The following is a 57,671-nucleotide window of genomic DNA, read 5'->3' on the forward strand; positions in this document are numbered from 1 at the left end:
CGCACAGGTACGGATTTGTCGATGGCTTCCGTGGACATGGTCGCCGACCATACGTGCCCGGACCTCGCGCGTCGAGCGATTTAGTCGATCGGCACACAAGGTCCTGGCACGATCTCACGGGGTGACGATGGCGAAGTCAGGATCCGGCGCGTCGATCACACCGACCACCGAGTTCAGCCCGCTGGGATTCCCGGCAATGGCGATATCGCCCGCGGCGACCAGTGCGCCGAGGTTCTCGCCTGCCAACAAGGCTCGAATCAGGATCGCCCTCGTCAAGGTGAAAGATGCGTCCGGATCGGGTAAGTCGGCGCCGTCGGGCTTGTCGTAGTGGACCAACAGGCCGTTGCGCAGTTCGAGGCGGTAGGTGCGTTTTTCGTCGGTAATATGCCAGTCGATCACCACGCGCAGATTCCACGCCTTCGGTCCGTCGATGCGCAGCGCGATCACATCGAAAATCTGCTCGATGGTCAGCGCCCCCAGCATCGTGGGCGCAGTTGTCGTCGGGCTGCCGAACGAGCCGTTGCGCAGCTCATATGCTCCGCTGAGGTAGAAGTTGCGCCAGGTGGCGTTCTCCGCACCATAGCCGAGCTGATCGAAGGTGTTGGCCTGCAGTGTTTTCGCCGCCTCGTTAGTCGGGTCAGCGAAGATGACGTAGTTGACCACCTGGGCGACCCACCGGTAGTCGCCCGCGTCGTAAGCGGTTTGCGCCTTGCGCAGCACCTCGTCGGCACCACCCATGAATTCCACATGGCGCCGCGCGGATTCGACCGGCGGATGCTCCCACAGATGCGCCGGATTACCGTCGAACCACCCCATGTACCGCTGGTAGATGGCCTTGACATTGTGGCTGACCGAGCCGTAATACCCGTGCGTGTGCCATGCATCGGCGATGGCCGGTGGCAGCTCCAGCATCTCGGCGATCTCACCACCCAGATATCCCTGATTGAGCCTGCGCACCGTCTGATCGTGCAGGTATCCATACAGATCACGTTGCAGCGAAAGGTATTCCACCAGCCGCTCGGTTCCCCAGGTCGGCCAGTGATGCGAGGCGAAGACCACGTCGGAATTACGGGCGAACAGATTGATCGACTCGGTCAAATACCTGGCCCACACATGCGGGTCACGCACCAGCGCGCCACGCAGCGTCAGCAGATTATGCATTGTGTGCGTCGCATTTTCGGCCATACACAGCGCGCGCATATCGGGAAAGAAGAAGTTCATCTCGGCGGGCGCCTCGGTGCCCGGGGTGAGCTGGAACACGATCCGGATCCCGTCGACCGTCTCCTCCTGGCCGGTGCCGGTGATATCCACCGTCGGCGAAATCAAGGTGATCGTGCCCATCGACGTAGTCTGTCCGAGACCGGCGCCGACCTGCCCCTTCGGACCGCGCGGCAGCGCGGCGCCGTACATATAGGCAGATCGACGCCCCATCGCCGTTCCCACATAGATGTTTTCGGCAACCGCGTGTTCGAGGAACCCGGCCGGTGCGAGCACCGGACAGCGACCGGCCGCAACCTCGTCGACCGTCGTCACACCCATCGCACCGCCGAAATGGTCGGCGTGCGAATGGGTGTAGATCAATCCGGTCACCGGTCGATCGCCTCGGTGCGCGCGATACAGCGCCAGGCCCGCCGCAGCGGTCTCCGCCGAGATCAGCGGATCGATCACGAGCACACCGGTGTCGCCCTCGATCAGCGTCATATTCGACAGGTCGAGCCCGCGGATCTGATAGATACCCGCCGCGACCTCGTACAGTCCCTGCTTGACAACCAGACCGGACTGCCGCCACAGGCTCGGATTGACCGACGCCGGACAGCTTCCCTGCAGAAAAGCGTAGGAGTCGTTGTCCCACACCATCTTTCCATCCGGCGTGCGCACCTGCCCGGGCTCGAGTGCCGCGATGAACCCGCGGTCCGCATCCGCCAAATCGGCCGTATCAGAGGGCAGCGCGGCAGTCGCTCGTTGCTGCTCGGCGACGATGAATTCGCTCGGCTCGGTCGCAGTGCTCATATCCATCCTCCTGTGGTTGTCCGCCGAACATGTCCGGCCCGCAACGCATTAGGGCCGTGGATCCGTAAAACTGATAGCGGCCGCGACGCATGCGACGGCCAGCACCGCCAGCATGGTCGCGGCAATGGCTCCCCCGCCGTGGCCGAAGCGCCCCTGATGCAAGGCGCGATTGCGTGAAAAGGACAGGGCCGCAACGGCTGCCATGGTGATCGCCGCGCCGGTCGGTGCGATGGCGACGGCGCGCCACCCGTGCATCGCGGCATGATTGACGAAAAGCGCGGCCACGACTATCGCGGCAACGGCGGTGCGCCGCCACGCCAAAGCGGTGCGTTCGGCGGCCAGACCCTTGGCGCTCATCGAAACAACACCACCACGCATGCAAATACCGACACGACGGCGATACCCGCCGACAGGATCGGCACCATGATCGTGTTGGGTAGCGGTTCACCGTTTCGCATGGCCCGACCGACGCGCCGCCAATGTCCATACGCACCGACCGCGATGATCACAGCGAGCACGATGCAGCTCATCGCGAGCGTGCGACGCAACCCCGACATCCGTAACGGCTGCACCAGCGTGTGCACCGCGACACCGCCCGCGAGCAGGCCGAGCGAGGTGCGCATCCAGGCCAGGAAGGTGCGTTCGTTGGCGAGGGTGAAGCGGTAGTCGACCTCGTCTTCCCCGTCCTCGGATTCCTCAGCGGGGGTGGGGAGGGTCATGCCGCCTCGGCTCGGACTGCGCCATGGTCGTCGTCGGAATTCACGGGCACCTCTGCATCGCTTGTCGGTTTCCTGCCGCATGCGAACGTTCCGCTACGTCAGGTTAACTACCGGCATTGCGGTCGTCTACAAAGATCGCGATCGCGTGTGCAGCGCTCCCGGTCAGACGGGTGTGGCGTCCTGGAAGGTCATCGCGAGCCGATCGACGGTCGAGGCCATGAGTGCACGCTTGGGTAATCCGAGGGAGCGCAATTCGTCGGCCCAGGCATGCTCGCCGAGGGACAGTTCTGCGCCACCGGGGCGAACGCGCATGCCGGACGGCTCCATCTGCCAGCGCGTGCAGCGGGTGATCCCATCGATATGGGAGTAGGCGTCGAAGGAGGAGCCGCTACGGCGCTGCGGGACCGCGAGACCGGGGCGGATGGTGAGATCGACGATCAACTGTCCGCTCTGACGCAGTGCGCCACGTCGCACGCTGCCCTCGTGCTGTGCGTCGAAATCGGCGATTTCCTTGGGGAAACCCCAGATACCGCGGCCCGCCGCCAAGGTAAATTCACCGTCTACGGGGAGACGATGGATAAAGACACCCGCGCCACCGGTGGACAGCGCGCGCAGATCACCGAGCGTGCCGGTGGGTCCAGCGGTGTGGTGGCGGACCATGAACGACACACCGAACTCGTTGTACGGCCCGAGGTCGCCGTCGACGTAATCGACGAAAACGAGCGTGCACATCGCGCGACCGCCCGGCAGCCGAAGGATCTCCAGGCCGGAGTAGGCGATGAGTCGCTGCGCGGCAGCCGCCGATACCGAGTAGGTCGCCATAAATGCACGCGCAAGCCGAATCCGCACGGGCATCTGCACTTGCTTGCCCAGCACAACATGCGTACTCATCGGCCCCGCCCCGAGATAGCAGTGCAGCATGCACCGTCGACAAATCGTGCGGTGTTCACGAATCCTCCAAACTAGAACTCGTGTCAGAATAGACGCCATATCACTCTTGTCGCATCGCTTTCAGCTACAAGAACGCGTTTCAATTATCATCTGAGCCCGCGGTCGCTTCGATGGTCCTGCCCCGCTCGCACACCACTGTCAGCTGCACACTCCTCCCTGCAGCGGGGTGCGCAGCCGCTGTAAGCGGGTGGACGAGACATCCTGGTGGCCAGCGCCCCGATCCCGATCACGGCTTCCGGTGCAGTGGTCCTCCATCCCGAGGGCGGTCAGGCGCGGGGGTGGGCTTGGTCGTGCACCTTCTTCAGGCGCTCGATGGAGACGTGGGTGTAGAGCTGGGTGGTTGCCATACTGGCGTGGCCGAGGAGTTCCTGTACTACGCGCAGGTCCGCGCCGCCCTCCAACAGATGGGTTGCGGCCGAATGCCGCAGACCGTGCGGGCTCATATCGGGTGCGCCCGGAATTGCCGAAACGACCTCGTGGACAACCGTTCTGGCCTGTCGCTGGTCGAGCCGTTTACCGCGACGACCGAGCAGTAGCGCGCGCCCGGAGTCGGCTATTGCCAGCGCGGGGCGGCCGTACCGCAGCCAATTCGCAATCGCCTCGTCGGCCGGTACTCCGAAGGGCACCGAGCGCTCCTTGTTGCCCTTACCGATAACGCGGACCAGCCGCCGTTCGCGATCGATATCGTCGAGATCCAGACCGCACAACTCACTGACCCGAATCCCGGTCGAGTACAGCAGCTCCACAATCAGCCGATCCCGCAATGCCATCGGATCGCGTTGTACCGCACCGGATTCCGCCGCATCCATAGCCGCGACAGCCTGCTGCGTACCGAGCACCGCAGGCAACACCCGATGCGCCTTCGGCGACCCGAGCCGCAACCCCGGATCGATGGACAGCCGCCCGGTGCTGGTCAACCAAGCGGTGAACGTCCTCGCCGAGGATGCCCGCCGCGCCATGGTAGTCCGCGCCACCCCACCAGCCGACTGTGCCGCCAACCACGACCGTAATAACGCCAAATCCATTTCCCGCACCGCCGAATCCGCCGACCGCGCAACCAAATGCCCCAACAACGACCGCGCATCCCCCACATACGCCCGCGCCGTATGCACCGACCGATTCCGCCCGAGCCGCAAATGCCGCTCATACTCCGCCAGCAACGCCTCGAGATCCTCCGGCAACTCCATCCCCCCACCGTCACCGCCGCCACCCCCCTTGGCAAGTGAGCACGCCGCAACGCCGCAGGTTTACCGCCGTGGACACGGTCTGCCGCATCATCGCGTCAACTGCATTTCTCCGAAATCGGCGGACGAACGACACCGAGCCACCGACTGCACCCGTCCGCGCCGATGCCGGTCCATGGCCGCGGAGATCGCGAAACGCCCCTCAGCTCACTCGAGCTGTCCCTCGTGACAGCGAGCGAGCTTCGCCACGAGGGCACCAGCACGGCTACCCCCCAGACGAGCGCGACTCGCTTGCTGCGAGCACGAGCCGCGCTGCCGAGCGCGAGCTCTCCGGGTCACTCGAGCGAGCTGTGATCGGCTCGGCGCGTGAATCGTTCATCGGCTCGGAGGATTCGCGGTTCGGTGCCAGCCGTTTTCGTCCATGCCCACTAGACCAACGAGTTCGAGGGCAGGGAGTATGGCACGGACGGTGGGGAGGTCCAGGCCGGAGTTTTCGGCGATAGCGCGGGGTTGGCGGGAGCCGATTTCGGGGAGGACGGCGTAGACCGAGGCTTCGTGGCCTTGTAATCGGTCGCTGGGCTCGGACGGCTGGCCGATTGGTAGTGACAGGCGTAGTGGGCCGGCTTCATCGATGACGTCTTCGGCGCGGGTGACCAGGAGGGCTTCACCTTCGCGGATCATGCGGTGGCAGCCTGCCGATGAGGCGGCGGTGACCGGGCCTGGGATGGCGAGGGCGGGGCGGCCGAGGCGGCGGGCCCATTTCACGGTGTTGCGAGCGCCGCTGCGCAGTCCGGCTTCTACAACGAGGACGCCGTCCGCCAGCGCGGCGATCAGGCGATTGCGGGCCAGGAATTGGTTCTTGTGGGCAACCGTACCTGGCGGGTATTCGCTGACTACCAAACCGGTTTCGGCGATCTCGGCTAACAGTCGCTCGTGCTGGGCCGGATAGGGACGATCGACGCCGCAGGCAAGGACGGCGATCGTCGGAGCGCCGACGGCGAGCGCGCAGCGATGCGCCATACCGTCGATACCGAAGGCGGCTCCAGACACGATTGTCCAGCCCTGTGCGGCCAGATCACCAACGATCTCGCCGGTGACGTGCTCGCCGTATCCGCTGCTGCACCGCGCCCCGACCACCGCGATCGCCCGCTCGCTCGACTCCGACAACGACTGCGGCCCACGCACCCACAATGCCAACGGCACCGCCCCGTCCCGATCGCGTCCCGGCTCGAGTTGGCGGAGCCCGAGCATCCGCCACGCCGGCCACTCCGGATCGTCCGGAGTCACCAACCGGCCACCCAGCCGCTCCATCACCTCGAGATCTCGCACCGCACAATCGATCTCCCGTCGTTCAGCGGTCGGCCCGAGCAACGACCCCGGCAGCTCACACTCCCGTACCGCCCGCGCCGCCTCCACCACCCCGACCGACTCGATCAACGACGACAACGCCGCACACGGCCCCTGAACCACTCGCGACAAATACGCCCAAGCCAACCGCCGCCCATCAACATCCCCACTGGAAACCATTAGCTCCGAACGCCCCGAAGCCCAACCATCCAGATCCACATCCCCATGCCCCGAACCACGTGTGCGGTCTGTCCCCGCCCTGACATCTCCCGCCGCATCCGCCCTGCTGTCCACCAATGCGACCGGATGCGTATCACTTTCCACCGAGGTACCCGAGGTTCCCTTTGCCGCAGCCCCACTCGCCGAGGCAATAGATCCGCCGCATGCCCGCACCTCTACGCGATCCGAGACAACGTCCGAATCGCCTGTGGTACATGAGCTGTCGCCCGGCAACGGAACCGTGGTGGGAACGCCGCCACAGGCAGCTCGGTAATCCGAGGTGGCCATCGACTCGGCTGCACACCCGCCAGTGGCGGATGCACCGCCCGCCGCCGCCTCTGCGGGTTCGGGTGCAACGACCGCTCGCGTCGCGCAAGATCCGCTGCCCACCGGGGTGCGCATGGCACCGCTCGCGGGATGGTCGCCACGCGCCGTCAGTGCTGCCCAATCGGAGACATTGCCCGTCGACTCGCCCGGACACCCCACGGCAGCAAGGCAACTCGCTGCGGTCGCCGAGAGATCCGAAGCGGCCGCACCGATGTACGCCGTGCCTGCGCACCCCGAGGCGTTTGCACCGCCGCCGATGTCTGGCGCAACGGACCTCATAACCTCACCGACGATCGGGCGCTCGGCTCCCGTCGCCCCGCTCAATGGGAGCTCCGTTGGCGGAAGTTCAAGGCGGCCAGTACGTCTTGGGCACTGGGTTGGTCGGCGTTGCGGAGGTCGCAGATGGTCCAGGCGACGCGGAGGGCCCGGTCGGCGCCGCGGGCGGAGAGGCGGCCCAGGCGGAGGGCGGCTTCGATGGGGGCGGTTGCTTCGTGGGGAAGTCGGAAACGTTGGCGCAGGATGTGGCCCGGAACTTCGGCGTTGTTGGACCAGCCGTAGTCCTTCCAACGTTGCACTGCGGCCTGCCGTGCGGCCGCGACTCGATGGCGCACGACCTCGCTGCTTTCGGCTTCCTCGGCGGCGAACGACGCCCCGGGGTGCCCGTGCATCTGAACCCAGATGTCTATGCGATCCATCAACGGTCCGGACAATTTGCCGAGGTATCGGCGGCGCGCGAGCGGGGCGCAGATGCAGTCGACATCGCGGGCGGGGGCACAGGGGCAGGGATTCGCGGCCAAGACCAGTTGGAAACGGGCCGGGTAGCGAGCCACTCCGTCGCGGCGCGCGATGCGAACTTCGCCCTCTTCCAAGGGCGTTCGCATCGCTTCCAGGACCTTGGTCCCTATCTCCGCACATTCATCGAGGAACAAAACCCCGCGATGAGCACGGCTGACGGCACCCGGACGTGCGGTCCCCGATCCCCCACCGACCATGGCGCTGGCCGAGGTCGAGTGATGCGGAGCGACGAAGGGCGGCATGGTGATCAACGGAGCGTCGTTGGAGAGCGCGCCTGCGACCGAATGGATAGCCGTCACCTCGAGCGCCTCGGATTCGGTGAGCGGCGGGAGTAGTCCCGGAAGACGTTGTGCCAGCATGGTTTTACCGATTCCGGGCGGCCCGGTGAGCAGCAGGTGATGTCCGCCGGCCGCGGCGACCTCCAATGCCCACCGGGCCTCCTCCTGACCGACCACCTCGCTCAGATCGCCGCCACAGCGCACGCTGTCTGGCAGCATGCCATCGGGCTCCACCAGACTGCCCTCACCGCGCAGCCACGCGACGACGGTGCGCAGGCTCGTCGCCCCGAAAACCTCGATGCCGTCGACCAGACCGGCTTCGGCCAGTGCGGATTCCGGCACGATCACCCGCGTCCAACCCGCATTGCGTGCCGCGAGCACCGCGGGCAGGATGCCGCGCACCCGGCGGACGCGCCCATCCAGCGCCAATTCCCCCAGCAATACGGTCTTTCCGAGCCGATCGGAGGGGACCGCGCCCGCCGCGTCCAGCACCGCGATCGCGAGGGCCAGATCGTAGACGCTGCCGATTTTGGGCAGTGTCGCCGGAGACAGTGCCAGGATCACGCGTCCATCCGGCCATTTCTCCCCGATATTCGCCACCGCGGAGCGCACCCGGTCACGAGATTCCTGCAGTGCGGTATCGGGCAAGCCGACCAGATGCACCGAAGGCAGTCCCTGCCCGATATCCGCCTCGATTTCGACCAGTTGGCCGTCCACCCCGCTCACCGCGACCGAATACGCCACCCCCAGCGCCATCAGAACACCGCTTTCAGGTGATCGATGACAGGTCGGTGGCCGCGGTGCAGCAGCACCGAAATCACGTCGAAGCGGATATCGCGCCACGGACCGTCCTGTTCGGACAGCCACACCAGCGCCAGCCGCCTGATCCGCTGCTGCTTATCGAAGGTGACCGCCTCGGCGGGCGTCCCGAACTTCGTTCCGGTTCGCGTTTTGACCTCGACGAAGGCAGTCACGCGGCCATCCCGGGCGATCAGATCCAGTTCGCCGTACTTGCACCGCCAATTCCTGTTGATGATCTCCATCCCGGCGGCCTGCAAAAATCGGGCCGCCAGTTCTTCCCCTTGTGCGCCGAGCGCCTGGTTTTCTGCCACCGGCTCAGCGTGCCCGGACCGCGCCCACGGCCGATGAAAGCGACCTGCGCGAACAGAAAACCTGTGGATACCCGCTCAGCTGTGGACAACCCGAGGATCCAGCGCCTGTACTCCACCTACTTGTCGGTGCCCGATGCTATAGGCCCGAGCACCAACCACAGTCTGCGCGGACCAGAGCGTCTACTCGGGCAGCCGCAGATCCGGCTTCTCCAACTCCTCGATATTCACGTCCTTGAACGTGATCACCCGAACATGCTTCACGAAGCGTGCGGGCCGGTACATATCCCACACCCACGCATCGCTCATGCGCACCTCGAAGTACACCTCGCCGTCGGCGTTCTGCGGCCGCAATTCGACGGAGTTGGCCAGATAGAAGCGGCGCTCGGTCTCCACCACGTACGAGAACTGACCGACGATGTCCTTGTACTCCCGATATAGCGAGAGCTCCATCTCGGTTTCGTATTTCTCCAGGTCCTCGGCACTCATCGGGTGGGACGTCCTCCTTCTCGCCGCACTGCGTCTGCTGACATCATCATCGCGCATGCGCCGCATCGGTAGCCACTCGGCTATCCGGTTCGACGCCCTCCAGCAAAACCTCATCGGCCAGTTCCGCGTCGGCGTACTCCGCCGCGGCTACCGGCCGCAACCCCGCTGCCAGTCGCACATTGCGCCAAGATCGGCGGTGCTCACTGCTCGGTCCGAGCCGCTCCAGCGCGGCCGTGTGCTCGGGCGTGTTGTAGCCCTTGTGCGCGGCGAATCCATAGCCGGGGAACCGCTCGTCCAACTCGACCATCATTCGATCCCTGGTCACCTTGGCCAGAATGCTCGCCGCCGCGATACAGGCCGCGGCCGCGTCACCGCCGATGACCGGCAGCGACGGCACCGGAATTCCGGGCACCCGGAAGCCGTCGGTCAGTACATACCCCGGTGTCTGCCCGAGTCCGGCGATCGCGCGCCGCATACCCTCGATATTGGCGACGTGGATGCCGATCGAGTCGATCTCCCAGGCCGGAATGACGACGACCTTCCAGGCCAGCGCCAACCGGGTGATGACCGGGTACAGCTCCTCGCGCACGGATTCGGTGAGCTTCTTGGAATCGTCGAGTCCGGCCAGCCTGTCGTAGGCCTTCGGAGCGAGTAGACAGGCGGCGACTACCAGCGGTCCCGCACAGGGTCCGCGCCCGGCCTCGTCGACACCGGCGACCGGGCCGAGTCCACTGCGGATCAGCGCGGCCTCCAACGTGCGCAACCCACCGGCTCGACGCATCACCACACGCGGCGGCCACCCGTTGCCCGCAGTCGCGCCATTAGCCCTAGCCACTCGACCCTGCCCCACCATCCAATTATCCTGCGGCTCGCACCGATCAGTTCGTCTGGGGATCCTGTGCTTTCACCGGACCGATCCGGCTGGGCGGCCAGATCTTGAAGACCGTTTTGCCGCGCACATTGTCGATCGGGACGGTGCCCTGCAGGTTATCGCTGACGTGGGCGCGTGAATCGGCGGACTGGTTGCGGTTGTCGCCCATCACCCACAGGTTGCCCTCGGGCACCTTGACCGGGCCGAATACCCGCCCCGCCGGGTAGGTCGCGTTCTGCTGACCCGGGTACCACGGGTAGTCGTTCAGGACGTACGGCTCGTCCAACGGCTTGCCGTCCACCATGACCCGCCCCTGCGCGTCGCAGCACTGCACGGTCTGGCCACCGACGGCGATCACTCGCTTCACCAGATCGTTCTCATCCGGTGGCACGAGTCCGAAGAAGGAGAAGAAGTTCTGCACGCCGCGCACGACGACATTGCTGGACCGGATCGACTGGTAGCGGGTATTCCAGGACGGCGGACCGACGAACACCACGACGTCACCGGGCTGCGGCTCGCCCCAGTAGTAGCTCGGCTTCTCCACGTAGATACGGTCGCCGATGAGCAGCGTCTCTTCCATCGACTGGGACGGAATGACGTACGGGCGTCCAACAAAACTGACCATGAGTGCCGCGATGACCGCGGCGATGACAATCAGGACCGGCAATTCCTGCCAGAAGGGGCGCTGCTTGCGCTTCGAGCGCCGCGAGCGACGGCTCGTACCCTCGTCGTCCGAATCGGCCACCGTCATCGACCCACTTTCGTCTGCCACGCCGAACAGATTAGCCCGGCACCATGACTCACGTCCGGTGCCGGGCTACTGAAGAACTTTCGTGCCGGGCGGTACTGCTACCGGTTCAGCGCTTTTCCTTGATCTTGGCGGCCTTGCCGCGCAGATCGCGCAGGTAGTACAGCTTGGCACGACGGACGTCACCGCGGGTCACGACATCGATGTGGTCGATGTTGGGGCTGTGCACCGGGAAGGTGCGCTCCACACCGACACCGAACGACACCTTGCGGACGGTGAAGGTCTCGCGGATGCCACCGCCCTGACGCCGGATCACGACGCCCTTGAAGACCTGGATGCGCTCCTTCGAGCCTTCGATGACCTTCACGTGCACGTTGAGCGTGTCGCCCGGACGGAAGTCGGGGACGTCGCTGCGCAGCGACTTTTCGTCGACGAAGTCAAGGGTGTTCATTTCATCCTTCTGATGTTTGCGCGAGCAGAGGACCCTGGCGGCACTGGCGTGCTCGACCGGTTCATGCTCCGAATAAGGGGTGCTCCGTGGGCCGAACGCACCCAGGGCAACCTGTGCATTGTGCCAGATCGGCGGGTCGCAGGAAAAATCGGGCCCGGCTCATCGGGTGGCCGCACGGTGCCCGCGGCCGCCAAACGGTCGTTCTCCGGCGCGCTGAGTTCACCCACCCCGCCGGCTGCCATCCCCCTGAACCCGAAGGCCGCGCGCCGCCGAGTGTAGCCATAGGCCAACCCGCTGCGCGGATCCGCGAAGCCGTCGCTGCCCACGGCACCGGTGTGACCGAAGGCGTTCGCGCTCAGGTACGGGTAGTACAGGCCCTTGGCCTCGAAGCCGAGCGCATAGGGCGCGCGGTCGCCGCGAACGAGATCCGGGCCGGCGCTGTGGATGGTGGTCACCGCCGCGAGGGTGTCGGGCTTCAACAGCGGAGGGTGTCCGTCACGCCCGGAGATCGCGACGGCGTACATGGCCGCCAGTCCGCGGGCGCTGCCGACCCTCCCGCTGAACCTTGGCCTTGTGCACGTACGCCCGGATCGTTCGGCAGGGTCAGGACGTCCACGGGGGTGAAGCCGGTCGAGGTATCGCCGGTGACCTGCGGACCGGCCCACAGGTCGACCACCTGCTCACCGTGGACAAAGGCGGCGAGTTGAGCACCGGATTCACCGTTCTCCTCGGCGAACTCCTCGCGCACCCAATCGAATCCCGGCGCAACTGTGCCGTTTATCTCGATGATGTTGTCCATGATCGATTCCTCTCCCCATCAGACCGCGAGTGACCTGGTCGGGCGTAGGGACCACGATGCGAGGGTGAGCCCGGCGAAACCCAGCGGTCCGAGCCATGCCTTCGGCTCGTCGCCGACGGCGATATGGGAGGCGGCCGCGCCGCCGTAGACGAAGGTCAGGCCCGCGTACGCCCATTCCTCGGCGCGCGGGAAGCCAGGCGTCACGATCGCGGTGACCGCGGCGGCCTTGGCGATGCCCATGATGGTGGCGAAGTACATCGGGTATTCGAGTCGTTGGAAAACCTCGCGTACGTAGGAGATTCGCGCGAGATCCCAGTAGGACCCGACGACCGTCTCGGTCAACAGGATTCCGGTGGCGCCGAGGTAGGCCAGGCGGGAGGTCTTTCGTAGGTTCATAACTGTCTGACGGATGGCGGCCCGACAAGGTAACGGGTTGTCACACTCACGGGCTCGGTTCCGTCATCTCTTCGAGCAACCTCGAGGAGATCGCTGTGGGCGAAGACAATTCTTTGGCGGACCGATTCGTGGCGTATCGGGCGCACCTGAGCGCGGTGGCCTATCGCATGCTCGGTTCGCTGAGCGAGGCCGATGATGCGGTGCAGGAGGCCTGGCTACGGCTGTCGCGGGTCGATACCGCGGAAATCGACAATCTCGGTGGTTGGCTCACCACGACCGTCGGGCGGGTCTGCCTGGATATGTTGCGATCGCGCAAGTCCCGCAGCCAGGAGGCCTATCTGCCCGACCCGATCGTCACCACCGATGCGGCGACACAGCCGGAACATCAAGCGGTATTCGCGGATTCGGTCGGACTGGCGCTGCAGATCGTGCTGGACTCGCTGAATCCCGCGGAGCGCGTGAGTTCGTACTGCACGATATGTTCGGGGTGCCGTTCGACCAGATCGGCCCGATCATCGGCAAATCCGCGGCCGCGGCGAAGATGATGGCCAGCCGCGCCCGTCGCCGGGTCCAGAATCAAGCGCCACGCGCCGACCGCGATCTGCCTCGCCAACGTCGGGTCGTCGAGGCCTTCCTCGCGGCCGCCCGCGGCGGTGAATTCGACGCACTACTGGCCATTCTCGACCCCGACGTGGTGTTGCGCGCCGACGCCGGAGCCCGCTTCCCCGGCATGCGCGTACTGCACGGTGCAGCGACGGTGGCCGGTCAGCTCGATGCCTTCCAACGCGCCGCCAATACCTTTGCCTCGCAACATGTTCTGGTCAACGGTGCGCCAGGATTACTCAACACCGCCAAGGACAGAACAGTCTCACTGATCGCCTTCACCATCGTCGACGACAAAATCGCCGCCATCGACCTGCTCTCCGACCCAGCCCGCCTGCGCTACGCAGCCTTGGACGCTTGATCAACGTGCAACGGTTGAGGCAAACGTCGAGAGGACCCTCCACCAGTACATTCTCGGCAATTGTGTGGGGGGTTATTGGTCGTGAGGAGAGGCGGGCCAGGGGTGGTGCCAGTGGTGGGGGGCGGGGGGTGCGGGGACGACGGTGCGAGCCAATTCGGCTTCGGCGGCCTCGCGGACGTGGACGACGTCGGGTTTTCCGGCGACGAGGTCTTGTACGAAGATCTTGGCGCGGATCACTGGGCGGCGGTAGCGGCGTTCGCGGACTATCGCTCGGTACATGAGCCGTCGCCTGCCTGGGTAACGCCAGCGGGCCCACGGTGCGCCGGGTCTGCTCAGGCGGAATGCGCCGACCATGAGTAGGGGCAGGAAGAACATGCCGAACAGGCCGGTCCAGATCTTTCCCTTGGCGATGACGATAGCCGCCAGACCCAGGTTCACCACGGCGAAGCAAACGATGAAGATGCGGACTTCGGTGCTGGGGTCGCGGCGGAAGTCGTTGATATCCAATAACCACAGCGGGTGGAACCCGAGCAGCAGCAGTCCGGTCACCGCCAGTGCTACGAAGACCGCATCGACCGAGGTGCGGCCCTGCTCCTCCCAGTACACATCGCGCAGGTAAAAGATCAGCGCGAATTCGTCGAGGGTCAGGGCCGCGCCGACACCGAAGGCGGCGGCGAGCAGGCTCGCGGTGAGCGCACCGGCGCTCTCGTAGGTGGTGACCATCCCGATGCCGGACAGCAGCACCAGGATGACCCCGAACACCATGTGGTGGATGTGCACCCCACCGGAGCGCAGATTGCCGGGCCACCAGCGGACCTGCTTGCGGATCAGTCGGACGCTGAGCCGGATCAGCAGGAAGCCGACGATGAACCCGAGGAGGAAGCACAGCAGCGGGAGGCGGCCGTGCCCGATCACATCGTCTTCGAGCCACCGTCGCATGGCCGCCTACAAACCTCCGCCCGTATCGCCCTACTGCCCGAAACCGGCCCGCCGCAGCGCATCCGCCATCGAACCGCTCGGTGCGGGTGCGTTGCGCCGCTGGTTGCCCTGGTTGCGGCCCTGATTCTGCTGCCTACCCTGGCCCTGCTGTCGACCCTGGCCCTGCTGCCTACCCTGACCATTCTGCCGCTGTCCGCCGCGATCCTGCCCACCGCGACCGCCTTGGCCACGACTGCGACCGCCGTCGCCCTTGGCCGCATCGCCCGGCTCGTCGTCCAGCCGCAGCGACAGCCCGATGCGCTGACGTGCGACATCGACCTCGAGCACCTTCACCTTGACGACATCGCCGGACTTCACGACCTCGCGCGGGTCCTTGACGAAGTTGTGCGACATGGCCGAGACATGCACGAGTCCGTCCTGGTGCACGCCGATGTCGACGAATGCGCCGAATGCGGCCACATTGGTAACCACACCCTCGAGCACCATGCCCGGCTGCAGATCCGCGACCTTCTCCACACCCGCCGCGAATCCGGCGGTCTTGAATTCCGGACGCGGGTCGCGCCCCGGCTTCTCGAGTTCGGAGATGATGTCGGTGACAGTGGGGATACCGAACTTCTCATCGGTGAAATCGGCGGGCCGCAGCGCACGCAGGGTCGTGGTGTTGCCGATCAGTTCCGCCATACCGCGCCCGGTCGATTCCAGGATCCGCCGCACCACCGGATAGGCCTCGGGGTGCACGGCGGAGGTGTCGAGCGGATCGTCGCCGCCGCGGATGCGCAGGAAGCCCGCACACTGCTCGAAGGCCTTGGGGCCCAGGCGCGGCACATCGAGCAGTGCGGTGCGGCTGCGGAACGGGCCGTGCTGATCGCGGTGCGCCACAATGCTTTCGGCGATCGAATTGGCGATACCTGACACCCGCGACAGCAGCGGCACCGATGCGGTGTTCACATCGACACCGACCGCGTTCACCGCATCCTCGACCACCGCGCCCAGCGAACGGGCCAGCAGGGTTTCGGAGACATCGTGCTGGTACTGACCGACGCCGATGGACTTCGGGTCGATCTTCACCAGCTCGGCCAGTGGGTCCTGCAGACGACGGGCGATGGATACCGCGCCGCGCAGTGAGACGTCCATATCCGGTAGTTCCTGCGAGGCATAGGCCGATGCGGAGTACACCGACGCGCCCGCCTCGGAGACCACGATCTTGGTCGGTTTGTTCTCCGGAATCCGCGAAATCAGTTCGGCGGCAAGGGCATCGGTCTCACGCGAGGCGGTGCCGTTGCCGATGGCGATGAGGTCGACGCCGAAGCGGGCGACCAGCGCGCCGAGTACGGCCAGCGACTTCTCGGTCTGGCCCTGCGGCTTGTGCGGATAGATGACCTCGGTCGCGACGACCTTGCCGGTGGCGTCTACGACGGCGACCTTCACGCCGGTGCGGTAGCCCGGATCCAGCCCCATGGTGGTGCGGGTACCCGCGGGCGCGGCGAGCAGCAGGTCGCGCAGGTTCGCGGCGAAGATGTCGACGGCGTCCTTCTCGGCAGCCTGACGCAGCCGCATGCGGGTGTCGATACCAAGACTCACTTGCAGTTTCGTGCGCCACGCCCAGCGAACCGTATCCAGCAGCCAGGTATCGGCGGCACGGCCGCGATCGGCGATATCGAACTTCACCGCGATGCGGCCCTCGTAGACCGACCGCTCGCCCGGCTCCAATTCCTCGGCATCCGGCTGCAGCTGCAGCTGCAGGATCTCTTCCTTCTCACCGCGCAGCAGCGCGAGGATCCGGTGCGAGGGCAGCTTGCTGAACGGCTCGCTGAATTCGAAGTAGTCGGCGAATTTCGCGCCCGCCTCCTCCTTGCCCGGCCGCACGCTCGAGCTGACCTGGCCGCGGTTCCACATCAACTCACGCAGCTCGCCGACCAGGTCGGCGTCCTCGGCGAAACGCTCGACCAGAATGGCGCGGGCGCCGTCGAGCTGTTCGGCGGTGTACTGCGCGGGATCGGTGTTCGGATCGCCGATCAGTGCATCGGCGACGGGTTCGTGACCGGCCTCGCGGGCGATCTGCGCCTTGGTGCGCCGCTTCGGCTTGTACGGCAGGTAGATGTCCTCGATGCGGGCCTTGGTCTCGGCCGTCATCAGCTGCCCGAGCAGCGCGTCATCGAGTTTGCCCTGGCCCTTGATGGATTCGATGATCGCGCCGCGGCGCTCATCGAGTTCGCGCAGATAGGTCAGGCGCTCGTCGAGCTGGCGGAGCTGGGCGTCATCGAGGCCATCGGTGACCTCTTTTCGGTATCGCGCGATGAAGGGCACCGTGGAACCCGCATCCAGCAGCTCGACGGCGGCGCGAACCTGGGTCTCGCGCACGCCGAGCTCATCGGCGATGCGCCGGCCCACGCTGGCCAGAGCTGTGGTCGCGGCCGGTGCGGCGGCGGTCGTGTCGGTGTTCGTCGCTGAACTGGCGATCTCGGGCGCTGTCGTCACGCCCGAGACACTACCGTTGTCACCTGACAAACGGCCCACGCCCAGGTAAACCGGCATGATGATGCCCGGACTGCGCGGTGTCAGCGCTGGTACGGAAGGTCGAGTACGGACTGGACAACTCGCGCTCCGGTCGTGAGGTGCACGAAGACTTCCGTCGCCGGCCGGCGGTCGATCTGCTGCCGTAGTTTTGGACGTCCCCGACGGGTTACCCATGTGCTCACGACATCAGTCGTCACGGTCCGACGACACGAGCAGTTCCACAGCGAGCTCACGCATTTCGGCTTTGCGGATTTTCCCGGTGACGGTCATCGGGAACTCCTCGACGATGTGCACGTAGCGCGGGATCTTGAAGTGGGCGAGCTTGCCGGTGCAGAAGGCGCGGATCGCGTCGGCGTCCAATGGTGTTGTGCCGTCCTTCATTCGGATCCAGGCCATCAGTTCTTCGCCGTACTTCGGGTCGGGGACGCCGATCACCTGGGCGTCGAGTATGTCGGGGTGGGTGTAGAGGAATTCCTCGATCTCGCGCGGGTAGATGTTCTCGCCGCCGCGGATCACCATGTCCTTGATCCGGCCGGTGATGGCGAGGTATCCGTCGTCGTCCATGACGCCGATATCGCCGGTGTGCATCCAGCGGGCGGCGTCGATGGCCTCGGCGGTCTTCTCTGGTTCGGACCAGTAGCCGAGCATGACCGAATAGCCGCGGGTGCACAGTTCGCCGGGTTCGCCGCGCGGCATGGTCAAACCTGTTGCGGGGTCGACGATTTTGACCTCCAGGTGTGGGCCGACCCGGCCGACGGTCGCGGTGCGGCGGTCGATGCCGTCGTCGCGGCGGGTCTGGGTCGACACCGGGGAGGTTTCGGTCATGCCATAGCAGATGCACACCTCACGCATGCCCATGCGATCGATCACCCGCTTCATCACCTCGACCGGGCAGGGTGATCCGGCCATGATGCCGGTACGCAGACTGGACAGGTCGACGTCCCTACCCGAATCCAGTTCCGCGAGTACGGCGATGAACATCGTCGGTACGCCGTAGAGCGAGGTGCACCGCTGCGCGGCCACGGCGTCCAGGGTTGCGACCGGATCGAACGCAGGGGCCGGAATCACCACGGCCGCACCGTGACTGGTGCTCGCCAAATTACCCATGACCATGCCGAAGCAGTGATAGAAGGGCACCGGCACGCAGATCCGGTCCTGTTCGGTATAGCCGCAGAGTTCGCCGACGAAGTAGCCGTTGTTGAGGATGTTGTGATGGCTCAACGTCGCCCCTTTTGGGAAACCTGTTGTGCCGGAGGTGTATTGGATATTGATCGGGTCGTCCATGGACAGCGTCGCGGCAATCGCCGCCAGTCGTCCAGCATCGATAGCGGTCTGCGCCACCGCATCCCATGCAGGAGCGCCCAGTACCAGAACGTGTTCCAGGTCAGGACAATTCGGCCGAACCTGCTCGATCATGGCGATGTAGTTCGAGCTCTTGAATTCCGGCGCGGCAATCAGCATGCGCACACCGGCCTGGCGCAGCACGTATTCCAATTCGCTGGTGCGATAGGCCGGATTGATATTGACGAGGATCGCACCGAGTTTCGCGGTCGCGTACTGGGTGAGGAACCACTCGGCACAGTTCGGGGCCCAGATGCCGACCCGGTTACCCTTGGTGATGCCGCGCTCGGCCAACCCGGTGGCCAGTGCGTCGATCGCGGCCGCGAGTTCGCGATAGGTCCAGCGGCGGCCGGATGGGCAGTCCACCAACGCTTCCCGGTCCGCATAGGCGGCGGCCATGCGGTCGAAGTCATCGCCGATGGTATCGCCGAGCAGCGGGGTGTCCGCGGTGCCGGATGCGTAACTCGCAAGTGCGGACATCACTGAACCCCCTGCTTCCGCAGGATGAACCGCTGTACCTTACCGCTGGGCGTCTTGGGGAGGGCGTCCACGAAATGCACCTTGCGTGGATAGGCGTGCGCGGCGAACTTACGCTTCACCAGGCTCTGCAATTCGGCCTCGAGTTCGGCGTTACCTTCGAAACCGTCGCGCAGCACCACAAATGCTTCGAGCACCTCACCGCGCAATTCGTCGGGCATGCCGACCACCGCGGCCTCGACCACCCGCTCGTCGAGCACCAGCACGCTCTCGACCTCGAACGGGCCGATGCGGTATCCGGCCATGATGATGACATCGTCGTCGCGGGCGGAGAAGTGGAAGAAACCATCCGCATCCAGGGATCCGGCATCCCCGGTCAGATACCAGCGCCCGTCGGCGGTGTAGCGCTGCGCGGTACGTTCCGGGGCGTCGAGGTAGCCCAGGAACCACAGCAGCGGGCTGTGTTCGGTATCGATCGCGACTCGGCCCAGCTCGCCGATCGGCGCTTCGACGTCTGCATCCTCGGCGAGCACCGCGCAATGCCAACCCGGCATCGTCCGACCCATCGAGCCCGCGGGAGTGTCTACTCGCAGCGCATCGTGCCAGGAATTGCAGATGAGCATGCCGTGCTCGGTCTGCCCGTAGTGGTCGCGTACCGCGACGCCGAGGGTTTCGACCGACCACGTCACCACATCCGGAGTCAGCGGTTCGCCCGCGGACGACGCCCGCCGCAACCGGAGATCGGTTGGGGCGGCGGAACTATCGGCACGCAACGCGCGGTAGACCGTCGGCGCGGCGGTGAAGTTGGTGACGCCGAAGCGTTCGAGCACCTGCCAGGTCAGCGGTGCGGAGAAGGCGGCATGTAGCAGCAAGCTGCGGATACCGGAGGCGAGCGGGCTCAGAATCGCCCAGTACAGTCCATACGCCCAGCCCGGATCCGCCGCGTTCCAATAGACGTCGTCCGCGCGCACATCCAGCGAAAACTCTTGGTAGGCATGGAATGCCCCGAGCGCACGCACCGGAATCGGCACGCCCTTCGGGGTACCCGTCGTGCCACTGGTGAACAACTGCACCAGTAGCCCATCCCCGCCGACCGCCACAGCGGCCGCGCGCGGGTCATCGGCGGAGTAGGCGGCGAGCAGATCCGCGAACCGCAGTGATGCCGCCGCGTCACCTCCAGAGGGACCGTTCCCGGCGATGATGACGCGCCAGGGCGGATCGGCTGGGATGTCATCGCCCGGTAGCAGCTTTGTCGCCTGATCGGCGTCGGCGATGACGATCGTCGCGTCGCTCGCGGCCAGTCGGAAGGCGATGGCAGGTGGGGCGAAGGCGGTGAAGAGCGGGACGTGGACCGCGCCGCGGCGCCAGATGCCGAGCAGCGCGATCACCAGGTCGGCGGACTTCGACATGAGCGTGGCGACGCGGTCGCCGGGTTCGACGCCCAGGCCGGCCAGGGCGACGGCGAAGCGCTGGGAGCGTTCGCGAAGCTCACCGTAGGTCAGGTCCGTCGAGGTCAGGTCGGGGTCGACAATGGTGAACGCGATCCGATCGGCGGGGTGCCGGTCGCACAGCAGATCCGCCGCGCTGGCGTCGGGTCCGTCGTAGGTCTGCAGTAACTCGCGCACACGCGCGTTCAGGTCCGCGGTCATCTCGCCTCTCCTCATCGGTGATCCAGGCCACCTCGATCTCCAATAGGATGTGGGTCACATCACGTTCGGCACTACCCCCGAAAAGGGGTGAGTCTTTTGACCCACACCACCGCGCTGCTGCGGCCGCGCGACGGCGATGCGCTGCGCGCCGAGATCCGCTGGGTGGCGAATAAGGCGGGCGTGCCGGTGGTTTTCGGCGGCGAAGTGCATGACGACGCGCTGCTGCTCACCGAATTCGTCGGCACCGTCACCAATGGCCTGCGCGGGCTGACCGTGCTGCGCACCTCCGGACTGGGCGGCCGGGTCATGGATATGCGCCGCCCCGCCTCGGTCGCCGACTACCGCAGCGCCTCAGACATCACCCACCACTACGACGGCCCGGTTTCCGGTGAACGCATCCGTTCGGTGCTCGCGGTACCGGTGGTGGTCGACGATCGCTCCCGCGCGGTGCTCTACGCCGCCAACCGCGGCGGCACCCCACTCGGCGACCGCACCGCCGACCTGGTCGTCACGGCCAGCCGACGCCTCGCCACCGAGATCACCATCCGTGACGAGGTGGACCGTCGCCTGCGCCTGCTGGAAATGACCACTCCCGCGCCCGAGACCGCACCCGCCGTCGCCGAGGAACTGCGTGAGATCAATGCCGAACTGCGTGGTGCGGCCCGCTCGGCCGAGGACGAACGCCTACGCGAACGCCTACATTCGGTATGCGAACGCCTCACCCGAGTCCTGGTCGGCGACCCACCCGCGGATGCGCCGCGACTGTCCCGCCGGGAACTCGACGTGCTCTCCCAGATCGCCCTCGGCTGCACCAATCACGAAGCTGCCCAACGCCTTTCGCTCGGTCCGGAAACAGTCAAGAGCTATTTGCGCAATGCGATGACCAAGCTCGACGCGCACTCCCGCCACGAGGCTGTCGTCACCGCCCGCCGCCTCGGCCTGCTGCCCTGACCAACGATCTCCCGCGCACGAATTCGCACGCCGCGCACAGAATCTCGGACGATTCGATGCGCGGCGTGCGGCACGATGACCGAACCTCGTCAGCGCCCGCCGGTGCAGACGCCTTCGGGGGTGTACTGGCATGGGCGCTCGTTGCGGCCTTTGTATTGCCCGTGATTGCTGCTGCGGCCGCGCTGACCTGCGCTGTTGCGGCTACGGCCAGCATCGGGCTCATGTGTGTCCCGATCCGCGGCGACTCTGACTTCGACGAGTTCGGGCGCGGCTAGGTCCGATAGGACGATCATCGCGCCACCGATCAGAGTCGAGGCCACCGCTCGACGCACTGTCCCGAAGCGAGCCACCGTCACCATAGCCACCTACCGTTCACCGTTGATTAATGTGCCGTTAATTAACGATACATTCAATAGGGCGACGAGTCGGTGGTTTTATTCCTCGAGCAGATCCGGACGCCGTTCGCGGGTCCGGGCGAGCGACTGTTCGCGCCGCCACGCGGCAACCTTGGCGTGATCACCTGACAGCAAGATCGGCGGCACTTCGAGGCCGCGCCAAGAGACGGGACGCGTGTAGCTCGGCCCCTCGAGCAGTCCGTCGGAGAAGGAATCCTCCTGGTGGGATTGCTGATTGCCGAGTACGCCGGGAAGTAAGCGGACCACGGCCTCGGCCATCACGAGGACCGCGGCCTCCCCGCCGATGAGGACGTAGTCGCCGATGCTGACCTCTTCGACGCGTACCCGCCGGGCGGCATCGTCGAAGACGCGTTGATCGATGCCTTCGTAACGGCCGCAAGCGAATACGAGGTGCCTCTCGGCGGCCCAGCGTTGCGCGGTGGCCTGGGTGAAGGGCACTCCGGCGGGCGTCGGCACCACGAGCAGGGCATCGTCGGGGCATACCTCGTCGAGGGCATCGCCCCAGACCGTCGGCTTCATGACCATGCCCGGCCCCCCGCCGTAGGGCGAATCGTCGACGGACTTGTGCACGTCGTGGGTCCAGCGCCGCAGATCGTGCACGTCCAGGGAAATCAGGCCCTTGTCGATGGCCTTGCCCAGCAACGCCGTTCGCAGCGGCTCCAGATACTCCGGAAATATCGTGACGACATCGAGTTTCATGCAGTCCTTAAGTCTCCGGCGGTCCGCTACTCCGGATCGAGCAGACCCTCGGGCGGATCGATGACGACCAGTTGATCGGCCCGCGACACCGTAGGCACGATCGCGGTGACGAAGGGGATCAGGATTTCCCTGCCGTCATCGGCAGCGCGCACCGAAAGCAGTTCTCCCGCAGCCGAATGCAGCACCTCGGTGACCTCGCCGACAACGGTGCCATCGGCGAGCTGGACGCTCATGCCTTCCAACTCGTGGTCGTAGAACTCGTCCGGATCCTCCGACGGCGGCAGCTCCGCACTGTCCACGACGAACAGCGTGCCGCGCAGCGCGTCGGAGGCGGTGCGGTCGGAGATCCCGGCGAGTTGCACGAGAAGTCGGCCCGAATGCTCTCGGGCCGACTCCACGGTGAACTCACGGACCTCATTGGATCGCGCCACCCGCCCGCGCAGCCGCACACCGGGTGTGAAGCGCGCGTCGGGATCGTCGGTACGTACCTCGACGACCAGTTCGCCGCGCACACCGTGCGATTTGGCGACCCGGCCTATGACGAGTTCCATTAAGCGTCGGTATCGACCACGTCGACCCGGATGCCCCGGCCGCCGATTCCGGCGACCAGAGTGCGCAGCGCGGTCGCGGTACGACCGCCACGACCGATCACCTTGCCCAGATCATCGGGGTTGACGTGCACCTCGACGGTGCGTCCACGGCGGCCGGTGATCAGCTCGACCCGGACGTCATCCGGATTGGCGACAATGCCGCGAACCAGGTGCTCGACGGCATCGGCGACGACGGCCGACATTATTCGGCAGCCTCGGTCTCGGCGGCCTCGTCCTTCTTGGCGGCCTTCTTCTTGGGGGTGACGGCCTCGGCGACCGGCTCGTTATCGGCGGCGGCCAGCGCGGCGTTGAACAGGTCCAGCTTGGACGTCTTCGCCGGCTTCACCTTCAGGGTGCCCTCGGCGCCCGGCAGGCCCTTGAACTTCTGCCAGTCGCCGGTGATCTCCAGCAGCCGCTGCACAGCCTCGGTCGGCTGCGCGCCGACACCCAGCCAGTACTGCACGCGCTCGGAGTTGATCTCGATCAGCGACGGCTCTTCCTTCGGGTGGTACTTGCCGACGTTCTCGATGGCACGGCCGTCACGACGGGTGCGGGCGTCGGCGATGACCACGCGGTACTGCGGGTTGCGGATCTTGCCGAGACGGGTGAGCTTGATGCGAACAGCCATGTGCTGATCTGCCTTTCAGTGGTTGGTCACGGCGCAATTCAGCGACCCGCACGGTCTGCGAGCCCGGTTTTGCGCTTGGAGTGTGTGACCGCCGCGCGGCACGTAACCGGAGACGGGCTGACACTTGTCCAGGAAGGACGGTGGTCCATTCTGCCAGACCGGTCCCCCGCTCCCGAAATCGCGTCGTCCGGAAACGATCGACCGCCCGCCTCGGATAATCACAATATGGGGATCTTCAGGAGGCGCCATCGGCGCAGGCGGGGCCAGGTTGCCGAGGCCGCCACCGAAATCGGCGGTGACGCGGCCATGGAATTGCTGGCGCCCGGCCTCGCGCGCGCCACTGTCGGCGGTATTCGCGGCGTGATCGGCGTGATCGCGAACCTGCTGAGCTGACGATCACGTGGTTCGATAGCGCAGCAGCACGACCCCGGCGCGGAATTTACGGCGGTCGACCCGGCGCACCCCAGCGGAGATCTGCCGTTTCGACGGTGATCGGAACGGGGCTCGGTGAGAGCGGATACCGTCAGGAGGTATACGTCGCGGCGGGCGAGACGGTCGTGCCTCCCGGACCTGCTTTAGCGTGAGCGCCCATTCCTGAGCACGATTCGTGGGATGCCCGGGATTCGGCCAGGAAATGGGCGCTCAGGTCAACCGGCGCTCAGATCAACCGCTCAGCGGACCAGCGGGGCGAGGGTGCGACCGGCGAGGTCTACCGCACCCGGCTCGTGGCCGTTTGTCACCATGTTGACGACGAGGCCCTGCACACCCTGGTCGAGGACCCTGGTTTGCAGTTGCTCGGCGACCTCGGCCGGGCTGCCGACGAATTGGCGGTCGGCGATGGTCTGCTTGCGCTGGTCCTCCGAGAGCGTGGACAGGTCGACGCCGATGCCGCTGAGTAGATCCTGTTGTTGTTTGCGTGCGCGGTCGCCGTCTTCATCGATCATCAGAAAACAGAGGTAGCTGATCTCCAAAGTATCTGGATCACGGTCGTTTTCGGCGCAGCGCTGGTGCAGTGCCTCGATCTTGCGGGGCAGTTCGGAGGCGTTGCAAATGATGTTGATGTGGTCGGCGAAGCGGGCGGCCAGTGCGAAGGTCTTCTTCTCGCCGCCACCACCGAGCAGGATCGGCAGGTCATCGCGCAGCCGTGGCTCGTTCATGGCGTTATCGGTGTGGTACCAGTTGCCGTCGAAGGTCGAGTGTTCACCGCGCAGCATGGGCGTGATGATCCGCAGTGCCTCGTCGAGCCGCTGGAAGCGTTCGGTGAAGGTGCCGAATTCGAAGCCGTAGGACTGGTGTTCGAGCTCGAACCAGCCGGCTCCGATGCCGAGCACGGCCCGTCCGCCGCTCACCAGATCCATGGTGGTGACGGTCTTGGCGAGCAGTGCGGGATTGCGATAGGTGTTACCGGTTACCAACGCCGACAACTGAATTCGTTCGGTAGACGCAGCGATTCCGGACAGCGTGGTGTAGGCCTCGAGCATCGGCTCACTCGGCTCACCGAGACCGGGCAGCTGATAGAAGTGATCCATGACGAAGACCGTGTCGAAACCGGCGGCTTCGGCTTCCCTGGCCTGCGCGACCACGGTCGGAAAGAGTTCGCTGACGGGCTGGCCATAGCTGAAATTGGGCATCTGATAACCGAGGCGAATGGTCATAACCCGACCCTACGCGCGCCCCGCCCCACCTTCCCGATCTTGGCCACATCAAGCCGTTGACCTGGGAGTCTGTCGCACGCAGAGTAACAACCTCGCACGAGTTACAGCCCGTGCGCAATGCGGGGGTCAGCGGTGGCCAGTGACCGGATTGTGGATTTTGACCAGGCGGCCGCGCAGGATGACATATTGCGGCTCAGCGAGCGCCGCCGGGTCGATGCGCGGATCTTCCTGGTAGACAACGAAATCCGCTGGGGCACCGGCCTCGATGCCCGGTCGGCCGAGCCAGCTGCGGGCATTCCAGGAGGCGGCGCCGAGTGCGTCGTGTTTCGACAACCCCGCCCCGGCCAGGGCGGCGATTTCGTCGGCAATCCGGCCGTGACGGATGGATCCACCCGCATCGGTGCCCGCGAAAATCGGAACGCCCGCATCGTGCGCCTTGGCGACGGTGCCGCGGACGCGCGCGTGCAGGTCGCGCATATGTGCTGCGTAGATGGGGAATTTGCCTGCGCTGTCGGCGATTTCGGGGAAGGTGTCGATATTGATCAGCGTCGGGACCAGCGCGGTGCCGTGTTCGACCATCAACTCGATGGTGTCGTCGGTGAGGCCAGTGCCGTGTTCGAGGCAATCGATGCCCGCGTTGATCAGCCCGGGCAGCGCGTCCTCGCCGAAGACGTGCGCCGTCACCCGTGCGCCATTGGCGTGCGCGGCGTCGATCGCCTCCTTCAGGATCGCATCGCTCCACAGCGGCCGCAGATCGCCCACCGACCGGTCGATCCAGTCCCCGACGATCTTCACCCAGCCGTCGCCGAATCGAGCCTGCTCGGCGACGATCTCCGGCAGATCGCGCTCATCGCCCAGTTCGATGCCGAGCTCCCGGATATACCGCCGCGGTCGGGCGATATGGCGGCCCGCACGGATGATCCGGGGCAGCTCCTCATGCTCATCAATGAAGCGCGTATCGATCGGTGAGCCCGCATCGCGCAGCAGCAACGCACCCGCGTCCCGCTCGGTCTCGGCCTGGGCGATGGCACCCGCACGCTCCTCGTGCCCCCCGCCGTACCGGATCCCGACGTGGCAGTGCGCATCGACAAGGCCGGGCACGATCCACCCTGTGTCGCATAGTGTTTCGGCCCCCGCGACGGGATCGAACGACACCAGTCCATCGTGCACCCACAGGTCACGCACCTCGTCATCAGGGAGAACCACACCCCGCAGATGCACAGCAACCTCCTCGACCGCCCTCGGAACCGTCCAACCTACTGCCCACGCCCCTTGACGGGCACCCCGCCCGCAACGGCTTCCCAGCCGACGTTCGTCAGCCCGGCACTCCGTCTTGGAACCTCCGCGTAGAGGGTGCAGGGTTCGACGACAGGGCGCCCGGTCGAGCGGGTACGTTCGGTTGCCTTGCGCCGCAGCCGCAAGTGCGGAAGGCGCAGCCGCCTACTTCTTGGGGAAGTTCAGCTTGGACAGATCGAAGCCCTCGAGCCCGGGCGGCAACTCGTCCAATCCGGCGGGCATACCAGACAGATCCGGCATCCCGGCGGGCATACCCGGCATGCCGGGGAACCCACCGCGCACCTTCGGCGGCGTCGGTCCGCGCCCACCCTTCTTGCCCTTCTTGCCCTTCTTCGTATTGCTGCGGCGCGAACCGGGCAGGCCCATCTGGCGGCCCATCATGGCCATCATCTTCTTGGCCTCGAAAAAGCGGTCGACGAGTTGGTTGACCTCGGAGACCTGCACACCGGAGCCGTTGGCGATGCGCAGGCGCCGAGATGCGTTGATGATCTTCGGGTTCGCGCGTTCGGCCGGGGTCATACCGCGGATGATCGCCTGCACCCGGTCGAGCTGCTTATCGTCGACCTGGGCCAGCACATCCTTCATCTGCCCCGCGCCGGGCAGCATGCCGAGCAGGTTGCCGATGGGACCCATCTTGCGGATGGCGAGCATCTGATCGAGGAAGTCCTCGAGCGTCATCTCGCCGCTGCCGATCTTGCGGGCGGCTTCCTCGGCCTGCTGCTGGTCGTAGACCTGTTCGGCCTGCTCGATGAGGCTCAGCACGTCACCCATGCCGAGGATGCGCGAGGCCATCCGGTCGGGATGGAAAACGTCGAAGTCCTCGAGCTTCTCACCGGTGGAGGCGAACATGATCGGTGAGCCGGTCACATTCCGGACCGACAGCGCCGCACCACCGCGAGCGTCACCGTCGAGCTTGGTGAGGACGACACCGGTGAAGCCGACGCCGTCACGGAAGGCCTGCGCGGTGTTGACGGCGTCCTGACCGATCATCGCGTCGAGCACGAACAGCGTCTCGTCCGGCTGCACCGCATCGCGGATGCCGGCGGCCTGCGCCATCAACTCGGCGTCGATACCGAGGCGACCGGCGGTGTCGACGATGACCACGTCGTATTGCTTGCTGCGCGCCTCCGCGACACCGGCCTCGGCCACCGCGACCGGGTCGGCCGCCGAAACGCCGAGCGGATTCGCGCCGCTGCCGATGGAGGTGCCGGGATGCGGCGCGAAGACGGGCGCACCCGCGCGCTCACCCACCACCTGGAGCTGGGTGACCGCGCCGGGACGCTGCAGGTCACAGGCCACCAGCAACGGCTGATGTCCCTGTCCCTTCAGCCATTTCGCGAGCTTGCCGGCCAGGGTGGTCTTACCGGAACCCTGCAGACCGGCGAGCATGATCACCGTGGGCGGATTCTTGGCGAGCGTTAGTCTGCGGGTTTCGCCGCCGAGGATGCCGACGAGTTCCTCGTTGACGATCTTGACGACCTGCTGGGCAGGGTTGAGGGCGGCGGAGACCTCCGCACCCTTGGCCCGCTCCTTGATCTTCGCGATGAAACCACGCACCACGGGCAGCGCGACGTCGGCTTCGAGCAGGGCGAGGCGGATCTCACGACAGGTGGCGTCGATGTCGGCCGGTGACAGACGCCCCTTACCGCGAAGATCCTTGAGGGCACCGGTAAGCCGGTCGGACAGGGATTCGAACACCGATCGCGCTCCTGATCTCGTGGGACGTCACTTGATATCCCAGGGTAATGGGACTCGCCCCGGCGCGAGCGACGGGCCCGTAGGAGGCAGCGCAGCGTAACCACGGAGGGACCCGGGAGCGCCGAAATCGAAAACAGTGGGCGCGCAAGCGGTGCTCGGTTATTCCATCGTGCGGCGGCGCGGTTTGGCGGTTTTGCGGTAATCGTGGTTCTCCTGAGCAACCATGAAAACCGCCTCCCGACCGGTGAGACCGAGCTCGAGGGCCAGGTCGTCCAGCATGGCCCAGTCCGCGCCTGTCGGCACATCGCGGGTGGCAACAGCGGTGGCAATCGTCATAGCGGTCACAGCCTGCTGTCCGGACAGTGTCCGGCCGGGCAGCCAGGAGACCACCCACCGATCACCGCCGACGCAGCGCGCCATATGCGTGGTCTCGTCACTCGTCATCGTCGACGCCGAAACGACTTCAATTGCCACCGACCTGCTCCCCTCATGCTCGCGATAGCCAGACGCTCTGATAGTAGGGTGCGACGGGCGCGCTGCATACGCTTTCAGCAAATCATGTGCAAATGTCAATCATCCTGGTCAGGAGACCTGGCTGGTACCTGGTGGTCCGACTCCCTCCGGAGGCTTCGGGGCGGGCCGCGGGACCACGGCAAGGACGGCCTTTTCGATGGTTTCGCGACGCTCCGGAATGTCGACGCCGAGGTCGAGGCCGAAGGCGTCGACCACCGCGGAACCCATGGTCACTACCTTCGCCCAGCTCACATCTGCGCCGCATTCGGCAAACGCCGAGGCCAACCGGCTGAGCAGGCCGATCCGGTCCTCGGCGCGCAATTCGAGGACCACCTGGCCCGGCGTCGATGTCGCCGACCAGATCACTCGGGGCTGTGCCTGCGCATACTGGCTCGGGCGAGCGCCGGTGGCGTCGTGCTCCCGCTTCGCCAGCAGCGCGGACAGATCCAGATCGCCCGCTGTCGCCCGGATCAGCTCCTGTCGCAGCAGTCCGCCGTCCGGCGGATCGCCGAACTTCGGGGAGACCACGAAAGTATTGATGGCCGAGGCACCTTCGCCGCCCACGGTCGCCGAGAGCACCCGCAGCGAATGCAGGGCCAACACCCCGGCGGCATCCGACAGCAGGCCGGGCGTATCCGGTGCGATCACGGTGACCGTGTAGGTGTATTTGCCCTCGCCCGGCCGCAGATCGACGTGCACGCCACCCGCCGCGGCCTTGGCCAGCAGGTTCGGTGCGATCGGTTCCGGCTCAGGCAGCAGATCTCCCGCCATGACCAGGCGGCAGCGGCGCACGAGTTCCCCGATCAGCGATGCCTTCCAATCGCCCCACACCCCGGGGCCGGTAGCCAGCGAATCGGCCTCGGCCAAAGTGTGCAGCAGTTCGAGCAGCTGCACGTCGCCGCCGAGGGCCTCGACGACGAATCGCACGGTGTCGGGGTCGGCCAGGTCGCGCCGAGTCGCGGTGTCGGGCAATAAAAGATGGTGGCGCACGATGGCGCTGAGTGTCCGCACGTCCGACGGCCATAGGCCGAGACGCCGTCCGATATGGGTGGCCAGTTCGGCGCCGACAATGCTGTGGTCACCGGCGCGGCCCTTACCGATATCGTGCAGCAGCGCACCGAGCATCAGCAGGTCGGGACGGGCGACGCGGGTGCTCAACGCGCTCGCGTAGGCGACCGCCTCCATCAGGTGCCGGTCCACGGTCCAGGTGTGCAGGGCATCGCGCGGCGGCAGGTCGCGCACCGCACCCCATTCGGGAAGCAGCCTGCCCCACAAGCCAGTTCGGTCCAGTGCCTCGACCGCATCGATGACGCCGCGACCGGCTCCGAGCAGGATCAACAGGTCGTTGACCGCATCCTTGGGCCAGGGTTCGCGCAGCTCCGGCGCATCCTCGGAGAGTCGATTCAGAGTGGTCGCGGACATCGGCAGCCCGGTCTGCGCCGAGGCTGCGGCCACCCGCAGGATCAGTCCGGGATCGCGCTGCGGCCGCGCATCCCGCGCCAACACGACCTCCCCCGCGTGTTCGACCACCCCCTCATCGAGTGGTCGCCGAACCGGCATGCGCCGCAGTCGCGCGAGGCCGCGCCGTGGTAGCGCATTGGCTGCGGTGCGAAGACCGACATCGACGGAATAACTCACCGTCCGCGCCGAATCGCTCAGTGTGCGAGCGAGGTCGAAACGGTCACCGATGCGCAAGGCCGCGCCGATCTCGTCGGCATCCTGGGCTCGCAGTTGATCGCGGGCCCGGCCCGCTACCCGATGCAGCTCCGTGCGAACATCCAGCAAACGGCGTCGCGCCTGCTTCAGACCACCGCCGGGCACATCTGGCCCCAGACCCGGCATGGCATCGGTCAGTTGGGCGATGGCCAGCGCGTCGAGCAGTTGGATATCGCGCAATCCGCCGCGCCCGTTCTTCAGATCGGGTTCGGCGCGGTGAGCTATCGCACCGCTGCGCTGCCACCTGGTCTCGGCCTGTTCGATCAATTCGTCGAAGCGCGAACGGATTCCGGTCCGCCACTCCCGGCGCACCCCGCCGATCAGCAGATTGCTCAACTCCATATCGCCGACGATGTGTCTGGCCTCGAGCATGCCGAGGGCCGCGATGAGATCGTCGGAGGCCACGCGCAATGCCTGCGGCACGGTGCGCACGCTGTGGTCGAGCTTGATATGCGCATCCCACAGCGGATACCAGAGCTGATCGGCCACCTCGGCCACCCGCGCGGGATCGACGTCATCATGCAGCAGCACCAGATCCAGATCCGAATACGGCAGCATCTCCTTGCGCCCGAGTCCGCCGACGGCGACCACGGCGAGACCGCTGTCGCGGCCGATGCCGAGTTCGGTGCCCTTGGTGGTCAGCCACAGTTCGAACAGATCGACCAGCGCCGAACGCAGGGATTCCGCGTCCAGGCGCGGATTGCGGGGCAGTCCACCCTCGAGCAATTGATTGCGTGCGCGGACCAGGTCGGTCGCGCCATTGGAGACGTTCGTGCCGACATCCTCGGTTACCTGTCTGCCGTCTTGCTCGTGACTACCCACAAACCACCGTCCATCCAAATGCGTACGGCCCCGCCCCGACCGGGCTATCCGGTGGGAGCGGGGCCGCCGCTCGATTTCGATTCTCCGTTTAGAGGGCGTCGGTACCGCGTTCGCCGGTCCGCACTCGGATGATCGACTCCACCGGTGTCACCCAGACCTTGCCGTCACCGATCTTGCCGGTGCGCGAGGCCTCGACGATCACCTCGACGACCTTGTCGACCGAGGCATCGTCCACGACAACCTCGACCCGAACCTTCGGCACGAAATCCACCGAGTACTCCGCGCCGCGGTAGACCTCGGTGTGCCCCTTCTGGCGGCCGTAGCCCTGCACCTCGCTGACGGTCATGCCCAGCACACCAGCCTGCTCGAGCCCGGATTTGACGTCCTCGAGAGTGAACGGTTTGACGATTGCGGTGATCAGTTTCATGTCGTCATGCCTCCTTGACGGCGGTACGTGCCGTGCCACCCACAGCAGCGAAATCGTATGCCGTTTCAGCGTGCTCGGACTCGTCCATGCCCACCGACTCGGCTTCCTCGCTGGCGCGCAGCCCAATGGTGAACTTCACGATATAGGCAATGATCAGGCTCGCGATAAAGGAGAACGCGAGTACCGCACCGGCACCGATGGCCTGACGCCACAGCTGGTCGAAGCCGCCGCCGTAGAACAGCCCGGTCTTGCCCGCGCCCGCCTCCGGTGCGGCAACCAGGCCCACCATCAGGGTGCCGATGACGCCGCCGACGAGGTGCACGCCCACGACATCGAGCGAGTCGTCGAAGCCGAACTTGAACTTCAGGCCGACCGCCAGCGCACAGATCGCACCGGCCACGAAGCCGATCACCAGGGCGCCGACCACGTTGACCGAGGAACACGACGGGGTGATCGCGACCAGACCGGCCACCACGCCCGATGCCGCGCCCAGCGAGGTGGGCTTGCCATCGCGGACCTTCTCCACCAGCAGCCACGCCAGCATTGCGGCACAGGTCGCGAGGGTAGTGGTGATGAAGGTCGAACCGGCCAGACCACCGGAGGAAACGGCGGAACCGGCGTTGAAGCCGAACCAGCCGAACCACAGCAGACCCGCGCCGAGCATCACGAACGGCAGGTTGTGCGGGCGGAACGGCGTCTTCGGCCAGCCCTTGCGCTTGCCGAGCACCAACACCAGGGCCAGGCCCGCAGCACCGGCATTGATATGGACCGCGGTACCACCGGCGAAGTCGACCGCGAGCAGTTTGTTCGCGATCCAGCCGCCTTCGTGCACGACATTGCCGTCGGCGTCCTTGACATCGAAGTCGAAGACCCAGTGCGCGACCGGGAAGTAGACGACCGTCGCCCAGATACCGGCGAACAGCAGCCAGGAGCCGAACTTCAGGCGGTCGGCGACCGCACCCGAGATGAGGGCAACCGTGATGATCGCGAACATCAACTGGAACGCGACGAACACGGTCGCGGGGATCGTACCCGCGAGCGGAATGTTCACTGCCGCAGTGGTGACAGCGCCGCTGGCGTCCTTGACCTCGGCAACCGAATTGCCGCCGATCAGACCCTTGAGACCGAAGAACTGCGCAGGATCGCCGATCACGCCGAATTTGTTGTCACCGAACGCGGTCGAGTATCCGTATAGCGACCACAGCACGCCGACCAGACCCATGGCACTGATGCTCATCATGATCATGTTGAGCACGTTCTTGGAGCGGACCATGCCGCCATAGAAAAACGCCAGGCCAGGCGTCATCAACAATACGAGCGCTGAACTGGCCAGCATCCAGGCGGTGTCACCAGTGTCCGGTGCACCGGTAAGGGGAAAAGCCACCTTAATGTCCTCCTCATCTCGGGCCCAGCCGACTCCGGCAATTGGACCTGCACAGAAGGGTCCTCATTCGGTGTTTCATCCGTGATGATGCTGTGTTTCGCCTAAGTGAACGCCTGGGGCAGTTGTGTTGCTACCACGTTTCCTGGCGTACACAGACGTTTCATCGCAGGTGTGCGATGGGTGTCGGAGCAAACCGACAGCTGCTTCCGAGAGGGAGGATCGGTGGTTGCGGAACTAGCCGAGCAACGCGTCCACGAAGGCGGCGGGTTCAAAGGGAGCCAGGTCGTCGGCGCCCTCGCCGAGACCGACCAGCTTCACCGGAACACCGAGTTCGTGCTGCACTTGGAAGACGATGCCGCCCTTGGCCGTTCCGTCCAGTTTGGTGAGCACGACGCCGGTGATATCGACGACCTCCGCGAAGACACGCGCCTGCATGAGGCCGTTCTGTCCGACGGTGGCATCCAAGACGAGCAGGACCTCGTCGACCACGGCCTTCTTCTCTACAACGCGCTTGACCTTGCCGAGCTCGTCCATCAGACCGGTCTTGGTGTGCAGCCGACCGGCCGTATCGATCATGACGACGTCGACGCCGCCCTCGATACCCGCGCTGACCGCGTCGAAGGCGACAGCAGCCGGGTCCGCGCCCTCCCTGCCACGAACCGTATCCGCACCGACGCGCTCACCCCAAGTCTGTAGCTGATCAGCGGCGGCAGCGCGGAAGGTGTCAGCGGCGCCGAGCAGGACCCGGCGGCCGTCGGCGACCAGTACGCGCGCGAGTTTGCCGGTCGTGGTGGTCTTGCCGGTGCCGTTGACACCGACAACCAGCAGGATCGACGGGTGATCGTCGTGCGGGAGTGCCCGCACCGAGCGGTCGAGTTCGGGACGTAGCGCCTCGATCAACACCTCGCGCAGCACGGCGCGAGCCTGTTCGGTATCGCGGACGCTGCGCGCGGCCATCTCCTCGCGCAGCCGCTCCACCACCGCCGCGGTGCTCGCGGTGCCCAGATCGGCGAGGACCAGGGTGTCCTCTACCTCTTCCCAGGAATCGTCATCGAGGTCGCCGCCGCCGAGCAGGCCGAGCAGGCTCTTGCCGACCGCGTTCTGCGAACGGGACAGGCGGCCGCGCAGGCGCACCAGGCGGCCCGCGGTCGGCTCGATTTCCTCGAGGGCGGGGGTCGTGGCCGCGTCGGCGGCTGTGGGTTCGGGGGCGGTTTCTACGGAGGGCTTGTCGGGGGTTGGCGGCGTGGCTGCGCGCGGGGTGGTGTCCGCAGGAGGGGCCGGTTTTGTGTCCGTCGGTGCGGTGGTGTCCGCGGGTGCGGCGGTTCCGGTGTCCGCGGAGGTGATGCTCTCCGCAGGCGCGGTGCCATCGGCACTGGTGGGCGGGGCGGTTCCGGGTTCGGCGGTCGTCTCGTCCGATTCGACCGCGGTATCCGAATCGGACGTGGCCGTTGCGGATTCGGCCGTGGTGGCCGCGCCGTCGGTTTCGATCGGCGCGGACTCCGCGGTTTCGACATCGCCCTCGGGCAGCGGCACATTGGTAATGCCACGCTTCGGCGCGTCACGCGGAATCGCCGCGTCATCGCCGACGTGCGGCTGCCCCTCGGTATCGGTTCGCTCGATCGGTGAGGGCGGCTCCGGGCGTGTCGCGGTGGCCGTGCCGCCCTGACTGAAGTTGAAGCCACCGGAGGCCGCGTATCCACCCGACCGGTCGGTCACTTCTTTCTCGGCGGTGGGCGCCGTCAGCGTGATGCGACGGCGCTTGTACAGGACGAATCCGGCGACGAACGCCACCACCAGCAGGGCGGCGACAGCGGCGATCAGGATCCAGGCTTCGGAACTCACGCCGACCATCCTTGCAGAAGCAGGTCCTTCGCCTTACCACAGCGTCCTGGACCCAACACACAACCCCCGAGATTTCTTGTCCTGCGGAACTTCTCGCGATGGGACAATAGTATCGGCGACGTGACCGATCGAAACGTGCTTGGGGGGCCGCTGGAAGAGTGCGGCACCGATCCTCTCACCGGCTTCTACCGGGACGGCTGCTGCAGTACCGGGCCGGAGGATCTGGGCAGCCATACCGTGTGCACCGTCGTCACGGCCGAATTTCTCGAACACCAGGCGTCCATCGGCAACGATCTGAGTACGCCGCGCCCGGAGAACAACTTCCCGGGCCTGCAGCCGGGAGACCGGTGGTGCGTGGTGGCCGTGCGCTGGTTGCACGCCCACGAGGACGGTGTCGCCGCGCCCGTGGTGCTTGCGGCCACCCATGAAAACGCCCTGGAAGTGATCTCGATGGACATTTTGCGCAAATACGCTGTCGACGTACCGGACGACGTGAGCGATCTGCTCTAACTCCCCGCCCTTTTGCCGACCGTCTGCCCAGAACGTCCCGTCCCGGGCAGACGGTCGCTGGGCGGAATCCGAATTATCGCAGCAAGGCCGCCTCGGCCAGCGCGGCGCGGGTGGTTCGTTGGCGGTGCGCCTTCTGACGGCACGCCGCTGAGCAGTATCGGGCCGGGCGGCCAGTGCCGGTGGAACGGATCTCGGTACCGCATATCGGACAGTGCGGAGTTTCGTTACGCACACCGGTTTCGTTACGTAGCTTGACCTCCGAATCAGGTTTCGTTACGGAGTTCGCGCGCATGGCATCGAGCATGATCGCGACAGCCCGAATCATCGGTCCGCCGGGTCGCTGACGTCGTTGGATCGCGACGCATCCCGTGAAAATGTCCAGTACATCGGCGATTTCGATATCGGCACGGACCGAACCTTGGCGCTGCGCGGCGGTCAGCAGCGCGCCGAGCGCATGATGGAAGCGGTCGCCCGCGCCGCGAAGCAGTGCCTTCGGCCAGCCGTCATCGGACTGGACCATATCGCAGAGCGCCTGGCTACGCGGGGACGACATGACCACGTCGGTGCAGACCGCGAAGAACGCGGCACCGGGATCCGGCGCGTCGAGATATTCGGCGGCCAGTGTCGCGAGCCGGTCGACGCGCTGTTGCATAACCGCTTCCAGCAGATCGGTTTTCGTGGGGAAATGCCGATAGACGGTGCCCGCGCCCACCCCGGCCCTGCGGGCGACCTCGGCCAGCGACACCGAGATGCCCTGTTCGGCGAAAGCGCGCTGCGCGGCGGCCAGCACCAGCGCGCGATTGCGGCGGGCATCGGCCCGCGCGGCGACTACCGACGGCGCTGGAGTGGATAGCGAAGCAGACATTTCGTTACGGTCTTCCGTTCCTGGACCTGGCCAACTGGATGAGCGCACCCATATCGTCCGAATACGGGTTATCCGACCCGATTGTATCGAGCAGAGAAGGCGAGCATGCCCCTTCAGCAGAATCCCATCCTGGTCACCGGCGCGACCGGCAAGCAGGGCGGCGCGACCGCGCGCCGACTGCTGGCCGACGGTATCGCGGTGCGCGCGCTGGTCCGCGATCCGCAGGCCCCCGCGGCCCGCGCATTGGCCGACGCCGGTGCCGAATTGGTGACCGGTGACTTCGACACCCCCGCAACGCTGGACGCGGCCGTTGCCGGAGCGCGCGGCGTATTCCTCGTGCCGCCAGCCGCTTTCGGACCGAACGGTTGGCAGGCCGATCTGGAAGCCACTCGCGGCATCGCGGTGATCGATGCGGCCGAGCGCGCGGGGGTCGAACAGATCGTCTTCACCGGTGTCGCCTCGATGACCGACGACGCCGCCTGGGGCCAGGCCGGAAAGAAAAGCATCGAGGATGCGGCGGCGGCCAGCGGATCGCGCTACACCCTGTTGCGTCCGGTGCGTTTCATGGAGAACTACATCATGCGTGGCAGTCCGGTCGACGGCATCATCGACGGCGTACACAAGCACCTGTTCGCTGCGGACCGGCCGTTGCAGATGATCGCGATCGATGATATCGCGGCCTTCGCCGCACTGGCCTTCGCCGACCCGGATCGTTTCCACGGCCGAACCCTCGAATTGGCCGGTGACGCAATCACTCCCGTCGCGGCCCTGGCCGCGATCACCCGGGCCACCGGATATCCGGTGCGCTACCACGAGGTCACCGAGGCCGAAGCCGATGCCCTCGGCGAACAGATCGGCAATACCTGGCGGCTGCTGCACGAATCCGGCGGCGGCTGGCGCGCAGACATCCCCGCGCTCCGGGAAATCTACCCCGCCCTCAACACCCTCGAATCCTGGCTCACCACAACCGGTGCTGCCAAGATCAAGGCCCAACAGGACAGCGACCGCTTGGCCACTTCACACTGACCGAGGTCGTCGGGATCCGCACTGGGCGCGCACGTACGGATCCCGAAGAGCCCTGGGTTCAGCTGGCCGCGCCGACCGGGGTCAGGGTCTCCCCGCGCAGCCGCTGACTGATCACCTGGGTAATGCCGTCACCGCGCATGCTGACGCCGTAGAGGGCGTCGGCGATCTCCATGGTCGGCTTCTGGTGGGTGATGACGATCAGTTGACTCTTCTCCCGCAACTGCTCGAACAGGCCGATGAGGCGGCGCAGATTGGTATCGTCCAGCGCGGCCTCGACCTCGTCCATCACGTAGAACGGTGAGGGGCGCGCGCGGAAGATGGCCACCAGCAGGGCAACCGCGGTAAGCGACTTCTCACCACCGGACAGCAGCGACAGTCGCTTGACCTTCTTACCGGGCGGACGCGCCTCCACCTCGATGCCGGTGGTCAGCATGTCCGAGGGATCGGTGAGCACCAGCCTGCCCTCGCCGCCAGGGAACAGTTTCGCGAAGACGCCGACGAATTCGCGCTCGACATCCTCGTAGGCCTCGGTGAACACCTGCAGGATGCGCGCGTCGACTTCCGCGACCACATCCAGCAGGTCCTTGCGCGCATTCTTGACGTCCTCGAGTTGGGTAGCGAGGAAGTTGTAGCGTTCCTCGAGCGCCGCGAACTCTTCCAGCGCAAGGGGATTCACCTTGCCGAGGGTGGCGAGGTCCTTCTCGGCGCGCTTGGCGCGGCGCTCCTGGGACTTGCGGTCGAACGGCATCGGCGCGGGCGCGGTCACCTGTTCGCCGCGCTCCTTGGCCTGCTCGTACTCCTGCCATTCCAGATCCGACGGCGGCATCGGCACATCCGGACCGTATTCGGCGATGAGATCGGACAGTGCGATGCCGAACTGTTCGGCGATGGTCGCCTCGATCTGCTCGATGCGCAGTGCCGCTTGGGCTTTGGCGACCTCGTCGCGGTGCACAGCGTCGGTGAGTTGGGCGAGCTGGGTGGTCAGCGCGCGGACCCGCTCCTTGATCTGTTCGACCTGGGTGGCGCATTCGGTGCGGCGGCGCACCAGTTCATCACGGCGTGCACCCGCTTGCGCCACAACCGATTCCAGTTCGGCGGCGACCTTGGCGCCGGATTCGGCAACGGCGGCAGCGACTTCGGCGGCCTGCCTGCGCGCGGCCTGTGCACGTTCGGCGCGGGCCCTGGTCTCACGTTCGGCGCGGGCCGCCCGGCGCAGCGAATCCGCCTTGCCGCGAACCGATTCCGCGCGTTCCTCGGAGGTGCGCACTGCCAGGCGGGCCTCCACCTCCATGGACCGTGCCTCGGCAAGTGCGGCGGCGGCTTCCTCACGGTCGCGTCCGGCGGATTCGGTGCCCGCCGCGCCCATACCGTCGTCGTCGACCTCGGATTCGAGTTCGGTGCGGCGCAGCCGTTCTTCGAGATCGGCCAGTGCCGCCAACGCCTCTTCCCGGCCCGACTCGGTTTCCGCGCGCTGGCCGGTGAGCCGGTCGATATCGGATTGGGCGGTGCGTGCCACCTCGCCGAGCCTGCCCAGACGGTCGTAGATAACAACCAGCGCCTGATCCGATTCGTGCAGCGCGAGCAGTGCCTGGTCGACGGCATCCTTGCGGTCGGCTTGTTCGGCAAGTGCACCGGAAAGGGCCGCCTCCAGCTCCTCGGCGCGGCGTTGCGCAGCGACCAGATCGGCCTTTGCCGTATCGATATCGGCCTGGATCTCCAGCTGACTCGGTGCGCGATCGGATCCGCCGAGCACCCAACCGGTTCCGGTGAGATCACCGTCGCGGGTGACCACGCGCAGTTCCGGCCGGGCCCGGACCAGTTCGGTGGCGGTGGCGAGATCGTCGACCACGGCGACACCGGCGGTCAGCGCGGCAATGGCACTGCGTACGTTGTCCGGTGCGTCGACCACGTCGACCAGCCAGCGCGCCCCGCCGGGCAGCACACCATTCGACGCGATCGGCGCACTCGCGGCATCGAAGACGAGCGCGACGCGACCACCGTCGGCTTCCTTCAGCGCCCGCATCGCGGCGTGTGCGGAATCCCCAGTATCGGCCGCCACGGCGTCGGCGAGCGGGCCGAGCGTCGCGGCGACCGCGGCCTCGAAACCACCGTGCACCCGGATCAGCCCGGAGAGCGGGCCGAGCAGGCCCTGCGCGCGATTCTCGACCAGCCAGGCCGCGCCGTCCCTGCGCGCCAGACCCATGCCCAATGCTTCGATGCGGGCGCTCAGCGAGGCGACCCGCTTGCTGGCGTCGCGATCCTGTTCGCGCAGTTCGGTGACACGCTGATCGGCGAGTTCGAGGGCCTGCACCGCATGCTCATGCTGGGCGTCCAGACCGGTCTCCCCGGCCTCGAGTTCACCGAGTTCGCCCTGGACCGTTTCGAATTCGGCCTTGGCCGCCTCGCCGCGCTGGCGGGCCTCGCCGATCGCGACGGTGAGCCGGGTGATTTCCGCGTCCACCGACTGCGATCGGGTGCGCAGGGTTTCGACCTGACCCGAGAGCCGGGCGAGACCCTCGCGCCGATCTGCGATAGCGCGCACCGCGGCCAGATGCGCCTGCTCGGCGGCCTTCGCGGCCTGCTCGCGTTCGGCGAGCGCCTCGCGCGCGGCTTCCAGGGTTTCGGTCGCGATTTCGACGGTCTCGCGCAGTTCGGCCTCCTCGGCCTCCACACGTTCGGCCTCGGCCTCGAGCTGCTCCGGATCGCGTCCGCTGCCGACGGGCATTTCGGTGTGCAGATTGCGGGCTCGGTCGCCCGCGATGCGGATGGTGGCATTGACCCGCTCGGCCAGCGCGGACAGCTGGAACCAGATCTGCGCGGCGGCCTCGGCGCTCGGGGTCAGTCGGGACAGCTGGAATTCCTGCTGTGCCAGTGCGGCATTGGCGGCATCGAGTTCGGTCTGCACGGTGATCTGCTGCTCGCGCGCGTACGCCTCTTTGCTCTGCTGACTCTCCAACTCGTTGCGCCGGGTGACCAGGTCGTCGGCGGCCAGACGCAGGCGCGCGTCGCGCAGGTCGGCCTGTACGGTCTGGGCGCGGCGGGCCACCTCGGCCTGTCTGCCGAGCGGTTTGAGTTGGCGGCGCAGCTCGGTGGTGAGGTCGGTGAGGCGGGCGAGGTTAGCCTGCATCGCCTCCAGTTTGCGGACCGCCTTCTCCTTGCGCTTGCGGTGCTTGAGCACACCGGCCGCCTCTTCCACGAAGGCGCGGCGGTCCTCGGGACGTGATTCCAGAATGGCCGAGAGTTGGCCCTGTCCGACGATGACGTGCATTTCCCGGCCGATGCCGGAGTCGCTGAGCAGTTCCTGCACATCCATCAGCCGGCAGGAGCTGCCGTTGATCTCGTATTCACCCGCGCCGTCACGGAACATGCGCCGGGTGATGGAGACCTCGGCGTAGTCGATCGGCAGCGCACCGTCGGAGTTGTCGATGGTGAGCGTGACCTCGGCGCGACCGAGCGGTGCGCGTCCGGTGGTACCGGCGAAGATGACGTCCTGCATCTTGCCGCCGCGCAGCGCTTTCGCACCCTGTTCGCCCATCACCCAGGTGAGCGCATCGACGACATTCGACTTACCTGAACCGTTCGGGCCGACCACACAGGTGATGCCCGGCTCGAAACGCAAGGTCGTCGCGGACGCGAAGGACTTGAAACCCTTCAACGTCAGACTCTTCAGGTGCAAATTCGACGACCCTTCCCTGCGCGGTGGTCGGACAATTCGTCGTCCCATAAGGCGACCAGCCATGGTATCCGCCGAGCATCGGTTACCCCGTAAGCGGGCGGACACCGCTGGGCCACCTCCGTAGGTTATCGACTCCGCGCCCGATGTCCGGCATTTCGTGTGCCCCACATTTGCTGGCCGCGCGTAAGTTTCGCACCCCTTATCGGTGTTCGCACGTCGGGCGTTCAGCATGCGGTGACGGTGGTTGAGGTTCGGTTCTCGCACTGACGGAAGTACTCCGGAGGAGTCGGCGCATTCGGTGACCAAGTCCGGTGCGCGGATCAGCAACCGCTTGGCTTCCAGGATGGTTCGCTGAACGAGGGGTGTCTTCGGCGCTGCGGCCGGTGTTCTCCCTGGCCAGGCGGTCGAGGGTACGGATGGAGTGCCGACGCTGGCCGCGTGGTCGGTGACCCTGTGTCGACTTGGCAGACGCTACCGACTACGCCGGACTGACCGGTTTGTGCTTGCGGTATCGCCGGGCTGCTCGGGCGCATACGATCCAGTCTGATTCGCCAGCGGAACCTTAGTTCGGAAGTGCACAGCATGTCATCGGACAAGACCAGCACCTTGCTCGGTCTAATCCGTCATGCGACGACGCTGCGGCTGACACGCATCGCGACGCTGGTCGTGGGGAGCCTGGTGTTTCTGTACGCCTGCGAGGTCAGTCGAAACAGCGACCTTTCCGATGTCTGGGTGCAGGTCGCCGTGGCCACCGGATTCGCGCTCACCGGACTGACAACCGCCTGGTTCGAGGTGAAGGCCGCCGACCACGCCGCCACTCGCGCCCGCACCGATATCCGCGGTTTCCATATCGAATCCGACGGCATAACGGTGCGAGCCCGCATCACCCGCTCCGGCGATCTCGTCTTCCACGGACACGACACCAGCGGCGCCCATCCGGCATACGAATGGGACTGGGCCTTCCGGGCCTCCACCTTCCCTGCCATCCGCACCGCCCTCGGCGGCGGCCGGGGCGACCTGCTCGACCTCCTCGAACACACCGCCCCCGACCTGGACCGCCACGAACGCTACGACCCCGGCGCCTGGCTGTACAACCAGGGCATCCCCGCCGCCTTCCGGGAACGCGGCGACACTTCCCACCGCATTACCCGGAAGCTGCCCGTGGTCGGTCCCGATGCTTCCCGACCCGCCCCGTCCCGCGAAACCATTGGGGCACACCAGCTATCGAACACTCACCGTAACCCCGACGTGGACTCGCCTCGGCCCACCCGATCAAGCCGCCGCGAACCACCACCCGACCAAGCCCCGCCGGTCCCCACCCGACGCCGGACATCGGCCCGTCAAGATCCTCGGACCTCAGCGAAGCGCCCCGACGAACCACCAGCCGGAGGCCGCGGCCAGCCGTCGCACACCCGCCGCAGAGCAAAGGATCGGTGGGAGGCACAGCCGGAGGCTCATGCGGGCAGAACACCGAGTGATCGCTCGGACGCCGCACCAAGTGACGGCTGGGACGCACCATCGAGCGATCAGTGGGACGATCCGCCAGCACGCCCAACCGGACGATCGGGCACACCCCGCTACGAAGCATCGCCCGATAACAGGGTGGATCCATCAGCCGCCCGCCGTGGCGCACCAGCGACCCGACATCCTGAGCAACCACCATACGAACCAGGCACACCAACGCATGCCCGCCGCAGGACCCCTGCGGATCCACGGCAATCCGAGCCCTCGAGTAGTCACTGGAACGAACCCCCAGCCACCCGTTACAGGGCACAAGCGGCGGATTTCCGCGAAACCACCGGCTGGCCCCGGGACAAAAGTTCCGGCGCGCATCGGCACGTGCTATCCGGTGCACACCCCAGCGAACCGCCCCCGCCCGACCAGCGCGAACAACAGGCGCAGCGGCGAGACGAGCAACCTGGTCGGCGTCATCGCAGATCATAGGCTGCACACCGGGTAGCCCAGCTCATTGATGTGGCGGCAGCCGAACCCAGGCTCATTTGTGCTGAGGCGACGGAGCGAGCAGACCAGGCCACAAGTGATCAGCTGAACGCAGAGCAGAGTTCGTCGGGGCTACGGCGGCTGGAATCTCGGATGCCGCAGCGATGGCCAGCCCGGCCCCATTCCGCAGCACACCGCTTGACATTCCACATTGGAGGGTGCACGCTGAGGTCACCTTCCAATGTGGAATATGGACCTAGTCGTTAGGAACTGGACATGGAAATCTCGCCTGGTACTCGGGCCTCCGATGCGGAGCGCGAGAAGGTTGTGCGGCTGCTCGGACGGCACATGGCCGACGGTCGGATCGACCTCGCCGAATACGATCAGCGCGTCGCCCGCGTCTACGAGACCGGCGTTCGCGACGATCTGCAGCTAGTTCTCTCGGATCTGCCAAAATTGCCGAAAGAGTCTGCCACACAGAAGAACTCGATGAACCGCTTCCCGATCTGGCAGCAGATCGAAGGTACCTCGTGGCTCGGTGTGAGCGTGCTCGTGCTCACCATCTGGGCCGCGATCTCGATCAGCGTCGGCGAATTCACCTACCCGTGGCCGATCTGGGTCATCGGCCCATGGGGCGCCGTACTCGCCTTCCGCATGCTGGCCGGTTTCGAATCGGGCCGCTTCGGACGCCACACCAACTGACAATCGCCATGGTCAGGGATCCAGCCGTCGGAATACTCTGAGCGAGCGGGCTTTCGAGTGACGACGCCCAGCGCGAAAAGCCTTCGATCCGGCGGCCGGCGACTGAGCCCTTGGGCCTTGGTGGCGTTGCGGGAAGTTTCGGTGAGCATCCCGAAGAGGTTGGGACGCATTGGGTTTGCGCATTGATCTTCGGTGGTATTACGGGATCGTGAGGGCTTCAAGGTATTTGGCCTCGCTCGTGAGTGTGCTGGTGGCCGGTTTTGCGATTTCTGTCATATCCGTTCGGCCTGCGCTGGCGGCGCCGCAAGTGGTCGGTGAGACGCCGCTGGACGGCTCGGTCTCGCGAGTGGACGTCTACTCCCCCGCTATGGATCGGGTGGTGAGCAACAGGGTGATTCGAGCGGCGGGTGGGCCCGCGCCGACGCTGTATCTGCTCACCGGAATCGGTGGTGGCACCGATGGCATCTCGTGGTGGGACGATACGGATGTCCGGCAGTTCTTCGCCGACAAACACGTCAACGTGGTGATGCCGATCGGCGGCGCATACAGCATGTACACCGATTGGCTCAGCGACGATCCGGTGGTCGGCCGAAACCGGTGGCAGACCTATCTCTCGCGGGAACTCCCGGCTGTTCTGGATACCCGGCTCGGCAGCACCGGACGCAATGCGATCGCGGGTGTATCGATGAGTGCCGGGTCGGCAGTGGACCTGGCCATTCAGGCGCGCGATGTGTACAGCGCGGTGGCGGCCTACAGCGGATGTCCGTGGACGTCGGATGCGCTCGGGGTGGCGATGGTCAGCGCGCAGGTGATCCGCGGCGGGGCAAATCCGGTGAATATGTGGGGTGAGCTGGGCCAAGGGATCTGGCGAATGCACGATGCGTTCGCCAATGCGAGTGCGTTGGCGGGTAAGACGATCTATCTTTCGGCCGCCACCGGCACCCCTGGCGCGATCGATGAAGGCGGACTCGGCTTCCCGCCCGTCGAGGCCATCGCCAGCTCCTGCACGGATGCATTCGCGGACCGGCTCAGCGAGCTCGGACTCCCCGCCATCCATGTCAACCGCCCCGAAGGCTCACACACCTGGGGCCAGTTCGAAACCGACCTCCACGATTCCTGGCCGCACCTGGCCCGAGCCCTCGGCGCATGACCGTGCCTGACCCGTTGTGCCGATAGTCTCGGGCAGTGGCCTACTTCGCGCGCAAACTAGGCGCGTGTTGTGCCTGCCCGCAATCTGGGCGGCCACTCCCGCGCACCGATTCACGCGTCGCGCACATTTCGCCGGGCGAATCGGTACATGGCGCGGGAGAACGCGACCGCAGGCAGGAGAGGGCGCGCGGTCCACGGCGCGAAGTTGTCACGCGGCTAGGGCGTGACACTACGGTGGGGTGACATGGATACCGTCGCCGTGCCGGAGTGGGTCGACCTCGCGCCTGCGCGGGAGGTTCGGGCGGGGCGGGGTGTGCTTGGGGTGGCGGTATGTCTTGTGGTGGTGCAGTTGGTGATTCGGGGGTGGGCAGCGGGGAGTGGGTTCTTCTATTGGGATGATCTGATTTTGGTGGGTCGGTCGGGGAGTCATTCGCTGTGGTCGGCGGATTTGCTGTTGTACAACCACGATGGACATTTCATGCCGTTGGCGTTTGCTACGGCTTGGGTGGTTACTGCGATTGCACCGTTGACGTGGGCTGGGCCGGTGGTGTCGCTGGTGGTGTTGCAGTTGGCGGCTTCGGTGGCGGTGGTGCGGATGCTGGTCGTGCTTTCGGGGGTGCGGTGGGCGATTCTGGTGCCGCTGGGGTTTTACCTGTTCTGTCCGTTGACGCTTCCGGCGTTCGCGTGGTGGGCCGCCGCGCTCAATGCGCTGCCGCTGCAATTCGCGCTCGCTTGGGTGATCACTGATGCGGTGCGGCTGGTCGAGACGGGGCAGCGACGGTATGCGGCATCGGGGGTCGTGGTATTGGGGGTGGCGCTGCTCTTTTTCGAGAAGTCGGTGATCGTTCCGTTCGCGGCATTCGCTGTTGCGGCGCTCGTTCGGCATGTTGATGGTGTCGGATCCGCGCTGCGGGTGGTGGCGCGGCGTGGGGCGGCGCTATGGGGCGGGTCGGGCGTGGTGATCGCCTGCTGGCTGGCCGGATATCTGATGGTGGTGGATGTTTCGGCGGTGCACACCAGTCCGGCGGAATTGCGTGACTTATTGCCCGGCGCGACGTCATTGGGGATTGTGCCGACGCTGTTCGGCGGACCGTGGAGTTGGCAGCGCTGGCTACCGTCGACGCCGTGGGCGGATCCGCCGAGTTGGGCTGTCGTGGCGGCTTGGGTCGCATTGTGCGCGTTGGTGCTGCTTTCGCTGCGTGCCCGACTCCGGGTGGGGCCGGTGTGGGTGACAGCGGCGGTGTACGTGCTCGTCGCCCAACTGCCGGTCGCATTGGCCCGCAGCGGACCGAACACGGCCGGCGAGCTGATGCAGTCCCTGCGCTACTTCGCCGATATCGCGGTGGTGTTGACCGCCGCGGGTGCGCTGATATTGCGTGCCCAGCCGCGCGACCACGGTTCGGATCTGCTTCCAGGTACGCACGGCCGCACCGCTGAAATACTTACCGGTTTTCGCGATCTCGCGCGTGTGCCGCATTTGCGGAGTGGGGCCGGTGCGGCATGCGGGCGGGGCCGTGCGGTGCTTTGGGGCGTCGGTGGTCGGGTGACCGGGTGGATTCTCAGGATGGGTAATCGGATACCGGTATTAGTGCCCGGTTTGCGGGTTACGGCTGTGTTGGGGGCGGTGTTTCTGGTGAGCAGTCTTTGGTCTACTGCGTCGTTTGTGGAGTCTTGGCGGGTCAATCCGACGAGGACGTATGTGACGAATGTGAAGGGGGCGTTGGCGGCGGGTGATGGGGTGCCGTTGCTGGAGCAGGAGGTGCCATGGGATGTGTTGAATCCGACGGCTTATCCGCAGAATCTGGTCAGTCGGGTGCTTGCGCCGCTCGCGACGCCGACTACGTTTGCTGATTCGACTCCGCGGTTGCGGATGATTACTGATAGCGGTGAGATTGTCGAGGCGGCGGTTTGGTGGAATCGCAGTATTGTGCCCGGGCCCGAGGCCGGCTGTGGGTATCGGATTCAGGGGCCGCAGCCGAGCGATATTCCGTTGGATGGGCCGATGCTCGAGCATGAATGGACCGTGCAGCTCAACTATCTGGCCAACGAAGATGGACGGATTACTGTCTCGTTCGAACACGGCGAGCCCGTGAGTGCGCCGGTTCGCGAAGGGTTGAATACGGTCTACGTTCGAGTGGTCGGTAGCGGGTCCATGCTCCGAATCAGTCCTCGCACACCAGGACTCGCCCTCTGTCTCGGGGTTGGGCCCGTAGGAGTTGCCTCCTACGACAACTGACCTCCGGGCGGGTGCCAACTACAGAATGGCGAAGGCGACAACCAGACCGAGCGCGAAATGCGCGGCTGCTACCACGAGAACCTCGGTGGTGTAGACATCGGACGCCAGCGCCGCACCTATATCGATGCCGAGTGCGCGCTCGATGACCCGCACCGAGATCACCTGCGCGATAATGCCGACCAACCCGTAGACGCTGGCCGCGATGAGTCCCTCGGAGAGTTTGCCCGCCGAGGCGTAGGTCGCCAGGACCACGATCAAGGCCATGCTGACCATGCCCGCGGCCGTGACGATGATGGCATTCGGTTTACCCGCAGCGACCAACGCGCGCAGCTTGCCGGGTGTGGTCAGATCGATGGCGTAGAAGCCGACGAGCATGAGGGCCAAGCCGACAATGGCGTAGAGGACGATGGCTCCAACGCCGGTGCCGAGCGAGTTCCAGTAACCCGATTCGAGGGCAACTGCGGTCATCGTGATCCTTCCGAGGTGAGGTCGCGTTTGCTACTGCGTAATACGGTGCGGGACAAAGGCCGAGCCGTCGTCGGTGATCAATCCTGCCGTTTCACGAATCCCGAGTCCGGCCGCGTTGTCGCCGACGATCCAAGCGCCGAGGACCGGGCGCATATCGTCGAATTCCGGTAGCGGGTCCAGCAATTGGTAGACGAAACCCTCTTCGCCGTAGACCCCGCCGGTGGCCGTCTCCAGGCCCGCGCCGACAATGGTCATATTCGCGCCCTCGCGCCCGAGCTTCGGCTTTCTAATGTATTCGGTGAGCTCATTGGGCTGATCGAGGTAGGCGGGCAATAGGTTCGGATGCCCGGGATACATTTCCCACAGGATGGCGAGGATCGCCTTATTGCTCAGCAGGGTCTTCCACAGCGGCTCGACCCACATGGTCTGCGGCAGGCTCGCGACCACACGCTTACCGAAATCGTCGTCGAGCACCCACTCCCACGGATAGAGCTTGAAGATCGCATCGATCGAACCCTCGGCCAGATCGACGAAACGCTCCAGCTCGCTGTCGAATCCGACGTCCTCGATCGGTAATGCGATGGTGTCGAATCCGGCCTCGGCGGCGGTCTCCTGCATATACGCGGTGGTGACGTTGTCCTCACCGGTAGCGTCCGCACCGGACCAGGTGAAATGCAATTGCGCGGAGGGCAGGATGTCGCGCAGCTCGGTCCAGCGCTCGACCAGCTTCTCGTGTAGGGAATTCCACTGATCGCCATCGGGATAGAGCGCGGTGAGCCAGTGCCACTGCACAATTGCCGCCTCTAGCAGCGAAGTCGGCGTATCGGCGTTGTACTCCAACAGTTTCGCCGGACGGCGCGCGTCATAGCGCAGATCGAAGCGCCCGTAGACGTACGGATCATTGCGCTTCCAGGATTCCGCGATCGGCCCCCAACTCCATTCGGGCAGACCGAAATCCTTGTACCGCTCGGTGAGTACCACATGCTCGACGGCATTCAGGCACATCGAATGCAGCAGTTCGACATCGGCCTCCAGCGCGAGGATCTCCGACATCTCGAACTCGTAGCGCACCGATTCATCCCAGTACGGCCGTGGCAGACCGCTCGCATCCCGGCCTGGTGATCCGTAGACAAGTCCCTGGCCCTCGATGATCTGCTGCCAGCCGGGCCGCGGCGTAGCGCGCACGCGTCGCATTACGAACCCCCGCTGCTCTTGCTGCTGGTGCCGAGACCGCCGCGAGTGATGGTGCTGCCGCTCTTGGTCGAGATCTGAGCGCCCTTGGGCTGCACCGTAGTTCCGCCGGTCGGCGGTTTGCCGACGGTGTTGTTGCCACCGTAGTAGTAGCGGTACTGGTGCCCGTTGTAGATGAAGATCCCGTTGCTACCGGTGTACGCTCCGGTCGTCCCGGATCCGACGGCGGTCGAGGCGACCTCGCAGTCGTCGTCGGGCGCGGTGACCTCCTGACCGTTCTGATCGATCACGGTGCAATAGGCGGTCACCTGATCGGGTTTGGTGAGCGCGCGGTATGCGAGATAACCGCCCCCGACCAAACCCGCGACACCGACAATGGCGACACCGCCGATGAGCACGCGCTTGCGAGTGCGTTTCTTTTGCTCGGCGGCCGCCGTCGCGGCCCGCTCGGCCTCCTCGGCGCGCTTACGTGCCTTGTCACGCGCCCGCGCCTCCGCCACCGTCGGCGGGCGCGGCTGGGTGATACCGGGCTCTTGCCGCTGGATACTGCCCCTTTGCGGCGGGCTACTGAACCGCCGCGGCTCGGCGCCGGGCTGAACCGGCCCGCCACCCGGCGGACCAGCCCCGCCATCCTGCGAACCAGAGCCGCCACCGGCCGCGTCAGACCCAGGACTTGCAGGACCAGCCTCGGCACCCGCCGAGTGGGCCCCACTCCCCGGCGAAAACGGTTGCGATGGCGTGCTTTCAAATCCCGCGTACCCGCCGGACTCGGGCACGTCAGGCTTCGACGACCCCGGCTCCGGATCGGGCTGAGTCCGTCCCGCGTCGTCTCCCGCCCCCGGACCTCCCGTACTCAACGATCACATCGCTCGGTCGTCGAAACCACTACCGCTCCTCGAATCCGGACAAATCTCCCCGCGCGGGTTCCCAGCTTTCCACAACAAGGTCGACCCGACCAGGAGTATCTCCAGAACGCAGAAGATCCAGCAACATTTCGCATGCGGGTCGTGGACCTTCGGCCACCACATGCACCCGACCGTCGCGGGCATTGGTGGCGTGTCCGACGAGTCCGAGTGCCAACGCCCGTGAGCGCGTCCACCAGCGGAAGCCGACGCCCTGCACGTAGCCGTGCACCCATGCGCTGAGCCGAACCGCTTCCGGCATCACGCGTCGATGGCGTCGATATCGAATGTCAGCGTGACCTTCGAACCGGCCTTGAGCGTCCGGCCGACGGTGCAGACCTTGTCGATGGCACGCTGCACGGTGACCAGCAGTCGCTCGCGGGCCTGCTCGTCCAATTCGCTGAGGTCCAGCTCGAACACCTCGTCGAGCTGCGGGTACACCTCGTTCTCGCGGTCGGCGTCGCCGGAGACGTGGATGGTCGCGTCGAAGGTGTCGCCCAGCTTGCGCGAGAGCGGGAAGTCCGCGCTCAGTCCGGAGCAGCCCGCCAGGGCGATCTTCAGCAGCTCACCCGGGGTGAAGGCTCCCGGTACGCCCTGCGACGCGATCAATACCTCGGCACCGCGCGAACTGCGACCGGTGTACGCCCTCGTCCCTGTGCGCTCGACCCACAGGGTGGTCGGCTCGGTCGCGGCGGCGGTGGTGGTCGCGGATGCGGTGGTCTGGTCAGCCATGGTCTGATCCTGCCATTCTCTAAATGGAACACTCACTCCCGCCAACGCCATGCGAGCGCGAGCCCTTCCGCGAATGGCCACCCGAGCCGGTGATCTCCGAGACATCACTCCTGGAATCGGTACCCCATTCCGGCCTCGGTCAGCAGATGCTTCGGATTCGACGGGTCGATCTCGAGCTTGCGCCGCAACTGCGCGAGATACACCCGCAGATAATGCGTTTCGGTGGCGTACGACGGCCCCCACACCTCGCGCAGCAGCTCGCGCCGCCCGACGAGTTTGCCGCGGTTGCGCACCAGCATCTCGAGCATCCCCCACTCGGTCGGGGTCAGATGCACCGGTTCACCGTTCCTGGTGACCTTCTTCGCGCTCAGGTCGACGGTGAACGAGGACGTCACCACCACCGGATCCGAAGTATCGGTATCGGTCGCGCCGCGGCGGACCGCGGCCCGCAGCCGAGCGAGCAGCTCATCCATGCCGAACGGCTTGGTGACATAGTCGTCCGCGCCCGCATCCAGCGCCTCCACCTTGTCGGTCGAATCGGTACGCGCCGAGAGCACGATCACCGGTGCCGCAGACCAGCCGCGCAATCCGGCCAGTACCTCGATACCGTCCATATCGGGCAGGCCCAGATCCAGGATGACCACATCGGGATGCTTATCGGCCGCCGCTCGCAATGCCGCCGCGCCGGTGCCCGCGGTGATCACCTCATAGCCGCGCACCGACAAATTGATGCGCAGTGCGCGCACGATCTGCGGTTCGTCATCGACCACAAGCACCTTCGTCGACGGTGCTTCCTGCTTCTTGTCGGTCATCACGACTTCCTGTGCGGTCCGCGGCGTCGTTGTGCTCATCATCAGCTGCTCACCTCGGTTTCATCGGCAGGCAGGTCCACGATCATCGTCAATCCTCCGCCCGGTGTCGGTTCGGCGTGCACGGTGCCGCCCATCGCCTCGACGAAGCCGCGCACCACCGACAGGCCGAGCCCTACCCCCGAGGTGTTGTCACGATCGCCGAGCCGCTGGAAAGGCTCGAATAATTGCTCCTCGGTGCCCGGCGGGACACCGGGACCCAGATCGACCACGGCGATCGACACCTGGTCGCCGTCGCGTTCCGCGGTGACCCGAACAGGCGAATCACGGGTCGAATGCCGAAGTGCGTTATCGATCAGATTGGCCAGCACCCGCTCGAGCAGGCCGCTATCTGCCCGCACCGAAACCTCGCCGACCTCCACCTTGACCCGATCCATCGCCGCGCGCCGCAGTCCGCGCGCGCCCATCCCGACGCTCACCAGCGCCTGATGCACGACCTCATCCATGTACACCCGACGGAACTGCGGCTGCACCACACCGACCGCCAGACGCGACGAGTCGAGCAGATTGCCGACCAGCGCGGTCAGCTGATCCACCGATTCCTCGATGGTTTCCAGCAATTCGACGGTGTCCTCGGGCGAGAACTCGATGTCGTCACTGCGCAGACTGGAAACCGCGGCCTTGGCCCCGGCCAGCGGTGTGCGTAGATCGTGGCTCACCGCGGACAGCAGCGCCCGGCGCAACCGGTCGGCCTCGAGCAGGGCCGCGGCGGCGCTGGCCTCCTCGGCCAGCCGAGACTGGCGGACCAGTCCGGCCGCCTGATTGGCGACCGCGTTGAGCACCGGACGGTCGGTCGCGGCGAGGGGACGTCCGGCCAACAGCAGCCAGCTCATCGCATCGCCCGCCTGAATCGCGGTTTCGGCCTCGGAGGCCCGCTGCGGCGGACTCGTGCCGACCGCCGCGATCACCTCGTCACCGCACTGCATGCTGACCGCGCGAAGCCCGTAGGTCTCGCGCACATATTCCAGCAGCTTGGGCAGATCCGCACCGTGCAGCACGGCTCCGGCGAACAGGGTCAGCAACTCGGCCTGCTGGGAGGCTCGGCGCGCCTGACGGGTCTGTTTGGCGGCCACATCGACCAGCGCCGCGACCGCCACCGCGACGATCAGCAACACCGCCACCGTGACGAAGCTGTCCGGTTCGGCGATGGTCAAGCTGTAGCGCGGATCGACGAAGAACCAGTTCAACAGCATGCCCGACAGCAGCGCCGAAAGTGCCGCTGGCACAACGCCACCCAATAACGCCACCGCGACGACGCCGATGAAGAACACCGCACTGAGCCCGCCGAGCTGCAGATATCCGTCCAGAAAGAAGGAGCAGACGGCCGAGACCGCCACCGGAACCAGCACCGCCGCGAGCCATGCGCGGATCGGCTGGCGCGGCATCAGCGAATAGCGGCGCAGCCCTCGGTTTGCCTCCTCGTGCGTGACCATGTGCACATCGATCTTGCCGGATGCCTGTACCACGGCGGAGCCGATGCCCTCGTCGAGCATGCGCGCCCAGCGCGAGCGCCGGGACGTGCCGAGCACCAACTGGGTCGCATTCACCTCGCGGGCGAATTCCAGCAGCGTATTCGGCACATCGTCACCGGTGACCGTATGCAGCGAGGCATCCAGACTCGCGGCGAATTCCCGCAGCCGTGCCAGCCGTTCGGTCGACACCCCGGCAAGTCCATCGCCGCGCACCACATGCAGCAGGATCAGGTCGGCGCTGGATTTGGTGGCGATGCGGCCAGCCCGGCGCACCACCGTCTCCGATTCGGGACCGCCGGTCACCGCGACGACGACACGTTCGCGCGCCTCCCACAGCTCAGTGATCTTGTGGTCGGCCCGGTATTTCGCCAATGCGGCGTCGACCTGATCGGCCAGCCACAGCAGCGCCAATTCGCGCAGGGCGGTGAGATTGCCGGGCCGGAAGTAGTTGCGCAGCGCCGCGTCGACCCTGTCGGCGGCGTACACGTTGCCGTGAGACAGCCTGCGCCGCAACGCCTCCGGCGTGATATCGACCAGTTCGACCTGGTCGGCGCTGCGCACCACGGCATCGGGCACGGTTTCCTTCTGCTGGATGCCGGTGATCTGCTCGACGACGTCGTTGAGGCTCTCCAGATGCTGCACATTGACCGTCGAGATCACATCGATGCCCGCGGCCAGCAAATCCTCGACGTCCTGCCAACGCTTGGCGTGTTTGCTCCCCGGCGCGTTGGTGTGCGCGAGTTCGTCGACCAGCGCCACCGCCGGTGCGCGGCGCAGCACCGCTTCCACATCGAGTTCGGGCAGCGTCGTGCCGCGATAGGCCACCATGCGCGGTGGAATCCGCTCGATGCCCGCCAGCAGTTCCGCGGTTTTGGCTCGGCCGTGTGTCTCCACTACCGCAGCTACCACGTCGCGGCCGCGTTCGAGTCGGCGATGAGCCTCGGCCAACATGGCGTAGGTCTTGCCGACCCCCGGTGCCGCACCGAGGTAGATGCGCAGTAGCCCGCGTTTCACTCGTCCATCATCGCGCGATACGGCGTGTCGCCGAAGATCCGTACCCGTTCTGTCGCGGTATCCGAATCCCGCCCCATCATCGCCAGCGCGCGGATGATCAGCGCGCAACAGATGAATCCGATGATCACCGCGACCGTGACAGCCGACATGACAATCCTTTCACCGACCAATAGGACCCCGGTCGCGCTGGCATCCCCCGCATGGCCGGTCGATGAATTTCTACTCCCGTATCGGCTGTCTATCTGGATCTTTACGGGGTGTTGACGGGTTGTCCCGCTACCTTGACGGCATCCTTTCGCTGGGTGCCCGAGCCTTCCCCCGTAAATGAAGCGTCAATGCTCATCAACACGCCGCCAAGAACCCGTAAACAGGCTGCGCACCAGCTCGAATGGCCGCTTGACTGCCCATGTCGCGCGCCATACCGGCGGCGCCAATGGAGGTTGTGTAAATGTCTGTCCTGGTGTTCACGGTGCTCACCGTGGCGATCTTCGCCCTGCTGGGCCTGATCCAGCGTGGGGTGGAAAAGCTGTGATCGCGAACCTGATCGGTCTGGTCCTCGCCGTACTCATCGCCGTCTACATGGTGGCGGCGCTGCTGTTCCCCGAGAGGTTCTAGTTGAACACGACCACCGCGGGGATCGCCTTCGTCGCATCCCTGATCATCGCGTTGGCCCTGGTGCATGTGCCGCTCGGCGACTACATGTTCCGGGTATACAACGCCGAGAAGCACTCGCGCGCCGAGCGAGTCGTCTACAAGGCCATCGGCGTGCAGCCCGAGGTCGAACAGACCTGGGGCGTCTACGCCCGCAGTGTGCTGGCGTTCTCGGCGGTCAGCATCCTGTTCCTGTTCTTCCTCCAGCTGATCCAGGGCAAGCTGCCGCTACACCTGCACGATCCGGCGACCGAGATGACCCCGGCGCTGGCCTGGAATACCGCGGTCAGCTTCGTGACGAATACGAATTGGCAGAACTACTCCGGTGAGTCGACCCAGGGTCACCTGGTGCAGATGGCCGGTCTCGCGGTGCAGAACTTCGTCTCGGCGGCTGTCGGTATCGCGGTGGCGGTCGCGCTGGTGCGCGGCTTCGCCCGCCGCCACACCGGCGAACTCGGCAACTTCTGGGTGGATCTGGTGCGCGGTACTATCCGCATCCTGTTGCCGTTCGCGTTCGTTTTCGCGATCGTGCTCATCGCCGGTGGCGCCATCCAGAATTTCCACCTGCACGATCAGGTCGCGCAGACGCTGAACGGTAGCGAGCAGACGATCACCGGCGGGCCGGTGGCCAGCCAGGAGGTCATCAAGGAACTCGGCACCAATGGTGGCGGCTTCTATAACGCGAACTCCGCGCATCCGTTCGAGAACCCCAACGCCTGGACCAACTGGCTGGAAATCTTCCTGCTGCTGGTGATCAGCTTCTCGCTGCCGCGCACGTTCGGTCGCATGGTCGGCAGCAAGAAGCAGGGCTACGCGATCGTGGCCGTGATGGGCACCATCGCGCTTATCAGCGTGACCTTGCAGAACTTCTTCCAGCTGCAGCACCATGGGACCGTGCCGACGGCGATCGGCGCGTCCATGGAGGGTGTCGAAACGCGGTTCGGCGTCGCCGATTCCGCGACCTTCGCCACCGCGACCACGCTGACCTCGACCGGTGCCGTCGACTCCTTCCACGACTCGTATACCAGCCTCGGTGGCATGATGACGATGTTCAACATGCAGTTGGGTGAGGTCGCGCCCGGTGGTACCGGCTCGGGTCTGTACGGCATGCTCATCCTCGCGGTGATCACCGTCTTCGTGGCCGGTCTGATGGTCGGGCGCACGCCGGAGTACCTGGGCAAGAAGATCACCCCGCGCGAAATCAAGCTCGCCGCGTCGTACTTCTTGATCAGCCCGCTGATCGTGCTCGTCGGCACCGCCGTCGCCATGGCAATGCCGGACCAGCGGGCGAGCATGGCCAACAGCGGGCCGCACGGACTCTCAGAGGTGTTGTACGCCTTCACATCCGCGGCGAATAACAACGGGTCCGCCTTCGCGGGTCTGACCGGAAATACCGAGTGGTACAACACCGCGCTCGGCCTGGCCATGGTTTTCGGGCGGTTCCTGCCGATGATCTTCGTGCTCGCGCTCGCAGGTTCGCTGGCCCAGCAGGGCACCACTCCCGAGTCGATCGGCACGCTACCGACGCACCGGCCGCAGTTCGTCGGCATGGTCGTCGGTGTGACGGTGATCTTGGTCGCGCTCACCTTCCTGCCCGCACTCGCACTCGGGCCGCTCGCTGAAGGAATCCACTGAAATGACCAGTCCCACTACTGAAATCATCAGCGTTCCGGACGAGTTCAACGAGTCGAAGAAGCGGCTGGAACACAACCGCGGTCGTGTCCCGCGTGGCGCGCTCGACCCGAAGATGCTGCTGACATCGCTGCCGGATGCCGCGCGCAAGCTCGACCCGCGCACCATGTGGCGCAACCCGGTGATGTTCATCGTCGAGATCGGCGCGGTCTGGTCGACGATCCTCGCGATCACCGACCCCAGCTTCTTCGCGTGGGCGATCGTGGTGTGGCTGTGGCTCACCGTGATCTTCGCCAACCTCGCCGAAGCAGTCGCCGAGGGCCGCGGCAAGGCACAAGCCGACACCCTGCGTAAGGCGAAGACCGACACCGTTGCTCGGCGACTGGTCGACTGGTCTCCCGGCGCCAGAATCGTCGAGGAGAAGGTCGGCGCGCCCGAACTGCAGCGCGGCGACTACGTCGTCGTCGAGGCGGGGCAGATCATCCCCGGTGACGGCGATGTCGTGGAAGGCATCGCCTCGGTGGACGAATCAGCCATCACCGGCGAATCCGCCCCGGTCATCCGGGAATCCGGCGGTGACCGCTCGGCCGTCACCGGCGGCACCACGGTCCTGTCCGATCGGATCGTCGTGAAGATCACCCAGGAGCCGGGCGCGAGCTTCATCGACAAGATGATCGCCCTCGTCGAAGGTGCTTCCCGGCAGAAGACGCCGAACGAAATCGCGCTGAACATCCTGCTCGCCTCGCTGACGATCATCTTCGTCTTCGCGGTGGTCACCCTGCAGCCGCTGGCTATCTTTTCCAAGGCGAACAACCCTGGCGTTACGGATACTTCGGCACTCGATGTGCACGGCATCACCGGCATTGTCATGGTCTCGCTGCTGGTCTGCCTGATCCCGACCACCATCGGAGCACTGCTCTCGGCCATCGGCATCGCGGGTATGGACCGCCTGGTCCAGCGCAACGTACTGGCTATGTCCGGCCGCGCGGTCGAGGCCGCCGGCGACGTGAACACCCTGCTGCTGGACAAGACCGGCACCATCACACTCGGCAACCGCCAAGCCTCGGAATTCGTTCCGGTACCCGGCGTTCCGGATAACGAACTGGCCGATGCCGCACAGCTTTCCAGCCTCGCCGACGAGACCCCCGAGGGTCGCTCCATCGTCGTCTACGCCAAGCAGGCGTTCAACAAACGCGAACGCACACCGGGCGAGCTGACCGGCGCGACCTGGGTGGAATTCACCGCCCAGACCCGCATGTCCGGCGTGAACCTTCAGGACGGGCACCAACTGCGCAAAGGTGCGGCCAGCGCGGTCACCGAATGGGTTCGCGCACAAGGAGGGGACGTACCTACCGAGATCGGCGTGATCGTCGATGACGTCTCGGCCTCCGGTGGTACGCCACTGGTGGTCGGTGAGG

Annotated in this window: 53 protein-coding genes and 1 pseudogene (2 of these 54 cut by a window edge); 12 read left to right on the forward strand and 42 right to left on the reverse strand. The window is 65.9% G+C overall.

The window, feature by feature from the left end; genetic code table 11:
* The 16 genes from ACIBI6_RS12445 to ACIBI6_RS12520 form a co-directional block, all read right to left on the reverse strand.
* Positions 1-38: the start of a hypothetical protein gene (locus ACIBI6_RS12445; RefSeq protein WP_364341694.1), read on the reverse strand. Its footprint begins 328 nt before the window's first position; 38 of the gene's 366 nt are visible here — the first part of the coding sequence; the start codon lies at positions 36-38; its stop codon lies beyond the left edge, outside the window.
* A 76-nt stretch (positions 39-114) separates the two neighbouring features.
* Positions 115-2,010, reverse strand: a complete 1,896-nt coding sequence (locus ACIBI6_RS12450; protein ID WP_396956125.1) for an alkyl/aryl-sulfatase — start codon at positions 2,008-2,010, stop codon at positions 115-117.
* Positions 2,011-2,058: 48 nt separating this feature from the next.
* On the reverse strand, positions 2,059-2,367 hold the full coding sequence (locus ACIBI6_RS12455; RefSeq protein WP_364341698.1) for a DUF202 domain-containing protein: 309 nt from the start codon (positions 2,365-2,367) through the stop codon (positions 2,059-2,061).
* Entirely contained in the window at positions 2,364-2,729 is a 366-nt protein-coding gene (locus ACIBI6_RS12460) for a YidH family protein (protein WP_396956127.1), read from the reverse strand. Before ACIBI6_RS12460 ends, ACIBI6_RS12455 begins: the two co-directional genes overlap by 4 nt.
* Before the next feature lie 162 nt (positions 2,730-2,891).
* Positions 2,892-3,620, reverse strand: coding sequence for an acetoacetate decarboxylase family protein (locus ACIBI6_RS12465; protein WP_396956129.1), 729 nt, complete (start codon positions 3,618-3,620; stop codon positions 2,892-2,894).
* A 326-nt stretch (positions 3,621-3,946) separates the two neighbouring features.
* Positions 3,947-4,867, reverse strand: a complete 921-nt coding sequence (locus ACIBI6_RS12470; protein ID WP_364341704.1) for a tyrosine recombinase XerC — start codon at positions 4,865-4,867, stop codon at positions 3,947-3,949.
* A 372-nt stretch (positions 4,868-5,239) separates the two neighbouring features.
* Positions 5,240-6,391 carry a DNA-processing protein DprA gene (gene dprA, locus ACIBI6_RS12475; protein WP_396956132.1) on the reverse strand — a complete coding sequence of 384 codons (1,152 nt, stop codon included), beginning with the start codon at positions 6,389-6,391 and terminating at the stop codon, positions 5,240-5,242.
* 686 nt (positions 6,392-7,077) lie between these two features.
* Complete coding sequence (locus ACIBI6_RS12480; protein WP_364341709.1) at positions 7,078-8,586, reverse strand: YifB family Mg chelatase-like AAA ATPase; 1,509 nt, start codon at positions 8,584-8,586, stop codon at positions 7,078-7,080.
* On the reverse strand, positions 8,586-8,942 hold the full coding sequence (locus tag ACIBI6_RS12485) for a YraN family protein (protein WP_364341711.1): 357 nt from the start codon (positions 8,940-8,942) through the stop codon (positions 8,586-8,588). Before ACIBI6_RS12485 ends, ACIBI6_RS12480 begins: the two co-directional genes overlap by 1 nt.
* Positions 8,943-9,122: 180 nt before the next feature.
* A complete protein-coding gene (locus tag ACIBI6_RS12490; protein WP_011210678.1) occupies positions 9,123-9,428 on the reverse strand; it encodes a DUF2469 domain-containing protein in 306 nt (101 codons plus the stop codon).
* A gap of 46 nt (positions 9,429-9,474) precedes the next feature.
* Complete coding sequence (locus ACIBI6_RS12495; protein WP_396956483.1) at positions 9,475-10,209, reverse strand: ribonuclease HII; 735 nt, start codon at positions 10,207-10,209, stop codon at positions 9,475-9,477.
* A gap of 97 nt (positions 10,210-10,306) precedes the next feature.
* The gene (lepB, locus tag ACIBI6_RS12500) at positions 10,307-11,050 is read right to left on the reverse strand and encodes a signal peptidase I (RefSeq protein WP_364342034.1); all 744 of its coding nucleotides are present in this window, start codon (positions 11,048-11,050) and stop codon (positions 10,307-10,309) included.
* Positions 11,051-11,156: 106 nt separating this feature from the next.
* Positions 11,157-11,498, reverse strand: a complete 342-nt coding sequence (gene rplS, locus ACIBI6_RS12505; protein WP_011210681.1) for a 50S ribosomal protein L19 — start codon at positions 11,496-11,498, stop codon at positions 11,157-11,159.
* A complete protein-coding gene (locus ACIBI6_RS12510; protein WP_364341716.1) occupies positions 11,495-11,977 on the reverse strand; it encodes a hypothetical protein in 483 nt (160 codons plus the stop codon). Before ACIBI6_RS12510 ends, rplS begins: the two co-directional genes overlap by 4 nt.
* A complete protein-coding gene (locus ACIBI6_RS12515) occupies positions 11,974-12,297 on the reverse strand; it encodes a hypothetical protein (RefSeq protein ID WP_364341718.1) in 324 nt (107 codons plus the stop codon). Before ACIBI6_RS12515 ends, ACIBI6_RS12510 begins: the two co-directional genes overlap by 4 nt.
* A gap of 18 nt (positions 12,298-12,315) precedes the next feature.
* Positions 12,316-12,693: a DoxX family protein gene (locus tag ACIBI6_RS12520; RefSeq protein ID WP_364341720.1), complete on the reverse strand. Its 378-nt coding sequence runs from the start codon at positions 12,691-12,693 to the stop codon at positions 12,316-12,318.
* A gap of 95 nt (positions 12,694-12,788) precedes the next feature.
* Between ACIBI6_RS12520 and ACIBI6_RS12525 the strand changes: the two are divergent.
* Positions 12,789-13,657 (forward strand): annotated as a pseudogene (locus tag ACIBI6_RS12525) (sigma-70 family RNA polymerase sigma factor).
* 72 nt (positions 13,658-13,729) lie between these two features.
* Here ACIBI6_RS12525 and ACIBI6_RS12530 read toward each other — a convergent pair.
* The 4 genes from ACIBI6_RS12530 to ACIBI6_RS12545 all read right to left on the reverse strand — a co-directional run bounded on the left by ACIBI6_RS12530 (position 13,730) and on the right by ACIBI6_RS12545 (position 20,580).
* A complete protein-coding gene (locus tag ACIBI6_RS12530; protein WP_364341724.1) occupies positions 13,730-14,596 on the reverse strand; it encodes a hypothetical protein in 867 nt (288 codons plus the stop codon).
* A gap of 30 nt (positions 14,597-14,626) precedes the next feature.
* Positions 14,627-17,056 (reverse strand): Tex family protein, encoded by a 2,430-nt coding sequence (locus ACIBI6_RS12535; protein ID WP_396956485.1) that lies wholly within the window; start codon positions 17,054-17,056, stop codon positions 14,627-14,629.
* Between the two features lie 243 nt (positions 17,057-17,299).
* The gene (locus ACIBI6_RS12540; RefSeq protein ID WP_396956137.1) at positions 17,300-18,934 is read right to left on the reverse strand and encodes an AMP-binding protein; all 1,635 of its coding nucleotides are present in this window, start codon (positions 18,932-18,934) and stop codon (positions 17,300-17,302) included.
* A complete protein-coding gene (locus ACIBI6_RS12545; protein ID WP_396956139.1) occupies positions 18,934-20,580 on the reverse strand; it encodes an AMP-binding protein in 1,647 nt (548 codons plus the stop codon). The genes ACIBI6_RS12540 and ACIBI6_RS12545 overlap by 1 nt, the downstream gene beginning before the upstream one ends.
* Positions 20,581-20,676: 96 nt before the next feature.
* Here ACIBI6_RS12545 and ACIBI6_RS12550 point away from each other — a divergent pair, with 96 nt between their 5' ends.
* Entirely contained in the window at positions 20,677-21,531 is an 855-nt protein-coding gene (locus ACIBI6_RS12550; protein WP_396956141.1) for a LuxR C-terminal-related transcriptional regulator, read from the forward strand.
* 434 nt (positions 21,532-21,965) lie between these two features.
* On the opposite strand, the gene trmD is transcribed toward ACIBI6_RS12550, so the two are convergent.
* Genes trmD through rpsP form a run of 4 tightly spaced genes read right to left on the reverse strand, consistent with a single transcriptional unit; the run spans position 21,966 to position 23,864 of the window.
* A complete protein-coding gene (gene trmD / locus ACIBI6_RS12555; protein ID WP_396956143.1) occupies positions 21,966-22,646 on the reverse strand; it encodes a tRNA (guanosine(37)-N1)-methyltransferase TrmD in 681 nt (226 codons plus the stop codon).
* A gap of 26 nt (positions 22,647-22,672) precedes the next feature.
* Entirely contained in the window at positions 22,673-23,197 is a 525-nt protein-coding gene (rimM, locus tag ACIBI6_RS12560) for a ribosome maturation factor RimM (protein ID WP_364341734.1), read from the reverse strand.
* Positions 23,197-23,439: an RNA-binding protein gene (locus ACIBI6_RS12565; protein ID WP_040693288.1), complete on the reverse strand. Its 243-nt coding sequence runs from the start codon at positions 23,437-23,439 to the stop codon at positions 23,197-23,199. Before ACIBI6_RS12565 ends, rimM begins: the two co-directional genes overlap by 1 nt.
* Positions 23,439-23,864 (reverse strand): 30S ribosomal protein S16, encoded by a 426-nt coding sequence (gene rpsP, locus ACIBI6_RS12570; RefSeq protein ID WP_364341737.1) that lies wholly within the window; start codon positions 23,862-23,864, stop codon positions 23,439-23,441. Before rpsP ends, ACIBI6_RS12565 begins: the two co-directional genes overlap by 1 nt.
* A gap of 225 nt (positions 23,865-24,089) precedes the next feature.
* Here rpsP and ACIBI6_RS12575 point away from each other — a divergent pair, with 225 nt between their 5' ends.
* Positions 24,090-24,257 carry a hypothetical protein gene (locus ACIBI6_RS12575; protein WP_364341739.1) on the forward strand — a complete coding sequence of 56 codons (168 nt, stop codon included), beginning with the start codon at positions 24,090-24,092 and terminating at the stop codon, positions 24,255-24,257.
* A gap of 278 nt (positions 24,258-24,535) precedes the next feature.
* Here ACIBI6_RS12575 and ACIBI6_RS12580 read toward each other — a convergent pair whose 3' ends face one another.
* From ACIBI6_RS12580 to ftsY, 8 genes are all read right to left on the reverse strand, one after another.
* On the reverse strand, positions 24,536-25,519 hold the full coding sequence (locus ACIBI6_RS12580; protein WP_364341741.1) for an LLM class F420-dependent oxidoreductase: 984 nt from the start codon (positions 25,517-25,519) through the stop codon (positions 24,536-24,538).
* Positions 25,520-25,645: 126 nt separating this feature from the next.
* On the reverse strand, positions 25,646-26,740 hold the full coding sequence (locus ACIBI6_RS12585) for an amidohydrolase family protein (RefSeq protein WP_364341743.1): 1,095 nt from the start codon (positions 26,738-26,740) through the stop codon (positions 25,646-25,648).
* A gap of 219 nt (positions 26,741-26,959) precedes the next feature.
* The gene (gene ffh / locus ACIBI6_RS12590) at positions 26,960-28,513 is read right to left on the reverse strand and encodes a signal recognition particle protein (RefSeq protein ID WP_396956148.1); all 1,554 of its coding nucleotides are present in this window, start codon (positions 28,511-28,513) and stop codon (positions 26,960-26,962) included.
* A 159-nt stretch (positions 28,514-28,672) separates the two neighbouring features.
* Complete coding sequence (locus ACIBI6_RS12595) at positions 28,673-28,987, reverse strand: hypothetical protein (RefSeq protein ID WP_364341747.1); 315 nt, start codon at positions 28,985-28,987, stop codon at positions 28,673-28,675.
* Between the two features lie 108 nt (positions 28,988-29,095).
* Positions 29,096-31,564, reverse strand: a complete 2,469-nt coding sequence (locus ACIBI6_RS12600) for a [protein-PII] uridylyltransferase (RefSeq protein WP_396956150.1) — start codon at positions 31,562-31,564, stop codon at positions 29,096-29,098.
* A gap of 88 nt (positions 31,565-31,652) precedes the next feature.
* Positions 31,653-31,991, reverse strand: coding sequence for a P-II family nitrogen regulator (locus ACIBI6_RS12605; RefSeq protein WP_040868325.1), 339 nt, complete (start codon positions 31,989-31,991; stop codon positions 31,653-31,655).
* Positions 31,992-31,995: 4 nt separating this feature from the next.
* Positions 31,996-33,375, reverse strand: coding sequence for an ammonium transporter (locus ACIBI6_RS12610; protein ID WP_364341751.1), 1,380 nt, complete (start codon positions 33,373-33,375; stop codon positions 31,996-31,998).
* Between the two features lie 234 nt (positions 33,376-33,609).
* The gene (gene ftsY, locus ACIBI6_RS12615) at positions 33,610-35,217 is read right to left on the reverse strand and encodes a signal recognition particle-docking protein FtsY (protein ID WP_396956153.1); all 1,608 of its coding nucleotides are present in this window, start codon (positions 35,215-35,217) and stop codon (positions 33,610-33,612) included.
* A 120-nt stretch (positions 35,218-35,337) separates the two neighbouring features.
* On the opposite strand from ftsY, the gene ACIBI6_RS12620 reads away from it, so the two are divergent.
* Positions 35,338-35,727 carry a DUF2237 family protein gene (locus ACIBI6_RS12620; RefSeq protein WP_019048221.1) on the forward strand — a complete coding sequence of 130 codons (390 nt, stop codon included), beginning with the start codon at positions 35,338-35,340 and terminating at the stop codon, positions 35,725-35,727.
* A 73-nt stretch (positions 35,728-35,800) separates the two neighbouring features.
* Here the strand turns inward: ACIBI6_RS12620 and ACIBI6_RS12625 are convergent, their stop codons facing one another.
* Positions 35,801-36,592 carry a helix-turn-helix domain-containing protein gene (locus tag ACIBI6_RS12625; protein WP_364341756.1) on the reverse strand — a complete coding sequence of 264 codons (792 nt, stop codon included), beginning with the start codon at positions 36,590-36,592 and terminating at the stop codon, positions 35,801-35,803.
* Between the two features lie 105 nt (positions 36,593-36,697).
* Here ACIBI6_RS12625 and ACIBI6_RS12630 point away from each other — a divergent pair, with 105 nt between their 5' ends.
* On the forward strand, positions 36,698-37,618 hold the full coding sequence (locus ACIBI6_RS12630) for an NmrA family NAD(P)-binding protein (RefSeq protein ID WP_364341758.1): 921 nt from the start codon (positions 36,698-36,700) through the stop codon (positions 37,616-37,618).
* A gap of 58 nt (positions 37,619-37,676) precedes the next feature.
* Here the strand turns inward: ACIBI6_RS12630 and smc are convergent, their stop codons facing one another.
* Entirely contained in the window at positions 37,677-41,294 is a 3,618-nt protein-coding gene (gene smc, locus ACIBI6_RS12635; protein WP_396956157.1) for a chromosome segregation protein SMC, read from the reverse strand.
* 582 nt (positions 41,295-41,876) lie between these two features.
* Between smc and ACIBI6_RS12640 the strand changes: the two genes are divergently transcribed.
* From ACIBI6_RS12640 to ACIBI6_RS12655, 4 genes are all read left to right on the forward strand, one after another.
* Positions 41,877-43,238, forward strand: coding sequence for a hypothetical protein (locus ACIBI6_RS12640; protein WP_364341763.1), 1,362 nt, complete (start codon positions 41,877-41,879; stop codon positions 43,236-43,238).
* Between the two features lie 273 nt (positions 43,239-43,511).
* Positions 43,512-43,937: a DUF1707 domain-containing protein gene (locus ACIBI6_RS12645; protein ID WP_364341765.1), complete on the forward strand. Its 426-nt coding sequence runs from the start codon at positions 43,512-43,514 to the stop codon at positions 43,935-43,937.
* A gap of 247 nt (positions 43,938-44,184) precedes the next feature.
* Positions 44,185-45,087, forward strand: coding sequence for an alpha/beta hydrolase (locus ACIBI6_RS12650; protein WP_396956486.1), 903 nt, complete (start codon positions 44,185-44,187; stop codon positions 45,085-45,087).
* A 243-nt stretch (positions 45,088-45,330) separates the two neighbouring features.
* Entirely contained in the window at positions 45,331-47,322 is a 1,992-nt protein-coding gene (locus ACIBI6_RS12655) for a hypothetical protein (RefSeq protein ID WP_396956159.1), read from the forward strand.
* Between the two features lie 18 nt (positions 47,323-47,340).
* Here the strand turns inward: ACIBI6_RS12655 and ACIBI6_RS12660 are convergent, their stop codons facing one another.
* The 8 genes from ACIBI6_RS12660 to ACIBI6_RS12695 form a co-directional block, all read right to left on the reverse strand.
* On the reverse strand, positions 47,341-47,790 hold the full coding sequence (locus tag ACIBI6_RS12660; protein WP_063042863.1) for a DUF350 domain-containing protein: 450 nt from the start codon (positions 47,788-47,790) through the stop codon (positions 47,341-47,343).
* A 30-nt stretch (positions 47,791-47,820) separates the two neighbouring features.
* A complete protein-coding gene (locus tag ACIBI6_RS12665) occupies positions 47,821-48,984 on the reverse strand; it encodes a glutathionylspermidine synthase family protein (protein WP_364341770.1) in 1,164 nt (387 codons plus the stop codon).
* A complete protein-coding gene (locus ACIBI6_RS12670; RefSeq protein WP_396956160.1) occupies positions 48,984-49,481 on the reverse strand; it encodes a hypothetical protein in 498 nt (165 codons plus the stop codon). Before ACIBI6_RS12670 ends, ACIBI6_RS12665 begins: the two co-directional genes overlap by 1 nt.
* 385 nt (positions 49,482-49,866) lie before the next feature.
* A complete protein-coding gene (locus tag ACIBI6_RS12675; protein ID WP_364341772.1) occupies positions 49,867-50,145 on the reverse strand; it encodes an acylphosphatase in 279 nt (92 codons plus the stop codon).
* Positions 50,145-50,615, reverse strand: coding sequence for an OsmC family protein (locus ACIBI6_RS12680; RefSeq protein ID WP_364341774.1), 471 nt, complete (start codon positions 50,613-50,615; stop codon positions 50,145-50,147). Before ACIBI6_RS12680 ends, ACIBI6_RS12675 begins: the two co-directional genes overlap by 1 nt.
* A gap of 104 nt (positions 50,616-50,719) precedes the next feature.
* A complete protein-coding gene (locus ACIBI6_RS12685) occupies positions 50,720-51,427 on the reverse strand; it encodes a response regulator (RefSeq protein WP_364342042.1) in 708 nt (235 codons plus the stop codon).
* Between the two features lie 41 nt (positions 51,428-51,468).
* Entirely contained in the window at positions 51,469-53,970 is a 2,502-nt protein-coding gene (locus ACIBI6_RS12690; RefSeq protein ID WP_396956161.1) for an ATP-binding protein, read from the reverse strand.
* Positions 53,967-54,119, reverse strand: coding sequence for a hypothetical protein (locus ACIBI6_RS12695; RefSeq protein ID WP_396956162.1), 153 nt, complete (start codon positions 54,117-54,119; stop codon positions 53,967-53,969). Before ACIBI6_RS12695 ends, ACIBI6_RS12690 begins: the two co-directional genes overlap by 4 nt.
* A gap of 175 nt (positions 54,120-54,294) precedes the next feature.
* Between ACIBI6_RS12695 and ACIBI6_RS12700 the strand changes: the two genes are divergently transcribed.
* From ACIBI6_RS12700 to kdpB, 3 genes are all read left to right on the forward strand, one after another.
* Positions 54,295-54,585: a potassium-transporting ATPase subunit F gene (locus ACIBI6_RS12700; RefSeq protein ID WP_396956163.1), complete on the forward strand. Its 291-nt coding sequence runs from the start codon at positions 54,295-54,297 to the stop codon at positions 54,583-54,585.
* Entirely contained in the window at positions 54,586-56,256 is a 1,671-nt protein-coding gene (gene kdpA, locus ACIBI6_RS12705) for a potassium-transporting ATPase subunit KdpA (protein WP_396956164.1), read from the forward strand.
* Positions 56,257-56,368: 112 nt separating this feature from the next.
* Positions 56,369-57,671: the 5' portion of a potassium-transporting ATPase subunit KdpB gene (gene kdpB, locus ACIBI6_RS12710; RefSeq protein WP_396956488.1), read on the forward strand. Its footprint extends 758 nt past the window's final position; the window shows 1,303 of its 2,061 coding nt (coding positions 1-1,303); it begins with the start codon at positions 56,369-56,371; its stop codon lies off the right edge, out of view.

Source organism: Nocardia sp. NPDC050412 (genome assembly GCF_044458825.1).
GTDB lineage: Bacteria > Actinomycetota > Actinomycetes > Mycobacteriales > Mycobacteriaceae > Nocardia.

What these genes read in the sequence shown, in the direction of transcription:
- rplS (WP_011210681.1), bottom strand. Translation starts at nt 11,498, where the DNA reads ATGAACACCCTTGACTTCGTCGACGAAAAGTCGCTGCGCAGCGACGTC.
- ACIBI6_RS12605 (WP_040868325.1), bottom strand. Translation starts at nt 31,991, where the DNA reads ATGAAACTGATCACCGCAATCGTCAAACCGTTCACTCTCGAGGACGTC.
- ACIBI6_RS12490 (WP_011210678.1), bottom strand. Translation starts at nt 9,428, where the DNA reads ATGAGTGCCGAGGACCTGGAGAAATACGAAACCGAGATGGAGCTCTCG.
- ACIBI6_RS12470 (WP_364341704.1), bottom strand. Translation starts at nt 4,867, where the DNA reads ATGGAGTTGCCGGAGGATCTCGAGGCGTTGCTGGCGGAGTATGAGCGG.
- dprA (WP_396956132.1), bottom strand. Translation starts at nt 6,391, where the DNA reads ATGGTTTCCAGTGGGGATGTTGATGGGCGGCGGTTGGCTTGGGCGTAT.
- ACIBI6_RS12545 (WP_396956139.1), bottom strand. Translation starts at nt 20,580, where the DNA reads ATGACCGCGGACCTGAACGCGCGTGTGCGCGAGTTACTGCAGACCTAC.
- ACIBI6_RS12480 (WP_364341709.1), bottom strand. Translation starts at nt 8,586, where the DNA reads ATGGCGCTGGGGGTGGCGTATTCGGTCGCGGTGAGCGGGGTGGACGGC.
- lepB (WP_364342034.1), bottom strand. Translation starts at nt 11,050, where the DNA reads ATGACGGTGGCCGATTCGGACGACGAGGGTACGAGCCGTCGCTCGCGG.
- ACIBI6_RS12660 (WP_063042863.1), bottom strand. Translation starts at nt 47,790, where the DNA reads ATGACCGCAGTTGCCCTCGAATCGGGTTACTGGAACTCGCTCGGCACC.
- ACIBI6_RS12450 (WP_396956125.1), bottom strand. Translation starts at nt 2,010, where the DNA reads ATGAGCACTGCGACCGAGCCGAGCGAATTCATCGTCGCCGAGCAGCAA.
- trmD (WP_396956143.1), bottom strand. Translation starts at nt 22,646, where the DNA reads ATGAAACTCGATGTCGTCACGATATTTCCGGAGTATCTGGAGCCGCTG.
- ACIBI6_RS12645 (WP_364341765.1), top strand. Translation starts at nt 43,512, where the DNA reads ATGGAAATCTCGCCTGGTACTCGGGCCTCCGATGCGGAGCGCGAGAAG.
- ACIBI6_RS12665 (WP_364341770.1), bottom strand. Translation starts at nt 48,984, where the DNA reads ATGCGACGCGTGCGCGCTACGCCGCGGCCCGGCTGGCAGCAGATCATC.
- ACIBI6_RS12565 (WP_040693288.1), bottom strand. Translation starts at nt 23,439, where the DNA reads ATGTCGGCCGTCGTCGCCGATGCCGTCGAGCACCTGGTTCGCGGCATT.
- ACIBI6_RS12695 (WP_396956162.1), bottom strand. Translation starts at nt 54,119, where the DNA reads ATGTCGGCTGTCACGGTCGCGGTGATCATCGGATTCATCTGTTGCGCG.
- ACIBI6_RS12495 (WP_396956483.1), bottom strand. Translation starts at nt 10,209, where the DNA reads ATGCGTCGAGCCGGTGGGTTGCGCACGTTGGAGGCCGCGCTGATCCGC.
- ACIBI6_RS12700 (WP_396956163.1), top strand. Translation starts at nt 54,295, where the DNA reads ATGAAGCGTCAATGCTCATCAACACGCCGCCAAGAACCCGTAAACAGG.
- ACIBI6_RS12520 (WP_364341720.1), bottom strand. Translation starts at nt 12,693, where the DNA reads ATGAACCTACGAAAGACCTCCCGCCTGGCCTACCTCGGCGCCACCGGA.
- ACIBI6_RS12530 (WP_364341724.1), bottom strand. Translation starts at nt 14,596, where the DNA reads ATGCGACGGTGGCTCGAAGACGATGTGATCGGGCACGGCCGCCTCCCG.
- ACIBI6_RS12680 (WP_364341774.1), bottom strand. Translation starts at nt 50,615, where the DNA reads ATGGCTGACCAGACCACCGCATCCGCGACCACCACCGCCGCCGCGACC.
- ACIBI6_RS12675 (WP_364341772.1), bottom strand. Translation starts at nt 50,145, where the DNA reads ATGCCGGAAGCGGTTCGGCTCAGCGCATGGGTGCACGGCTACGTGCAG.
- rimM (WP_364341734.1), bottom strand. Translation starts at nt 23,197, where the DNA reads ATGGAACTCGTCATAGGCCGGGTCGCCAAATCGCACGGTGTGCGCGGC.
- ACIBI6_RS12575 (WP_364341739.1), top strand. Translation starts at nt 24,090, where the DNA reads ATGGGGATCTTCAGGAGGCGCCATCGGCGCAGGCGGGGCCAGGTTGCC.
- ACIBI6_RS12540 (WP_396956137.1), bottom strand. Translation starts at nt 18,934, where the DNA reads ATGTCCGCACTTGCGAGTTACGCATCCGGCACCGCGGACACCCCGCTG.
- ACIBI6_RS12655 (WP_396956159.1), top strand. Translation starts at nt 45,331, where the DNA reads ATGGATACCGTCGCCGTGCCGGAGTGGGTCGACCTCGCGCCTGCGCGG.
- ACIBI6_RS12625 (WP_364341756.1), bottom strand. Translation starts at nt 36,592, where the DNA reads ATGTCTGCTTCGCTATCCACTCCAGCGCCGTCGGTAGTCGCCGCGCGG.
- ACIBI6_RS12515 (WP_364341718.1), bottom strand. Translation starts at nt 12,297, where the DNA reads ATGGACAACATCATCGAGATAAACGGCACAGTTGCGCCGGGATTCGAT.
- ACIBI6_RS12580 (WP_364341741.1), bottom strand. Translation starts at nt 25,519, where the DNA reads ATGACCATTCGCCTCGGTTATCAGATGCCCAATTTCAGCTATGGCCAG.
- ACIBI6_RS12455 (WP_364341698.1), bottom strand. Translation starts at nt 2,367, where the DNA reads ATGAGCGCCAAGGGTCTGGCCGCCGAACGCACCGCTTTGGCGTGGCGG.
- rpsP (WP_364341737.1), bottom strand. Translation starts at nt 23,864, where the DNA reads ATGGCTGTTCGCATCAAGCTCACCCGTCTCGGCAAGATCCGCAACCCG.
- ACIBI6_RS12685 (WP_364342042.1), bottom strand. Translation starts at nt 51,427, where the DNA reads ATGACCGACAAGAAGCAGGAAGCACCGTCGACGAAGGTGCTTGTGGTC.
- ACIBI6_RS12460 (WP_396956127.1), bottom strand. Translation starts at nt 2,729, where the DNA reads ATGACCCTCCCCACCCCCGCTGAGGAATCCGAGGACGGGGAAGACGAG.
- ACIBI6_RS12465 (WP_396956129.1), bottom strand. Translation starts at nt 3,620, where the DNA reads ATGAGTACGCATGTTGTGCTGGGCAAGCAAGTGCAGATGCCCGTGCGG.
- ACIBI6_RS12630 (WP_364341758.1), top strand. Translation starts at nt 36,698, where the DNA reads ATGCCCCTTCAGCAGAATCCCATCCTGGTCACCGGCGCGACCGGCAAG.
- ACIBI6_RS12640 (WP_364341763.1), top strand. Translation starts at nt 41,877, where the DNA reads ATGTCATCGGACAAGACCAGCACCTTGCTCGGTCTAATCCGTCATGCG.